This is a genomic window from Bacillus sp. N1(2025), assembly GCF_053470005.1.
Genome location: NZ_JBLTJB010000011.1, coordinates 1 through 54,814, shown reverse-complemented (window position 1 = coordinate 54,814; position 54,814 = coordinate 1). Strand labels below are relative to the sequence as shown.

General features: G+C 43.1%; 64 protein-coding genes, 7 tRNA genes and 6 pseudogenes (1 of these 77 cut by a window edge). 19 read left to right on the top strand and 58 right to left on the bottom strand.

The features are described 5' to 3' along the window. Positions 1-44, top strand: partial view of a diaminopropionate ammonia-lyase gene (locus ACNFN4_RS18995; RefSeq protein ID WP_014416991.1) — the 3' end only. The gene continues 1,153 nt to the left of window position 1, outside the view; only the last 44 of its 1,197 coding nucleotides appear in the window; the start codon falls outside the window, past its left edge; the stop codon is at positions 42-44. Between the two features lie 105 nt (positions 45-149). Here ACNFN4_RS18995 and ACNFN4_RS18990 read toward each other — a convergent pair whose 3' ends face one another. Next, positions 150-626 carry a DinB family protein gene (locus ACNFN4_RS18990; RefSeq protein ID WP_021495063.1) on the bottom strand — a complete coding sequence of 159 codons (477 nt, stop codon included), beginning with the start codon at positions 624-626 and terminating at the stop codon, positions 150-152. 200 nt (positions 627-826) lie between these two features. Between ACNFN4_RS18990 and cotR the strand changes: the two genes are divergently transcribed. The 3 genes from cotR to ACNFN4_RS18975 all read left to right on the top strand — a co-directional run bounded on the left by cotR (position 827) and on the right by ACNFN4_RS18975 (position 3,029). After that, on the top strand, positions 827-1,792 hold the full coding sequence (gene cotR, locus ACNFN4_RS18985) for a sporulation hydrolase CotR (RefSeq protein ID WP_022552644.1): 966 nt from the start codon (positions 827-829) through the stop codon (positions 1,790-1,792). A 363-nt stretch (positions 1,793-2,155) separates the two neighbouring features. Beyond that, complete coding sequence (locus ACNFN4_RS18980) at positions 2,156-2,473, top strand: PadR family transcriptional regulator (protein ID WP_014416988.1); 318 nt, start codon at positions 2,156-2,158, stop codon at positions 2,471-2,473. Then, positions 2,460-3,029: a DUF2812 domain-containing protein gene (locus ACNFN4_RS18975; protein ID WP_014416987.1), complete on the top strand. Its 570-nt coding sequence runs from the start codon at positions 2,460-2,462 to the stop codon at positions 3,027-3,029. The genes ACNFN4_RS18980 and ACNFN4_RS18975 overlap by 14 nt, the downstream gene beginning before the upstream one ends. A 105-nt stretch (positions 3,030-3,134) precedes the next feature. Here the strand turns inward: ACNFN4_RS18975 and ACNFN4_RS18970 are convergent, their stop codons facing one another. The 8 genes and pseudogenes from ACNFN4_RS18970 to ACNFN4_RS18935 form a co-directional block, all read right to left on the bottom strand. Next, complete coding sequence (locus ACNFN4_RS18970) at positions 3,135-3,815, bottom strand: aspartate/glutamate racemase family protein (protein WP_014416986.1); 681 nt, start codon at positions 3,813-3,815, stop codon at positions 3,135-3,137. Between the two features lie 442 nt (positions 3,816-4,257). Then, on the bottom strand, positions 4,258-5,034 hold the full coding sequence (locus tag ACNFN4_RS18965) for a sulfite exporter TauE/SafE family protein (protein ID WP_029974195.1): 777 nt from the start codon (positions 5,032-5,034) through the stop codon (positions 4,258-4,260). Between the two features lie 59 nt (positions 5,035-5,093). Next, a complete protein-coding gene (locus ACNFN4_RS18960) occupies positions 5,094-5,321 on the bottom strand; it encodes a sulfurtransferase TusA family protein (RefSeq protein WP_003156135.1) in 228 nt (75 codons plus the stop codon). Between the two features lie 33 nt (positions 5,322-5,354). Beyond that, positions 5,355-6,513 (bottom strand): annotated as a pseudogene (locus tag ACNFN4_RS18955) (MBL fold metallo-hydrolase). Further along, complete coding sequence (locus ACNFN4_RS18950) at positions 6,485-7,054, bottom strand: sulfurtransferase TusA family protein (RefSeq protein ID WP_029974198.1); 570 nt, start codon at positions 7,052-7,054, stop codon at positions 6,485-6,487. The pseudogene ACNFN4_RS18955 and the gene ACNFN4_RS18950 overlap by 29 nt, the downstream one beginning before the upstream one ends. Before the next feature lie 65 nt (positions 7,055-7,119). Next, positions 7,120-7,488, bottom strand: a complete 369-nt coding sequence (locus tag ACNFN4_RS18945) for a rhodanese-like domain-containing protein (protein ID WP_029974200.1) — start codon at positions 7,486-7,488, stop codon at positions 7,120-7,122. A gap of 44 nt (positions 7,489-7,532) precedes the next feature. Further along, positions 7,533-8,015: a DsrE/DsrF/DrsH-like family protein gene (locus tag ACNFN4_RS18940; RefSeq protein ID WP_029974203.1), complete on the bottom strand. Its 483-nt coding sequence runs from the start codon at positions 8,013-8,015 to the stop codon at positions 7,533-7,535. Positions 8,016-8,175: 160 nt separating this feature from the next. Beyond that, complete coding sequence (locus ACNFN4_RS18935; RefSeq protein WP_014416981.1) at positions 8,176-8,436, bottom strand: metal-sensitive transcriptional regulator; 261 nt, start codon at positions 8,434-8,436, stop codon at positions 8,176-8,178. Between the two features lie 593 nt (positions 8,437-9,029). Between ACNFN4_RS18935 and ACNFN4_RS18930 the strand changes: the two genes are divergently transcribed. Further along, the gene (locus tag ACNFN4_RS18930; protein WP_276351288.1) at positions 9,030-9,491 is read left to right on the top strand and encodes a CarD family transcriptional regulator; all 462 of its coding nucleotides are present in this window, start codon (positions 9,030-9,032) and stop codon (positions 9,489-9,491) included. Positions 9,492-10,135: 644 nt separating this feature from the next. Here ACNFN4_RS18930 and cspC read toward each other — a convergent pair. Continuing rightward, a complete protein-coding gene (gene cspC, locus ACNFN4_RS18925) occupies positions 10,136-10,339 on the bottom strand; it encodes a cold shock protein CspC (RefSeq protein WP_003156143.1) in 204 nt (67 codons plus the stop codon). A gap of 447 nt (positions 10,340-10,786) precedes the next feature. After that, positions 10,787-10,885, bottom strand: a complete 99-nt coding sequence (locus ACNFN4_RS18920; RefSeq protein WP_448200403.1) for a molecular chaperone TorD family protein — start codon at positions 10,883-10,885, stop codon at positions 10,787-10,789. Positions 10,886-11,069: 184 nt separating this feature from the next. On the opposite strand from ACNFN4_RS18920, the gene ACNFN4_RS18915 reads away from it, so the two are divergent. From ACNFN4_RS18915 to ACNFN4_RS18905, 3 genes are all read left to right on the top strand, one after another. Further along, positions 11,070-12,098 (top strand): fatty acid desaturase, encoded by a 1,029-nt coding sequence (locus tag ACNFN4_RS18915; protein ID WP_448200393.1) that lies wholly within the window; start codon positions 11,070-11,072, stop codon positions 12,096-12,098. Positions 12,099-12,610: 512 nt separating this feature from the next. Continuing rightward, on the top strand, positions 12,611-13,186 hold the full coding sequence (locus ACNFN4_RS18910; protein WP_095273163.1) for a TetR/AcrR family transcriptional regulator: 576 nt from the start codon (positions 12,611-12,613) through the stop codon (positions 13,184-13,186). 73 nt (positions 13,187-13,259) lie between these two features. After that, positions 13,260-14,429 carry an MFS transporter gene (locus tag ACNFN4_RS18905; protein WP_022552636.1) on the top strand — a complete coding sequence of 390 codons (1,170 nt, stop codon included), beginning with the start codon at positions 13,260-13,262 and terminating at the stop codon, positions 14,427-14,429. Positions 14,430-14,745: 316 nt separating this feature from the next. Here ACNFN4_RS18905 and ACNFN4_RS18900 read toward each other — a convergent pair whose 3' ends face one another. Then, positions 14,746-15,384: an NAD(P)-dependent oxidoreductase gene (locus tag ACNFN4_RS18900; protein WP_448200392.1), complete on the bottom strand. Its 639-nt coding sequence runs from the start codon at positions 15,382-15,384 to the stop codon at positions 14,746-14,748. A 197-nt stretch (positions 15,385-15,581) separates the two neighbouring features. On the opposite strand from ACNFN4_RS18900, the gene ACNFN4_RS18895 reads away from it, so the two are divergent. The 3 genes from ACNFN4_RS18895 to ACNFN4_RS18885 all read left to right on the top strand — a co-directional run bounded on the left by ACNFN4_RS18895 (position 15,582) and on the right by ACNFN4_RS18885 (position 16,709). After that, positions 15,582-16,025, top strand: a complete 444-nt coding sequence (locus tag ACNFN4_RS18895; RefSeq protein ID WP_021495071.1) for an Rrf2 family transcriptional regulator — start codon at positions 15,582-15,584, stop codon at positions 16,023-16,025. Positions 16,026-16,119: 94 nt separating this feature from the next. Continuing rightward, a complete protein-coding gene (locus tag ACNFN4_RS18890; protein WP_267543755.1) occupies positions 16,120-16,365 on the top strand; it encodes an AAA family ATPase in 246 nt (81 codons plus the stop codon). 2 nt (positions 16,366-16,367) lie between these two features. Beyond that, positions 16,368-16,709: an MmcQ/YjbR family DNA-binding protein gene (locus ACNFN4_RS18885; protein ID WP_015239219.1), complete on the top strand. Its 342-nt coding sequence runs from the start codon at positions 16,368-16,370 to the stop codon at positions 16,707-16,709. A 262-nt stretch (positions 16,710-16,971) separates the two neighbouring features. Here ACNFN4_RS18885 and ACNFN4_RS18880 read toward each other — a convergent pair whose 3' ends face one another. Continuing rightward, complete coding sequence (locus ACNFN4_RS18880) at positions 16,972-17,397, bottom strand: MaoC family dehydratase (RefSeq protein WP_017419214.1); 426 nt, start codon at positions 17,395-17,397, stop codon at positions 16,972-16,974. Positions 17,398-17,522: 125 nt separating this feature from the next. Continuing rightward, a pseudogene (locus tag ACNFN4_RS18875) lies at positions 17,523-17,897 on the bottom strand (cystatin-like fold lipoprotein); the annotation flags it as partial. Positions 17,898-18,124: 227 nt separating this feature from the next. Here ACNFN4_RS18875 and ACNFN4_RS18870 point away from each other — a divergent pair. Beyond that, positions 18,125-18,229: pseudogene (locus ACNFN4_RS18870) on the top strand (esterase); the annotation flags it as partial. A gap of 515 nt (positions 18,230-18,744) precedes the next feature. On the opposite strand, the gene ACNFN4_RS18865 reads toward ACNFN4_RS18870, so the two are convergent. The 13 genes and pseudogenes from ACNFN4_RS18865 to ACNFN4_RS18805 all read right to left on the bottom strand — a co-directional run bounded on the left by ACNFN4_RS18865 (position 18,745) and on the right by ACNFN4_RS18805 (position 23,114). Continuing rightward, the gene (locus tag ACNFN4_RS18865; protein ID WP_021495073.1) at positions 18,745-20,148 is read right to left on the bottom strand and encodes an MFS transporter; all 1,404 of its coding nucleotides are present in this window, start codon (positions 20,146-20,148) and stop codon (positions 18,745-18,747) included. Between the two features lie 38 nt (positions 20,149-20,186). Next, a pseudogene (locus tag ACNFN4_RS18860) lies at positions 20,187-20,553 on the bottom strand (BCCT family transporter); the annotation flags it as partial. 746 nt (positions 20,554-21,299) lie between these two features. Further along, positions 21,300-21,418, bottom strand: a pseudogene (locus ACNFN4_RS18855) (IS1595 family transposase); the annotation flags it as partial. Further along, positions 21,375-21,503 carry a hypothetical protein gene (locus ACNFN4_RS18850; protein WP_448200391.1) on the bottom strand — a complete coding sequence of 43 codons (129 nt, stop codon included), beginning with the start codon at positions 21,501-21,503 and terminating at the stop codon, positions 21,375-21,377. The pseudogene ACNFN4_RS18855 and the gene ACNFN4_RS18850, both read right to left, overlap by 44 nt. Then, positions 21,460-21,615, bottom strand: a pseudogene (locus tag ACNFN4_RS18845) (tetratricopeptide repeat protein); the annotation flags it as partial. The pseudogene ACNFN4_RS18845 and the gene ACNFN4_RS18850, both read right to left, overlap by 44 nt. Positions 21,616-21,828: 213 nt before the next feature. Further along, positions 21,829-21,912: transfer RNA gene (locus tag ACNFN4_RS18840), tRNA-Leu, on the bottom strand. Positions 21,913-21,980: 68 nt separating this feature from the next. Beyond that, positions 21,981-22,062: transfer RNA gene (locus ACNFN4_RS18835), tRNA-Leu, on the bottom strand. Positions 22,063-22,070: 8 nt separating this feature from the next. Continuing rightward, positions 22,071-22,146: transfer RNA gene (locus ACNFN4_RS18830), tRNA-Lys, on the bottom strand. Positions 22,147-22,179: 33 nt separating this feature from the next. After that, positions 22,180-22,254 (bottom strand) — tRNA-Gln (locus ACNFN4_RS18825). Between the two features lie 11 nt (positions 22,255-22,265). Further along, positions 22,266-22,340: transfer RNA gene (locus ACNFN4_RS18820), tRNA-Glu, on the bottom strand. Between the two features lie 19 nt (positions 22,341-22,359). Next, positions 22,360-22,450 (bottom strand) — tRNA-Ser (locus ACNFN4_RS18815). 4 nt (positions 22,451-22,454) lie between these two features. Next, positions 22,455-22,529, bottom strand: a tRNA-Asn gene (locus ACNFN4_RS18810). A 135-nt stretch (positions 22,530-22,664) separates the two neighbouring features. After that, a complete protein-coding gene (locus ACNFN4_RS18805) occupies positions 22,665-23,114 on the bottom strand; it encodes a SprT family protein (protein ID WP_448200390.1) in 450 nt (149 codons plus the stop codon). A 99-nt stretch (positions 23,115-23,213) separates the two neighbouring features. Here ACNFN4_RS18805 and cmpA point away from each other — a divergent pair, with 99 nt between their 5' ends. Continuing rightward, complete coding sequence (cmpA, locus tag ACNFN4_RS18800; protein WP_003156164.1) at positions 23,214-23,327, top strand: cortex morphogenetic protein CmpA; 114 nt, start codon at positions 23,214-23,216, stop codon at positions 23,325-23,327. Between the two features lie 9 nt (positions 23,328-23,336). On the opposite strand, the gene ACNFN4_RS18795 is transcribed toward cmpA, so the two are convergent. The 14 genes from ACNFN4_RS18795 to acpS form a co-directional block, all read right to left on the bottom strand. Beyond that, positions 23,337-25,496 carry a Tex family protein gene (locus ACNFN4_RS18795; protein WP_448200389.1) on the bottom strand — a complete coding sequence of 720 codons (2,160 nt, stop codon included), beginning with the start codon at positions 25,494-25,496 and terminating at the stop codon, positions 23,337-23,339. Between the two features lie 72 nt (positions 25,497-25,568). Further along, positions 25,569-26,171, bottom strand: a complete 603-nt coding sequence (locus ACNFN4_RS18790) for a PP2C family serine/threonine-protein phosphatase (protein WP_007410234.1) — start codon at positions 26,169-26,171, stop codon at positions 25,569-25,571. Then, positions 26,171-26,959: an RNA polymerase sigma factor SigB gene (gene sigB, locus ACNFN4_RS18785; protein ID WP_003156171.1), complete on the bottom strand. Its 789-nt coding sequence runs from the start codon at positions 26,957-26,959 to the stop codon at positions 26,171-26,173. Before sigB ends, ACNFN4_RS18790 begins: the two co-directional genes overlap by 1 nt. Next, a complete protein-coding gene (rsbW, locus tag ACNFN4_RS18780; RefSeq protein ID WP_007609591.1) occupies positions 26,925-27,407 on the bottom strand; it encodes an anti-sigma B factor RsbW in 483 nt (160 codons plus the stop codon). The genes sigB and rsbW overlap by 35 nt, the downstream gene beginning before the upstream one ends. Next, on the bottom strand, positions 27,404-27,733 hold the full coding sequence (rsbV, locus tag ACNFN4_RS18775; RefSeq protein ID WP_003156176.1) for an anti-sigma factor antagonist RsbV: 330 nt from the start codon (positions 27,731-27,733) through the stop codon (positions 27,404-27,406). The genes rsbW and rsbV overlap by 4 nt, the downstream gene beginning before the upstream one ends. Positions 27,734-27,796: 63 nt before the next feature. Further along, positions 27,797-28,804, bottom strand: coding sequence for a PP2C family protein-serine/threonine phosphatase (locus ACNFN4_RS18770; RefSeq protein ID WP_007609589.1), 1,008 nt, complete (start codon positions 28,802-28,804; stop codon positions 27,797-27,799). Between the two features lie 11 nt (positions 28,805-28,815). Then, on the bottom strand, positions 28,816-29,217 hold the full coding sequence (locus ACNFN4_RS18765; RefSeq protein ID WP_003156178.1) for an anti-sigma regulatory factor: 402 nt from the start codon (positions 29,215-29,217) through the stop codon (positions 28,816-28,818). A 2-nt stretch (positions 29,218-29,219) separates the two neighbouring features. Continuing rightward, a complete protein-coding gene (rsbS, locus tag ACNFN4_RS18760) occupies positions 29,220-29,585 on the bottom strand; it encodes an RsbT antagonist protein RsbS (protein ID WP_007609584.1) in 366 nt (121 codons plus the stop codon). A 4-nt stretch (positions 29,586-29,589) separates the two neighbouring features. Beyond that, positions 29,590-30,411 (bottom strand): STAS domain-containing protein, encoded by an 822-nt coding sequence (locus ACNFN4_RS18755; protein ID WP_003156182.1) that lies wholly within the window; start codon positions 30,409-30,411, stop codon positions 29,590-29,592. Between the two features lie 117 nt (positions 30,412-30,528). Then, entirely contained in the window at positions 30,529-30,879 is a 351-nt protein-coding gene (gene ndoA / locus ACNFN4_RS18750) for a type II toxin-antitoxin system endoribonuclease NdoA (protein WP_003156187.1), read from the bottom strand. Between the two features lie 5 nt (positions 30,880-30,884). Further along, entirely contained in the window at positions 30,885-31,166 is a 282-nt protein-coding gene (gene endB, locus ACNFN4_RS18745; protein WP_003156188.1) for a type II toxin-antitoxin system antitoxin EndoAI, read from the bottom strand. A 119-nt stretch (positions 31,167-31,285) separates the two neighbouring features. Then, positions 31,286-32,455, bottom strand: a complete 1,170-nt coding sequence (gene alr / locus ACNFN4_RS18740; RefSeq protein WP_448200388.1) for an alanine racemase — start codon at positions 32,453-32,455, stop codon at positions 31,286-31,288. 116 nt (positions 32,456-32,571) lie between these two features. Further along, entirely contained in the window at positions 32,572-33,579 is a 1,008-nt protein-coding gene (locus ACNFN4_RS18735; RefSeq protein ID WP_007410230.1) for a LolA family protein, read from the bottom strand. A gap of 164 nt (positions 33,580-33,743) precedes the next feature. Continuing rightward, positions 33,744-34,109: a holo-ACP synthase gene (acpS, locus tag ACNFN4_RS18730; RefSeq protein WP_014304402.1), complete on the bottom strand. Its 366-nt coding sequence runs from the start codon at positions 34,107-34,109 to the stop codon at positions 33,744-33,746. Between the two features lie 92 nt (positions 34,110-34,201). Between acpS and ACNFN4_RS18725 the strand changes: the two genes are divergently transcribed. Beyond that, positions 34,202-34,801 carry a rhomboid family intramembrane serine protease gene (locus tag ACNFN4_RS18725; protein ID WP_003156193.1) on the top strand — a complete coding sequence of 200 codons (600 nt, stop codon included), beginning with the start codon at positions 34,202-34,204 and terminating at the stop codon, positions 34,799-34,801. Here the strand turns inward: ACNFN4_RS18725 and ACNFN4_RS18720 are convergent. From ACNFN4_RS18720 to ACNFN4_RS18700, 5 genes are all read right to left on the bottom strand, one after another. Continuing rightward, a complete protein-coding gene (locus tag ACNFN4_RS18720) occupies positions 34,798-36,264 on the bottom strand; it encodes a PH domain-containing protein (RefSeq protein ID WP_021495081.1) in 1,467 nt (488 codons plus the stop codon). The two genes, ACNFN4_RS18725 and ACNFN4_RS18720, sit on opposite strands and share 4 nt — an antisense overlap. Then, positions 36,254-36,733 (bottom strand): PH domain-containing protein, encoded by a 480-nt coding sequence (locus tag ACNFN4_RS18715; RefSeq protein WP_025649968.1) that lies wholly within the window; start codon positions 36,731-36,733, stop codon positions 36,254-36,256. Before ACNFN4_RS18715 ends, ACNFN4_RS18720 begins: the two co-directional genes overlap by 11 nt. A 117-nt stretch (positions 36,734-36,850) precedes the next feature. Further along, positions 36,851-38,335, bottom strand: a complete 1,485-nt coding sequence (cshA, locus tag ACNFN4_RS18710; protein ID WP_014416963.1) for a degradosome RNA helicase CshA — start codon at positions 38,333-38,335, stop codon at positions 36,851-36,853. 330 nt (positions 38,336-38,665) lie between these two features. Continuing rightward, positions 38,666-40,036 carry a UDP-N-acetylmuramoyl-tripeptide--D-alanyl-D-alanine ligase gene (locus tag ACNFN4_RS18705; RefSeq protein WP_448200387.1) on the bottom strand — a complete coding sequence of 457 codons (1,371 nt, stop codon included), beginning with the start codon at positions 40,034-40,036 and terminating at the stop codon, positions 38,666-38,668. 76 nt (positions 40,037-40,112) lie between these two features. After that, entirely contained in the window at positions 40,113-41,198 is a 1,086-nt protein-coding gene (locus ACNFN4_RS18700) for a D-alanine--D-alanine ligase (RefSeq protein WP_003156199.1), read from the bottom strand. Between the two features lie 153 nt (positions 41,199-41,351). On the opposite strand from ACNFN4_RS18700, the gene ACNFN4_RS18695 reads away from it, so the two are divergent. Continuing rightward, entirely contained in the window at positions 41,352-41,669 is a 318-nt protein-coding gene (locus tag ACNFN4_RS18695) for a thioredoxin family protein (RefSeq protein ID WP_003156200.1), read from the top strand. On the opposite strand, the gene ACNFN4_RS18690 is transcribed toward ACNFN4_RS18695, so the two are convergent. Beyond that, complete coding sequence (locus ACNFN4_RS18690; RefSeq protein WP_022552630.1) at positions 41,666-42,559, bottom strand: cation diffusion facilitator family transporter; 894 nt, start codon at positions 42,557-42,559, stop codon at positions 41,666-41,668. The two genes, ACNFN4_RS18695 and ACNFN4_RS18690, sit on opposite strands and share 4 nt — an antisense overlap. Positions 42,560-42,772: 213 nt before the next feature. Between ACNFN4_RS18690 and ACNFN4_RS18685 the strand changes: the two genes are divergently transcribed. Continuing rightward, entirely contained in the window at positions 42,773-42,952 is a 180-nt protein-coding gene (locus ACNFN4_RS18685) for a Fur-regulated basic protein FbpA (RefSeq protein ID WP_003156203.1), read from the top strand. Continuing rightward, positions 42,939-43,085, top strand: a complete 147-nt coding sequence (fbpB, locus tag ACNFN4_RS18680) for a Fur-regulated basic protein FbpB (RefSeq protein WP_003156206.1) — start codon at positions 42,939-42,941, stop codon at positions 43,083-43,085. Before ACNFN4_RS18685 ends, fbpB begins: the two co-directional genes overlap by 14 nt. Before the next feature lie 25 nt (positions 43,086-43,110). On the opposite strand, the gene ACNFN4_RS18675 is transcribed toward fbpB, so the two are convergent. The 8 genes from ACNFN4_RS18675 to ACNFN4_RS18640 form a co-directional block, all read right to left on the bottom strand. Further along, entirely contained in the window at positions 43,111-44,256 is a 1,146-nt protein-coding gene (locus ACNFN4_RS18675; protein ID WP_448200386.1) for an acyl-CoA dehydrogenase family protein, read from the bottom strand. 114 nt (positions 44,257-44,370) lie between these two features. After that, positions 44,371-44,706 carry a hypothetical protein gene (locus ACNFN4_RS18670; RefSeq protein WP_007410218.1) on the bottom strand — a complete coding sequence of 112 codons (336 nt, stop codon included), beginning with the start codon at positions 44,704-44,706 and terminating at the stop codon, positions 44,371-44,373. A 94-nt stretch (positions 44,707-44,800) separates the two neighbouring features. Then, positions 44,801-45,568: an ABC transporter permease gene (locus ACNFN4_RS18665; protein WP_007410217.1), complete on the bottom strand. Its 768-nt coding sequence runs from the start codon at positions 45,566-45,568 to the stop codon at positions 44,801-44,803. Continuing rightward, the gene (locus ACNFN4_RS18660) at positions 45,561-46,487 is read right to left on the bottom strand and encodes an ABC transporter ATP-binding protein (RefSeq protein ID WP_448200385.1); all 927 of its coding nucleotides are present in this window, start codon (positions 46,485-46,487) and stop codon (positions 45,561-45,563) included. Before ACNFN4_RS18660 ends, ACNFN4_RS18665 begins: the two co-directional genes overlap by 8 nt. Positions 46,488-46,588: 101 nt before the next feature. Further along, complete coding sequence (locus ACNFN4_RS18655; RefSeq protein WP_007410215.1) at positions 46,589-47,638, bottom strand: AI-2E family transporter; 1,050 nt, start codon at positions 47,636-47,638, stop codon at positions 46,589-46,591. A 185-nt stretch (positions 47,639-47,823) separates the two neighbouring features. Next, positions 47,824-49,080 carry a C4-dicarboxylate transporter DctP gene (dctP, locus tag ACNFN4_RS18650; RefSeq protein WP_012116859.1) on the bottom strand — a complete coding sequence of 419 codons (1,257 nt, stop codon included), beginning with the start codon at positions 49,078-49,080 and terminating at the stop codon, positions 47,824-47,826. 108 nt (positions 49,081-49,188) lie between these two features. Then, positions 49,189-49,860, bottom strand: a complete 672-nt coding sequence (locus ACNFN4_RS18645) for a response regulator (RefSeq protein ID WP_003156219.1) — start codon at positions 49,858-49,860, stop codon at positions 49,189-49,191. Continuing rightward, a complete protein-coding gene (locus ACNFN4_RS18640) occupies positions 49,835-51,457 on the bottom strand; it encodes an ATP-binding protein (protein ID WP_448200384.1) in 1,623 nt (540 codons plus the stop codon). The genes ACNFN4_RS18645 and ACNFN4_RS18640 overlap by 26 nt, the downstream gene beginning before the upstream one ends. Before the next feature lie 80 nt (positions 51,458-51,537). Between ACNFN4_RS18640 and ACNFN4_RS18635 the strand changes: the two genes are divergently transcribed. Together ACNFN4_RS18635 and ACNFN4_RS18630 are read left to right on the top strand one after the other, a co-directional pair. After that, positions 51,538-52,590, top strand: a complete 1,053-nt coding sequence (locus ACNFN4_RS18635) for a TRAP transporter substrate-binding protein (protein ID WP_012116857.1) — start codon at positions 51,538-51,540, stop codon at positions 52,588-52,590. 83 nt (positions 52,591-52,673) lie between these two features. Then, the gene (locus tag ACNFN4_RS18630; protein WP_014416954.1) at positions 52,674-53,495 is read left to right on the top strand and encodes a manganese catalase family protein; all 822 of its coding nucleotides are present in this window, start codon (positions 52,674-52,676) and stop codon (positions 53,493-53,495) included. A gap of 36 nt (positions 53,496-53,531) precedes the next feature. Here ACNFN4_RS18630 and ACNFN4_RS18625 read toward each other — a convergent pair whose 3' ends face one another. The 3 genes from ACNFN4_RS18625 to gsiB all read right to left on the bottom strand — a co-directional run bounded on the left by ACNFN4_RS18625 (position 53,532) and on the right by gsiB (position 54,731). Beyond that, positions 53,532-53,891 carry a DUF4937 domain-containing protein gene (locus ACNFN4_RS18625; RefSeq protein WP_095284645.1) on the bottom strand — a complete coding sequence of 120 codons (360 nt, stop codon included), beginning with the start codon at positions 53,889-53,891 and terminating at the stop codon, positions 53,532-53,534. After that, the gene (locus tag ACNFN4_RS18620) at positions 53,885-54,226 is read right to left on the bottom strand and encodes a cupin domain-containing protein (RefSeq protein WP_017419234.1); all 342 of its coding nucleotides are present in this window, start codon (positions 54,224-54,226) and stop codon (positions 53,885-53,887) included. The genes ACNFN4_RS18625 and ACNFN4_RS18620 overlap by 7 nt, the downstream gene beginning before the upstream one ends. Before the next feature lie 133 nt (positions 54,227-54,359). Further along, entirely contained in the window at positions 54,360-54,731 is a 372-nt protein-coding gene (gsiB, locus tag ACNFN4_RS18615; protein WP_012116853.1) for a glucose starvation-inducible protein GsiB, read from the bottom strand. Positions 54,732-54,814: the final 83 nt, after the last annotated feature.

Below are 54,814 nucleotides of genomic sequence, written 5' to 3'. Positions count from 1 at the left end.
ATCCGGAAAATTATCGGAAAGCGGTTTGGGGAACAGATCATTAAAACAACGGCAACATGTTTGTTTTAATGATTTATAAAAAGCCTTAACTTTGGGTGAAGTTAAGGCTTCCGTTATTTCCCCTTCCCATGTAAAACTCAATCATTTAACTAGTCCCAAATTAAAGGCCTGTCAACCTCAGCAGTTCTGAGATAGTCTAAAAGCTGACCGGTATGTACGGACTCATGGTAAGCGATTCTTAATAACATGTCTCCTAGTTCGCGAATATATCCAACATCAGACCTGTCAATCTTTATATTTGTTAAATCTGTTTCGTTTAACGATTTGATGAATGTCAAAAACTCGGCCCGATACGGTTTTGCGAATTCTAATTCTTCGGTTACTGTGGTAAACGTTTTTGATTCATACGGGTTTTTAGATTCCTCTGAAGACTCATTCATTTGTTTTAGTAAAATGTGATGATAAAGAAATTCCGCTTCTAATACATGTCTTATCATTTCCTTACACGACATTGCTTCGGAATCGGGGCGCCAGTCCATTTTTTCCTCAGGTATAGCTGTCCATAACTTGATGCTTCGCCGTCTTACTTCTTCAAAATGTAAAACAATAAGGTCAATCGTATTCAAGTGTTTTCCCCCTTTTATTTTTAAATAATTCTCCTTTTTCCCGGAAAAAACCTCTTCAAATAAAAAACATATTCTTTCCCGACTCGCTGGATTGATAATCAAACCATTTTTAAGATAAGGAGATATTCATTCATCCATACAATAGACTCTGGCTGAACATATACTGAATGATAGTTTTCATCAGAAAGGAGAAATCAGCTTTGGCAAAATATCGGATCATGACCTTTGACGGGGGCGGTACCTTAGGTGCTTTAAGTTTACAACTATTGAACAGACTGGCTGAAGAAAATCCAGCATTAATAAGTCGAACCCATGTATTTGCGGGAAATTCAATCGGTTCATTTACTGCCCTTGCATTAGCAAGCGGAAGATCTCCGGAGGAAACACTTCAGTATTTTGAGGATGAGATCCTGCCCGCATTCAGCGTTTCCCGGCCGGGGGGACCTGTTTTCAATCAACAATTGCCCTATTCCGGTTTTATTAAAGCGGTGCGAAACTTTTTCCCGCCAGGCCTTCGTCTTAAAGATCTTAGAAAACGAATTGTTGTCCCTTCATTCAAATTATACTCCCCAGCACTGGATCGTTGGACGCCCGTATTATTTCACAACTTTCCCGGCTCTCCCTATTTAAATGAGAAAGTGAGCGATGTCATACTGCGGAGCAGCGGTGCTCCCGCGACGCAGCGAGCCTATCAAAACTACGTGGACGGATATGTAGTGGCAACGAACCCCAGTACGGCCAGTATCGCGTTTGCGGTTGGTAAAGCCAACGTGCCACTGGATCAAATTGCGGCGCTATCCATCGGTACAGGTGAAGCCCCGACTCGGTTAAGAAGAGATACGAGGGGATGGGGAATGGTGAGTGCGGATAACATACGTCCCGAAAATCTGAAGAACCTTCCTCCAAATTGGGGAGTCCTTTTGGACAGGTCGCCTAATGAACCTTTACTGCCATTTCTTCAGATGATCTCCGGCGGAAATGGCTACTATGAATCCATGGTCAGCGCGAATCTGCTGGGAGATCGCTTTTTCCGGTTAGATCCGCGGATTCCTAACTTCTCCAAAACAGACCCTTCCGTGGTTCCCGCTGTCATTGAAATTGCGAACAAAACCAACTTACAGCCTGCTAATACTTTTATAGAGAAAAACTGGAACGACAGCCACTAAGTAAGTCAGAAGTTTACGTCATCATACAATGAACAAAAAATACCAAGGGACTCAAAACCCTTGGTATTATTAATGCGGCCGAGAGGGTTTGGACCTTCCTGGGGTATTTATACGCTGGGCATTCGATAAAGTGAAATCTTATTACCGCCCGACATTTCAAACACTGAAGTTAAGCATTACATCCAACAATCGGGCCATTTAATTGAATAGGACTACTCAGAAGTCGCTTCCCATTACGTAAGAAAAGCGACTTTTTAGATTTGATTTTCAAGTTCCTTTGACAAATTTTGAAAAGACCATTGACTATTCAGTTGAACTGTATTAAGTTTAACTATATAGTCAGACTGAATAGAGGATGAGGATATGAAACATAAATTATTACCGCTGTCTGAAACCATGCATTATATTTTATTAGCTTTGCGGGAGCCGCTTCATGGCTATGCCGCCATGCAGAAGATCGAAAAGATGAGTAACGGAACTGTTATTTTAGCAGCCGGCACATTATACGGCGCGATTGAAAACTTGAATAAGCATGGCTGGATTGAACCTGTTGGAGAGTCGGGCCGGAGAAAAGTTTATATGATAACTGCGGAAGGAAGCGCCATTTTGAAAATGGAACAAAACAGGTTACTGCATATTTTATCCCTGCACGAAGGAAGTGAATCGAATGAAGAAATTTAAGATGTTTTTTGATATTGAAAAAGAGGAGCAATGGCTGAACGAGCAATTACAAAAAGGCTATCGCTGTACAAATATCAGCGGATTAGGAATATACACTTTCGAAAAAACCGACAAAAAATATGTGATGAGACTGGATTATCAAGATTATTTATCAAAGAAAAAATTCGAAGATTACAGAGAGATATATGAAGACTTCGGCTGGAGTTATATAAATGGCCCTTGGGGGCTTGGAACTCGATATTGGCAAAAAGAAGATGATGATCAAAATGAAATCTTCTCGGATCGCCAATCAAAGAGTAATTATTATAAAAGACTAATGAGTTTTTCATCTTGTTTTGGGTTACTGTGCTTGTTTTATTGTAATATGATTTACACGAATTCAGGTTTGTATTTAGCTGAAGGTCTGTGGAGTATGGAAGGCGCAATGTTTTGGAAAGCATTTTTATTTGAAACTCCATTTGCCCTTTTAAGGTCGCTTCCCGCTCTTATGGCCGTTCTCTTTGGCTGCAGTTTCTATAAAGCGTATCGAAAATATTCAATGTTAAAAGAACAATAACGCGGGGAAGTTACATTTAAAGAAGTAATCGAGGATCATGTATCTGCCGAAGCCGGGCGCTTTAACGGAAAAAAGCGCCCTGAATTTGCTGATTAATCAGACGGCTTATTTTGTTAATGATACATACTTATTTACAATGGCTTGAGCGAGACAAGCTGATGAATCAACAAAGGTAAGTTCGCTGCTTTTTTGATCCGTGACCATATTTAAATCCGTACATGCAATGATAACCGTATCAACCTTTTCTGCTAATTCACGGTGTAATTCATCATATAATGTACCAGCCTCATCGGTTTGACCTTGTTTAATCTTTTCTATTATGTGATCGACATAGATTTGCCAACTATCTTGATGTAAAAAATCATAACCTTCTCTGTTTAACGCTTCTTGAAATATTCCAGATTGAACCGTAGGAACGGTGGCTAAAAGAGCTGCTTTTTTTGAGCCTTTAGGTATTTTTTTTATGGTTTCATCAACCATGTTTAGTAAAGGGACTGAAAGCGATTTTTTTATTTGATTAAAATAAATATGTGCGGTATTACATGGGATTGCAATAAAATTAACACCCGTTTTTTCAAGCTTTACAGCCCCCTCAATAATTGCATTTTCCATGTCCGTATGATTGAGAGGTTTATTCATGTAGAAAGGAGTCGGACAAGAATAAATCATCATATGAGGAAAATCCATGTCGTGTATTGCTCCATATATTTTTTGGCACTCGTCTACTACTTTATCTACAAATGGCCCAGTAGATTTTGGCCCCATTCCTGCCAGTATTCCAATCATAATTGTCCTCCTCTGTAAAAATGTGTACGAATACGATCACGATGAGTTATTCTTGTGTTTCTCATCTGAATCTGCTCTCATTTCTTTTTGGCTGTCTTCTCCTATTTTATCATTTCATTAATCGAAAAAGGGACTTTAAAAAAGATAGCTGGCAAACCAGACGACTTGCTCTTGGGCGCCATGTTTGTTAAAATCACCATCTTCGTTTTAAAACGTACAGGTTTATAGTGTCCCATAACGCTGTCCTAAATAAAACACTGGTCGCAACTAAGTCAAATGTTTTTCACGGTACTATAGTCAAGACTTGCCCAAGTCACCATTATCAAAAAGAATTTCATCAAGCACTTGAAACATTTATTGAACGTGAGCAAGTGTTATAACATGAATAAGAAACCAAGGAGTGATGAATCTTTTAATCTTTCATTTTACCCGCTGACTCATATCAAAGGAGCTCTAACCAAATTTTAATAGCTGTCGCACTTATTAATAACGCTAAAATCCATTGCAGGAATTTTGTATTTACTTTTTGCCCAACAGATGCGCCAATAGGAGAAGCAATTAAACTGACAATCATAAGAACCAGAGCCGGTGCAAAAAGAACCTGGCCCGTGATTACTTTTCCAACTGTTGCGCCAATAGATGAAAGAAATGTAATCGCAAGAGATGAAGCGACTGTGATTCTAACAGGGATATTTAAAATCGATAACATAATGGGGACCAGGATAAAAGCGCCGCCAGCTCCTAAAATACCTGATACGCCGCCAATGATAAACGCTAGGGACGAAGCCAACCATTTATTAAATATCACTTCTTCGTCTTCGCTATGTTCTTGTCCTTTTTTAGGTATAAACATTAAAACAACTGCTAGTATAGCCAGAATTCCGTATATAAAGTTAATTCCTTTTTCAGATATATAATGAGAAAAGTAACTCCCCAATACACTCCCTAAAAGGATGCTGCTTCCCATGTACATAATTAATGCTTTATTTAAAAAACCACTTTTACGATAAGCCCAAACACCGCCAAGTGTCGCAAAGAAAACTTGAATAGCCCCTATCCCTGAAACTTCATGGGCAGTTAATGACATCACTCCCACTAAAGAAGGAATGTATAATAGCATTGGATAATTAATAACTGATCCGCCAATACCCATCATTCCGGAAATAAAGGCACCAATAAACCCTATAATGAAAAGAGTTGTGATAAAGGCAATATCCATTTTGGTTCCTCCTTTCAAAGAAAAAGGGCATCTTTGTATTCGATACCCTTTCACATTTATTAGCCTTTTTTAATCCAGAATTTCAATACATCGCCTTCATCAGTTTGCTCTAAAAGGTCATGCCCGCCTGATTTAGACCAAGCTGCAAGATCATTTTTAGCTCCCTTATCTGTTGCATGCACTTCTAATATTTGACCTGATTCCAGTTCATTCATCGCTTTCTTTGTTCTGACGATTGGCATTGGGCATGCCAGGCCTTTTGCGTCTAATACTTTATCTGATTTCATGTTCATCTCTCCTCTTTTTAATAGAAACTTGTGTTACCGTATTGCACAGCGGTTTGGACCAATCTCCATTTCACGCTGTTTTTCTTCATCTGGGCTGATTTTCCCCATGTTTGTTTCTCGAATCTCTTGGTATGCATTTGGCTGCGGAGGCAAATGATCTGTTACTAGGTGTCTAAATTCTGTTTCATCCGCAATGTTCAAACCATGGTTCTCGCTAAATAATGTACGTAGTTTTTTACCAACACTTCCATCCTCATTTAGCTCGTCAATGATCATAAAGTGTGCCGGTAATACAATTAAATCCTTTGATAACGCGTTGTAACGGCTATAAAGCGTTGTTCTTAAATCTCCCGCCCAATCTTCTGCCATACCGGCTAAGTCTGGTCTTCCGATTGAATCAATAAACAAGATATCACCTGAAAGAAGATACTGATCATCGACAATGAAAGAAGTGGAGCCAATCGTGTGCCCCGGTGAATAAATCGGTTGAATGCCAATCTTTGTGTTTCCAATGACAATATCGTTGCCTTCTTCCAGCGGCTGATAATCAAATACCGCTTCTTCTGCATCCTTCGGTGGTAACCAGTAGGTTGCTTTTGTTTTTTCAGCTATGACTCTGCCGCCTGAAATATGGTCTGCGTGAAGATGTGTATCAAATACGTGAGTAATCTCCGCGCCCTTCTCTTTCGCAAAGTCTATAAAAATATCCGCCATACGTGTCGCATCAATAATCGCTGCTTCACCATTGGAAATGACCATGTATGACAGGCAGCCTTTACCGATTCGAACAAACTGATACATCTCACCGCCACCTTTTAAATCCCCGACTTTTACCGGCTCTAAATGTTCGCTCCATGCTTTCATTCCGCCCTTAAGATAGGATACAGAATGACCTGCTTCAGAAAGCATTTCGGATACCATGACAGATGAACCTTCTTTTGCACAAACGACCAGCACTTCTTTATCAGAAGGAATTTTCTCCAAGATATCTTCTACGCCATCTAAAAGATCGAAATACGGTACATTTAAATGGTCAAAATAATGTCCTTCAATCTTCCAATCGCTAAAATCATTTTCATTACGTACATCCAGAATAAATAAAGATTCTTTGTGAAAGATTTTTTGTGTGACTTCTTTTGCGGTAAGTGCTTGAACGGTCATGTTTACATACCTCCTTTTTCTGTTTTACCAGTCCAATCCCGCATACCGGGGACAACATTAATAACCTTTTTAAAACCTTGTTTTTTCATGGTGTGGGCCGCCATTTCACTTCTTCTTCCCGAATGGCAGATAATATAAATTTCATCATTTTTGTTTAATTCGTTAGAGCGCTTTTCCACTTCGCCAAGAGGGATATGCACCACTCCGGGGATATGGGCTTCTTCATACTCCTCTATCTCTCGTACATCTAAAATGTGAAGAGACTCGTCACTATCCACTTTCTGTTTGAAAGCTTCTAATGAAATCTCAGGAATTGAAGCTGCATTTTCTGCTGAAAGCTCTCCTCCTTTTCGAAGAAAATGACGAAGTATTTCCCCCTCTGCTTCAGTACCTAGATATTCATGGCCTGTACTATTTGCCCATGCTTCCAGATCTGCTGTAGAACCTTTATCTGTCGCTTGAATTTCTAATATGTCACCAGCTTTTAAATCCTTCATACTCTTCTTCGTTTTTACGATAGGCATTGGACACGCCAAACCTTTAGCGTCTAGTACAATATTTGCTTTCATCATTTTTTCCTCCTTTTCTCATATAGGGGCGGGGGTATATAAATATGCAAAAAGTTACTCTCTGGATGTTAATACCATGTATTCATACCACCTTTTATATTTGTGATATTTTTAAATCCTTGTTTCTTCAATACTTTACTTGCCTTTATACTTCTCATTCCGCTTTGGCAGATCACAAAGACGTCTTTGTCTTTCGAAAGCTGATGAGTTTGACGAGGCAAGATAGACAAAGGAATATTTTCGAACCCTTTAATATGCCTTGTGCGGAACTCATAAGGTGTTCGTACATCTATAAACTGTTTGTCTTTATTTTTCAGCTCTGACTTTAAATCAGCAGTTGTTATTTGTTTAACACCATGCAATGGGAAAAAACGTCGAAATACGATCCAAAGTAAAAATAAAATGAGTAAAGTATTGAACATTACTCCGCTATTCATAGTGTTATAACCCCCTTCACTTATTCAATTTGCAATGGATAACATTAGATAAATAAGTTGACATTGCCTTCTTCAGCATCTGCCAAATAAGCAGCTACACCAGCATAGTCGATATCATCTAATAGTTCTTTTTCCTGTAAACCAAGAAGATCCATTGTCATCGTACAAGCTACGAGCTTTACACCTTGTTCTTGAGCCATCTCAATCAACTGAGGCAACGTAAGTGCATTATGCTTTTTCATCACATTTTTAATCATTTTAGGGCCCATACCTGCAAAGTTCATTTTAGATAAACCCATCTTATCAGCACCGCGAGGCATCATCTTTCCAAACATTGTTTCAAGAAATCCTTTTTTCACTGGAATCAGCTCTTCTTTACGTAAAGCGTTTAATCCCCAAAACGTATGGAAGATCGTCACTTCATGATCGTAGGCAGCTGCACCATTTGCAATAATATAGGCTGCCATTGCTTTGTCATATTCGCCGCTAAATAAAACAATTGTTGTGCGTTTTGTTTGTTTTGTCATGTTTATTCTCCTGACTAACCACCATTACCCCTAGGGGTATATTAGAATTAAAAATTTTTTCGGAAGATCTCCTATTATTCAACCCAAAATACCGGCAGGGGTATATTATAATAAATATAAAAATTCGTCAACCTTAAAGATGATAGGTTGATGAATTTTTTTATCGGCTCTTTACCAATAATTCGACCGCTTCTTTTACTAAGTGTTGTGTGTCTTCTCCCTTTTCTAAACTTTCACGAACACAATGTTCAAGGTTTGTGCTCACAATCAAACCCATTGCTCGATCGATCGCATTACGTGAAGCAGCTAATTGGGTCACAACCTCTCTGCAATCTTTTCCTTGTTCCATCATGGTCAATACACCTTTTATCTGTCCTTCTATCCGGCGTAAGCGATTTTTAATCTTTTGATCATATTCCATGCGTTGAACTCCTTCTTTGAAATTTATATATTTGCATGTTATCAACTATCACTTCATACTATGCTTTATCACACTACATTATTAACTAGATAATGTTTGTGAATCAATATTATACCCTTACAGGTATACTGTCAATTTTCAAGACGGCATGAGAATGATTATAAAGAGTTAATATTAGTACCCCCTGTTTTACGTTAAACCCAAAAGATTAATCACAAGAAGTCTCCATATTTACTTAACATGCTCTTAATTGCATAATTGGTATTCTTGAGGAGAAGAAGACATCGAAAAAGTAAACAAACCTAGGATTCAATTGCTGTCATTGATGTCAAGTCATGAACTCCTAAAGGAAATTTAATAACTCATTTTCAACGAAAAACTGATCTCTGTTAATTAGTCGAGATTCCAAGATATACACGGACCAATTGACCTTTTCTTTTTTAGGAATCCCACAGGTTCCCTCTTGTTTTGATGTTGTTTTTTTAAAAAAAGTTATTGACACCAATAAACGACCATGTTATCATTAAAAATTTGATATCACACTCCATATATGATAACCTTAAGTTAAGTTCCTATATATGGAGGTGGATGATATGTTTCAAATTGGCGATAACATTGTTTATCCAATGCATGGAGCAGGTACAATTGAAGCCATAGAAGAAAAACAATTCTTAGAGGAAAAACAACAGTATTATGTCATAAGAATGTCACTCAGTAATATGACAGTTATGATTCCAACGCGTAAAATATTGAGTTCAAATATACGGCCGGTTACTGATATACGTGCATTAAAACACATTATACACATTTTTCAGCATGGAGAATCAGATAGGCTACTGCCGTGGAAGCAAAGGTATATAGTAAATACGAACAAAATAAAAACGGGTGAAATACAAGAAGGCGCTGAAGTTGTACGTGATTTAAGGCGGATGAAGAAAGAAAAAGCACTTAATTCAAGCGAAAAAAAAATGTTGGATCATGCATATGAATTTTTGATTAGTGAACTGGAATTCATTAAAGGAATCACTGAAAAACAAATAAAAAGTTTTTGCTAAGGCTAATTTTAAATAATGTTTTGCATTCCAAAAAGCACCCGAAAGTTTTCGGAATATTACGATTAGATGTTTAACTTCTTCAACTTACTTTTAAAACATTAACCCCTTTTATTACCCCAACAATCTAATCTGTTTTATTTTTTTCTTCAACGAACATTTGAATTTTTATCAAAAAACTCGATGAAATAGTCACTTAATTTTTGTAATCCTGATTCACACTGGCACGGACAAGGAGCCGTAAGGATGGAAGAGAGGCAGGGCTTTCATTGTTTTAGGTCTAAGTGATTATTTCCAGAAGAAAAAACAACCACTCTCCTCTTTATCTTTAAGAATTTCTTACATCTGCTTCCACAGTGAATAGCAGTTGTTTATCTTCTTTTCATATTAGAGATATGCGAAATGTAACAAAGAATAACATACAGATATATTGAGAACATAAAAACAAATCATTTATATATATTCCACATATCGTCAATCCGGTATGTTATACTGTAAACAATCCTTTGAGGTTTTAAACCTTTTTCTTACCTTGTAGCAACTGTCCCTACTCGAACGTTGAGTAGGGTTTTTTTATTCAGTATGATACAGAGAACATAAAAAAACAGGCCCTGTATAAAGAGCCTGTTTGTATAAACGATTAAAGATTAAGCAGTTTTTTGAACGTTAGCAGCTTGAGCTCCACGAGCACCTTGCTCAACGTCAAACGTTACTTTTTGACCTTCGTCTAAAGATTTGAATCCGTCACTTTGGATTGCAGAAAAGTGTACGAATACATCGTCTCCATTTTCACGTTCGATAAATCCAAAACCTTTTTCTGCATTAAACCATTTAACTGTACCTTGTTCCATTTTTGTTGCCTCCTAGTGTGTTACACATTGTATTACTATCCTTGCCCAAAGTATCATCAAGACGAAAAGTCGATATTCATACTATCCTTTACACGAACAAAAATAATTCCCCTTTATCATAGCACGAAACGGAAATAACTGCAAATTAATAATGTGTTCATTCATGTTTTATTTGTTAAACCTGTCGATACGAGTGCAAAATAAGATGCCTATTAATAACTATGGTTTGAAAACACCGTGAAAATGGATCACGAGTGTCTTCAAACCCAGTACTTCATATTGATTGTTAAAGATTTCTTTAAAAAGCTCAGCTGTTTCTTGTTCAAGTACAAGATATTCTTGGCTGTTCACTGGTATAGCTTTGTTTCTGCAGATGTTTCCAAACGATCATTCAAGTATACCCCCTATTTTAACGGTATTAACTTGTCATGTTTGTTCCTCAAACAATCAATGTTTACGGTCTAAATAAACCGATTCACATAGGGGAGCATGGAGAGAGTTTGGCCCGATAAAGAGCCGGGTATAATCTTCATACGTTTTTTGTATCCCGGCTGGCCATTGCTAATAAAGATTTAATCGAGATGGAGAACAGTTTCTGACCTTCAATAGTTTTACATAAGATTAGGAAAGATACTTATCATACATGGAGTATGACAGCTGGGACTTCAAAGGCAATAAAACGTTTTCTATACGCAGATTAAGAACATCAGGGAAGGGGAAGCTTTTAAAAATGAATGAACAAAACCTAAGGACTTTGAGAAAACTGGTTACCCCTTATGAAAAGTCCGATTTACACAAAAGTATTTGTCAAATCATTAACACATTGGTGCCGTTTTTCCTGTTATGGTGTTTGGCCTATAAGAGCTTGTCGATTTCTTATATCCTTACATCAGCGATTTCTGTCGTTGCGGCAGGTTTTTTAGTGAGAACCTTCATCATCTTTCATGATTGCTGCCACTATTCCTTTTTTAAGAACCGAAAGGCGAATCGAATCCTTGGAACAATTACAGGAATTCTGACTCTGCATCCGTTTGATCATTGGGCACACGATCATTCTGTCCATCATGCGACAAGCAGCAACCTGGACAAACGCGGTACGGGCGATATTTGGGTACTGACTGTTGAGGAATATAAAGAAGCCTCAACTAAGACAAAAATAATGTACCGTTTGTACAGAAATCCGTTTGTTATGTTTATTATCGGACCGATTTACGTCTTCGGGATTACCAATCGTTTTAATCGTAAAGGGGCAAAACGCAAAGAACGAATGAATACATATGTAACGAACCTGGGGATCGTCGCTTTGGCAGCACTTTTATGTTGGGCTATCGGCTGGCAAAACTTTCTGCTGGTCCAGACGCCAATTTTTATGATATCGGGATCCCTCGGAATTTGGATGTTTTATATTCAGCATACGTTTGAGGATTCATATTTCGAAGAAGATGAGCATTGGGAATATGTAAAAGCAGCCGTTGAAGGAAGCTCTTTTTATAAGCTTCCAAAAGTCATGCAGTGGCTGACAGGCAATATCGGTTTCCATCATGTTCATCATTTAAGCCCAAGAGTCCCAAACTATAAGCTTGAAATCGTGCATAACAACACTGAACCATTGCAAAATGTTCCGACCATCACACTGGCAACAAGTATTAAGTCGTTAAAGTTCCGCCTATGGGATGAAGAAGGCAAAAAATTTGTTGGTTTTACCCACTTAAAAAAAACTTCTAAAAGCCAGGTATCAGCTCGGCTAAGAACGGATTAAATAAACGCCCGTAATCGATGATAATGGGCAGTGTATCTTGCAGAATAAAAGTGCAGACTCGCGCAAAGATTTTGTGCAGAGGTCAGCACTTTTTTAATGCCACATGCACTTAACATAAAAATACCAGAGGTGTCAAAACCCTTGGTATCATTGAGATGCGCCCGAGAGGACTTGAACCTTCACCGGGTTATTCATCCGTTGGGCCATCAATAAAGTGAAACTGTGTTTTCTGTTATAAAACCTTTGAATATTCATATGTGGAGTAAAAATGGAGTAGTTTTTTCATTTCCAAAAAGTTACATGTCATGTCATTGGTGCAATGTATCTTAAAATAGCCACCGTTTTAAAGAAAAAAAGAATCTTTTGAAACTGATCTTTCCCAATCTTAGATTGACCCCATTTATGACAAAATGACAGGATCGTTCTAAAGATAAGAAGAGGAATGGATCATAATTATTCTTTACCGATCGTTCTCAATATGTTATGATTGCCATCACAAGGAGGGGAATTTAGTGGCTAGAACCAAGGAATTTGATGAAGATGCAGTACTGCTTAAAGCCGTTCGTTTATTTTGGGAACAAGGGTATGAGAAAACTTCCATGACAGACTTAGTCAACCATATGGGAGTGCACAAGAGAAGTTTGTACGATACCTTCGGAGATAAGCATTCGTTATACATTAAGGCTTTAAACCGTTACACTCAACTGCAGTCGGAGAAAAAAATCAATAAAGAGAATCTTACTGCGGTTGAAGCAATCCGGCAGTTGTTCGATAGAGTCATTACTAGAGGAGAAGGCGAATACCCTAAAGGATGTTTGATCGTAAACACAGCAGTTGAACTGGCTCTGCATGATTCCGAATGTAAGGATTGGGTAGATCAACGATTAACCGATACAGAGCGACTAATCCGTGAACTCATTGAGGCAGGTCAGCAGTCCGGAGAACTCGATAAGATGCTAAACGCGGAATTACTATCCCAATATATAAATAATGCTTTAATCGGGCTTCGAGTGATGATCAAGACAACAGATAACAGAGATAAATTAGAGCAGATCGTGGATACGACATTATCCATTTTAAAGAAATAATTTTTTTACCCTATTGAGAACGATCATTCTCAAATAAAACGGATTTACTAATAAAATGCGAGGAGAACGAAAGATGAAGAGAATGTTTTGGATTATTCTGATGATGTCTTGCGGAGCCACTTATATTTCATCATTATTCCCTATATACGGGAGTCACTATCAAATGAGCAGCCTAGAGATTACAATGTTGTTTGCTGTTTATGCCGTTATCTTGGTTCCGACCTTGCTAATCGTAGGAGCCAAGGGGAGCACCTGGGGATTAAAGAAGGTCCTTCGCATAAGCATCTGGCTATCCATCGCGTCAACGTTGCTTTTCATAGGGAGCCAGAACGTCTGGATGCTATTTGCGGCAAGGATTTTGGAAGGCATTGCATATGGCGCTTTTACAGGAACGGCCACCACATTTTTATTATCACAAACCTCTCGCCAGCATCTAAGTACTGCTATTAAGTTATCGGGAGTATTCGTAAACGTTGGATTCGGCATGGGTCCGGCTATATCCGGTCTAGTGTTGCAATATGTGCAGGTTCAGCCGCTTCGAATGCCATTTTGGCTTTTGCTTGCCATGCTATTAAGTTCTTTGGTACTTCTGGAAATGTTACCGAGTCTTAAAGAAGAACCAAAACCGCTGAATACAAAAATTTCGCTCGGTATACCGGAAAATATACGAACCCATTTTATTTCATTTATTGGACTTCCGGCTTTTACATTCTTCATGTTAGGCGGAATCGTATTTTCCGTCATTCCTTCCTATGTCAAAAACGTCATTCACTCCTCTAATCTCTCATTAGCAGGTGTGTTGGTGTTCATACTCTTAGGCGTGGCTGCCTTGATACAATTCTTCCCGTGGGTACAGAATCCAGTTAAGCGAATGCGCATCGGAATTGTATTGCTGGCCATCGGTCCGTGGATCATTGTTTTCTCCGGACAGACAGGCGATTTATGGATGCTCTGGATTGGAATGCTTATCCAAGGGGTCGGCGCCGGTTGGTCGTTCCAAGCAGCATTAAGGTTTGCCGGACAGCTGCCTAAGCCGGAAGAACGACCGAGAGTAATATCAGCATTTTATTTGTGCGCTTATTCCGGATTCATTATCCCTCCAATTGGAGTCGGCATTTTGACCAGTTTCTTTAGCTTGAATCACTCATTAATTGTTCTAAACACATTTGCCGCACTAATCGTTATTTATGTCTTGATCTATTCAATCAAGTTTAATCGATATTATTCGAAAGTGACATTATGATTAAACTATCATGAAAATAAACTTCTGTAATTTAGGAGTTTTGACGGTCCCCTTAATCATGTTGATAGATGTATTTTAAAAAAGCCCACTCACGAAAACGAGTGGGTTTACAAAAGCTCTAACTAACCCACAAAGGTTTTAGTCAGAGCTATTTATACATATTTTTTTGGTCCAACTCACTAAGCACCTACTCTATCCTCAACTCGAATAAATCAGCTGCTCTGATTGCAAAGTTTTCAATGTCTCCGTACATTCTTAGAAGAAAGATACCATTAGCGATGACACTAATGGTACCCCTTTGTTTCTACTCAATCACTTATTCAGCTTCTCCAACAACTGTAAAGCGTTCATTTATATGTTTTGGATTTTCAATTTCATCCAATACTGCAATTGCATAGTCTGCATAGCTGATATAACTTTCGCCTTTCGAATTCACAAGAAGATGATCTTTTCCTGACTGATAAAATCCAGTTCTTTTCCCGTCTGGGTCAAATACCGCTGAAGGACTGATAAATGTCCAGTTAATATCAGAAGTTTCCTTTAGTTCTTGCAAGTTACGACCTTGGCCTTTAGCTGTTGGAATAAAAATCTCCGGGAAATCAGGTGTATCCATTACACTGACAGTTTTATTTTCGTCTACATAAAGACTCCCTGCTCCACCTACAATTACGGCTCTTGTACCCGTTCCTTTTAATGCCCTAATTAATGCCCGGCCAGCATCTACATGTGCCTGTTCTTCTCCTAATGGAGCACCGAAGGCATTAACTATTACATCTAACTTTTTTAGATCATCCGATGTAAGATCAATTATATTTTTTTCAATGATTGAAATCTTTTCCTCTTTAAGTTTTGCAGCATCTCTTACAATTGCAGTTACTTCATGTCCCCTGCTTACCGCTTCATTCAAGATAAGACTTCCAGCTTTTCCGGTTGCACCAATGATTCCAATTTTCAATTTAAAGTCCTCCTAATCATTCAAAATTTTAAATGTAACCATATTGATTACATGTAATAATTTTAGTTACACCTTATTTATTTGTCAATACTTTTATCATCTTGTTAATTGAGCATATTAGAGTAAAAGAACTTGTAATACATTCAGTTACAAGTGTACTATAAAGAGTGTAACGTAATTAGGATGGTGAAGAAATCATGTCTATTAGCAGCCGTTTTGCTGTAGGAATTCATATATTGGCTCTTATTGAAATAAATGAAGACGGAATTAGCACTTCTGAATTTTTAGCTGGAAGTGTAAATACAAATCCCGCCTTCATAAGAAAAATTATGGGGATGCTGAAAAAAGCAGGTTTAGTAAAAGTTCGGCCAGGTATTGCAGGAGCTGAATTAGCGAGGGATTTAACTGAAATCACCTTACTTGATGTTTATAGAGCAGTTCATGTTGTTCAAGATAAAGAATTGTTTAGTATACATGAAAATCCCAATCCTCAATGTCCTGTAGGCCGGAACATTCAAAGTACAATTGGTCCAATATTTGAAATCGCCCAATCTGCCTTGGAAAAAGCTCTTGGGCATATCACAATTGAGGATGTGGTAAAGGATATTATTGAAAAAGAAAAATTGACCAATAATTGTTAAATGATTTCACGGAAAATCTTTTATCAGACTGGGGATAAGAAAAATGGCTTTTTCATGAACAAAAAAAGAGCAGACATAAAGTCTGCTCCTTTTGATGAAAGATTTAGATTACGGTAAGGGATATAAATATGCTCATGATACAGAGGAAAAATTAACGACAATGCACACGATGCCAGATTCTTTAATAGGGCGTGAGTATTACTATCCAACAACTCAAGGTTCAGAAGCTAAGTTCAAACAAAGACTTGAGGAAATCTCGGATGGTATAAAAGAAACCGCAAATCTTAGTTTGAACGAATATGTTCTGTATATAAAAATAATGAGGTATGGAGTGAATTGATAATGAATTATGATGAAATAAAAGATTACTGTCTAACCTTTCCAAACTCTTATGAAGACCATCCTTTTGGAGATGGTTGGACTGCAATTCGGCACAAAGGGAATAAGAAAATATTTGCACTTATCTTCACTCGCGACGAACACTTATGTGTCAACCTTAAATGCGAACCTGAAAGGGCTGATTTTCTACGTGGTCTTTTTGAAGAGATCAAGCCCGGATACCATATGAACAAGGAGCATTGGAATACTCTTACCTTAGATGAGGGACTCCCAGAGCACCAAATCCATGACATGGTAAAGTACAGCTTTGAACTGACAAAACCAAAAAGTAAAAAGGAAACATAACATCGAGGGATAGAACGCTTATTATAGATATTCATCCGGTGCAATGATACAGAGGAATATGCAAAAAACCTCAAGGCAGCAATGTTTAAATTCGTATTTACGAGATGATTTTTTCGTTATTGTTAGTCCTTTGTTTCTTGACATAGGTTGAACAAATAAAAAAAGAGCAGAACAAAGTCCACTCAATTCATTAAGATGATTGCTTATTTCATCCAGACACCTATAAAAATGAAAGGTGACGATGATATGCCACAAAGGTCATTTAGCGTTTCATTAATACTGATAACTCACCTTCAAACACTTTTTCCTCTTTCTGATTATAGGTAGATAACAATACAGTAAGTATCCCCGTCTGGCTTTTATTTGGTTTTTTATCAATAACCTTAACAATAGTGTGCAGTTTATCATTAGGGTAAACGGGTGCTAGGAATTTTATATTATTCATTCCTGTCCCAGCAATAATATCGTCTTCATGACACCCTTCTTCAATCCAAAGCTTAAACGTAATAGATAACGTTTGTATTCCAGAAGCAATAATTCCATTAAATCTGCCCATTTTTGCTTTTTCTTCATTTAAATGCATGTATTGTGGGTCATACACTTCTGCAAAATTCATTATATTCTCTTTTGTTAATTCAAAAGATTTAGTTTGAAAAACTTGCCCGATGGTAAATTCATCCAACTTCATAAATAAATCTCCTTGAATCTAAACTTTATTATTAAATCTACGTAGCATTTTAACATACTGGCTCTCACACAACAACTTAACGGTGAAACAATCGTTCCCCTATCAGGAATGAACAAGCACATTGTTTTTGTTTCCTTGCTTTTAACCTCTTTATAATCAGGTGTTTTCTTATAAAGACCAAGGCGGTCGCCATCACCATCACCCGGCATATGTGTCATTTCCTCATAAGAATCTCCAAGCTTCTCATAATAAGAATAAGCAGTAAGCTTGCGAGAACTTTCTTCTGGCTGATAAAACGCAAGTTGAATAAACTTCCCGTCATCATATACACGAATTATGGCGTTATCTCTTTTGTACTCATCTGAATCTGCTCGCATTTCTTTTCTGACTTTCTTCTCCTGCTTAATCACTTCATTAATTGCATTATCATATTTACTACCGCCGCACGCAGTCAACAGAAGGATGAAGGTGACTGACAAATCATACGGCCTACTATACAGTAACAGATGAATTTTCCGCAAAAAAAAATACCAAGGGCGTCTACAACCCTTGGTATCATTGATGCGGCCGAGAGGACTTGAACCTCCAAGGGTTATTCACCCGCAGGGCCCTCCATCTATATTCATAAAACTATTGCTCAGTTGTCAGCATGTTAAGTAAATTACGAATTTCCTTGTTATAACTTTTAATTTCTTCTTCATTACAACCGGTTTTATCAAATACTTCATTAGGTATCATTCACGATTTCGTGATGCTCAACGCCTTAGCTAAAACTGAAGCTGCGCGCGGAGCAATTGATCTTGCCGCAACCTGGCTGCGTAAAGGGTTTTAATTCATCTATTGTTTCGTCACTTAGAGACTGCTGCAAATAAATAAAAAACAAACAGATCCACTCAAATAATTGAGTGGATCGTATTATTGATTCAATAACTTATCGCAAATATATTCACGTTGGAATAATGGAACTTTTGATGAGCTTTTAAATCGGGCTGTTGATAAAAACAATAGGATTATTAGTTAGCGTACAAGTTCTCGTTTTCTGCTTTGGGCCCCATATAGAAAATAAAAAGCCAGCTCTCCTTCGGGAGAAGAACTGGCATAACAAAGCTTCTTATTTCTTATTTTGCTGTATTGCTCGGACCTTTTAATTTCTCTTCGTTCTTGCGTCAATGTTTTATTATTAGGACACAACCAATAAAATAATGACGATCGAGAATAGCAACGCTGCTTTTGCAAAGCAGTAAGCCCTCCAGAATATAAAAGAGCTGCAGTCATTGCTGCTCGGATAATCCCAGCTTATTCTGAGTCTGTATTTCGAGTAGCCGGTCAATTAAATGGATGTTTTTTTCATTCCTTTTCTGTTTGTTCCATTTTCCACCATAGTGAATCTTTTGGATTTTCAACAGCCTCTTGAAACTCAGCTTTAGAAGCAACTGTTGGGTAAGAACCTTTTAAAGATTTACCTGAAGTATCTTTAAATAAGGTTAACACAACTATTAAGCCAATTAAACTAACTGCCAATAAATAGAAACCCGGCGCCAAATTGTTTCTTGTCACATGGGTTAACCAAGAAGCAACTAAAGGTGTTGTTCCACCAAAAATAGAAACTGATAAGTTGAATGTCCAGGATAATGTTCGATATCTAATGTCAGTATGGAACAACGTAGGTAAAGATCCTGGCATAGTACCTTCGTATACAGATAATACAATACCTAACATTAAAAGTCCTATAAATAAGAATATTAGACTCCCCATATTAAGAAATTGAAAAGAGATAATCGAAAATACAATTCCTAATACTAATCCAATTGTTATAACTTTTTTATTTCCTAATTTATCTCCCAATTTACCAAAAGTTAAAGCGAACGGTACCATAATAATCAATACAATTGCTGTAACCGGTGTACTTATATTATCACTTATACCAAGGTTCTCATCTAAATAAGAAGGCATATAACCTAACAATAGGTAATTGGTTATATTGAAAAATGCCACAAATACGATACATAAAAAGATATCTTTTTTATATGTTTTAATGACTTCTAATAAACCTGGTTGTTGTTCTTGGTTTTCAGAGATGTCATTTTCAAAGATTGGTGATTCATCTAAATGACTTCTCAAATATAAACCAAATAATCCTATTGGAATACTCAAGAAGAAAGGAATTCTCCATCCCCAACTATTCATTTGAACATCAGATAAAGTCCAGAAAAGTACTGTAACTAAAACAGACGCTACTATATAACCAGATAATGTGCCGATTTCTAAACCGCTGCCTAACCTTATACGTTTATTATCTGGAGAAGATTCTGCGATATATACCATTGCACCAGCGTACTCTCCACCCACAGAAAAACCTTGCAGAATACGAGCTAAGAGTAATAATATAGGGGCCCATACACCAATCTGGTCATAGGTAGGAAGCACACCAATTATTAAAGTAGATAAAGCCATCATTAAAATAGTAATTGTTAATACTATTTTCCGACCAAATTTATCACCCACTTTACCAAAAATAATTCCGCCTACCGGTCTAAGTAAGAAGGCAATTGCAAATGTAGCAAAAGTAAATATTAACTTTAATTCATCGTTTTGAACCGGACTGAAAAAGTTTTTACTAATAATAACTGCCAAATAAGAATATAAAGCAAAATCAAACCATTCCATCGCGTTTCCTATCCCTGTAGCAAACACGCTTTTCTTCGCTTTTTGAATGTCTACAACGTTAATTTTTTTCTTGTTAAACTTCATTTAATAATATCGACTCCTTAATTATCAAATCCACATTATACAAGCGTATAAACGGTCCAAGCATGCAGTCCCAGAATGTATAGCGTAATGCTTCTCTAAAAGTCTGGGGGTTTCTGTTTCACCTGATGGAGAGCTAACGGCATAGTGGATGATTGGTTCAACTGTACCTTAAAAGACTAGACGAATATCCATATCAGCGCCAAATAACATTGTAAACCAGGAAAGAAGGATGAAATTCAGTTTTTTCGCTGGTTTCCTTAACTTATTTTTGCCGATTGGACTAAAAATAATACAAAAAGCAACAAAAAGAGAAACATCCAACAGATAATACCAGCCAAAGCGGTTAGTGATATATCCGTGGGCTGTGGTTGGTATTTTCTGCAGACTATTTGGAGAAATGATTCCCCTTCATACAGCTCTATTGTGAATATTATCACAATCGAAAAAAAACTTTTATTTCTTCAAAGGATCCTAAACCTATATTTTAGTTCTTCCATTACGTCTTCCAATATGTTTATTATAAGATTGAGGTCGTTCCTAAGAATTATTTACTGATTCTATCTTTATTACCCCGCAATCAGGTGAAACAAAACACTATAAACGTAGCATACCTTTTTAAAATCTGACAAGCCCAACAGGGTGATAGAAACCCGGCTAAAGCCAAGCTAGTCAATGGATAGAAGAAATTTTTTTGTTTTTCCCAAGGAATAACCGTCTGCGTTTAACCTAGCCCAATTAGAAAGAAAAAGAGCAGGAGTAATCCTGCTCTTTCATTCAAAACTTTAATTTGTATGAAGAATTTCGTATACCTTTTCGACTTTCTTTACCTATTAATCAGTATACAGACTACAACAGAAATAAGTAGCACCGGGTATGAAATAATGGATGCATTTAAACAGGCCAATCACCGACAATTGAATTTATTGCATGACACCTAACAAAATTATTTTTTAAATCCAGCTGTAAATAAAGAAACATTTCTTAGGTAATGGTTTTATTTTTGGTAAATCGACATGTATTTGTTTCCCCTTCCCTGTAATCCAAATGTTTCGACATGAACATTTAATCCTTTCATACATTTATCACAATTTTAACAAACTTTTAACTGAACTGGGTAAGTTGAACAAGGATTAAACATTGAATTTTGACAATCACAAACTGTCATATGTGTCCGTCATATCAAAAGAATCTCTTTAATGTGTTGTTTAGTGCTTTCGCTACGGCGACTATCGACAAATAAGAACCAAGCAAAGTATTGTCCAGATACTTTGAGTATTTTGATCACTTTGCAAATAAGTTATTGAAAATACACTACCTAAAATCACTGCAGCCAATAGACACCGGCTGATTTTCATCAATAATCTCCCCTTTTTTAATTTTCGTAGAGAGCATTAAGCTTCCTCGTTCATGAAAATAATCAGCGACTTCAATCGAAAAATTTTCAACATCAGCAAACATTTTCCTCGAAGTCTTGGTATTCTTCCTTGCTTAGCAGCACTTTCTCTGCTTTTGCAAATTGGAGTTTGTGGCATTAATAACTACCTATAAATGATGAAAATATTTATGCGATGTCTACTGCAGATGACTTACTTTAGGTAAGTGGGCAGTTTGTGGGCAGTAGATCATTTAAAAATAAGCACAAAAAAATACCAAAGGTGGTTAAACCCTTGGTATCATTAATGCGGCCGAGAGGACTTGAACCTCCACGGGTTATTCACCCACTAGGCCCTCAACCTAGCGCGTCTGCCATTCCGCCACGACCGCGTGCTATGAAGCTGTCTTTCCACTAAGCATATAAGCTAGTGATGATGATCAGCACTTTGAAAAGAAAGTGCGGGTGAAGGGACTCGAACCCCCACGTCGTAAGACACTAGATCCTAAGTCTAGCGCGTCTGCCAATTCCGCCACACCCGCGTGACAAGTGGTGAGCCATGAAGGACTCGAACCTTCGACCCTCTGATTAAAAGTCAGATGCTCTACCAACTGAGCTAATGGCTCGCTCTAAAAGTGATTCAAAAATTTTAAATAAAATGGCTGGGCTAGCTGGATTCGAACCAACGCATGACGGAGTCAAAGTCCGTTGCCTTACCGCTTGGCTATAGCCCAACGAAGGTAAATGGTGACCCGTACGGGATTCGAACCCGTGTTACCGCCGTGAAAGGGCGGTGTCTTAACCGCTTGACCAACGGGCCGTCTGGTTGAGAACTTATCTGGCGGAGAAGGAGGGATTTGAACCCTCGCGCCGCTTACGCGACCTACACCCTTAGCAGGGGCGCCTCTTCAGCCACTTGAGTACTTCTCCATAATGGCTCCACAGGCAGGATTCGAACCTGCGACCGATCGGTTAACAGCCGATAGCTCTACCACTGAGCTACTGTGGAATAATCAGACTTTCTTTATTATAAATGATGCGACATATTGTGTCAAGAAGCAACATTTATTTTTTTAAGAAAGTGTCGTTGTCTCTCAACGACTTTTATAATTTAACATAGAACATTAAAATGAGTCAAGCCTTTTTAAAAAATTCTTTTGATTTTCCCTCTGCATTTTCCGCAGGCATATCTTTCCGGGTTCATTGCCCGCTTCTTTATATACTGTTGGCCGCAGGCCGCGCATCTATACATATATGTTTTCTTTTGTGTCTTTTTGGTTTGCAGCGGCGTGCAGAATCTCGGCGCTCCGACTTTCCGAAGCAGGTCTCTGAAGTCTTTGTCTCTGTGCTTGTACCCTTTTCCCTCAAGATGAAGATGATAATGGCACAGCTCGTGTTTGATGATTCCTATCAGCTCGCTCTGCCCGTGTTCGATCAGATATTTGCGGTTTAATTCGATGTTATGGGAAGACAGCATGTACCGGCCGCCTGTCGTTTTCAGCCGGTCATTGAAGAAGGCTCTGTGACGGAACGGCTTTCCGAAATCTTGTGCAGAGATGTCCTCCGTCAGCTTTTGAAGTTGTTCGTTATCCATAAGTGCACCCCGCTTTAAAAACATTGAACGGGACAATTCACCGTTCGCATACAATGAGTTAAAACCGACCTCTAACTAAAAGCTGAGGAGGAATGAGCCATGCCGAATTGGCTGATGAAACAAATGCAAAAAGCGTTTTTAGAAAAGGATAATTACCAAATCAAACTGCTGAATCAGTGCTGGTATTTCTACAGAAAAAAACACTGCTCGTAAGCAGTGCTTTTATTTTACCATAGACAGCGACACTCTGCCTTTTTGCACGTCCACTCCTTCGACCCATACGGTGACGATGTCTCCGACCGATACGACGTCGAGAGGATGTTTGACGTATTGATTGCTCAGTTTTGAAATGTGCACAAGCCCGTCCTGTTTGACGCCGATATCGACGAAAGCGCCGAAGTCTACAACGTTGCGGACGGTGCCCTGCAATTCCATTCCTTCCTTTAAATCCTCAAGCTGCAGAACGTCTTTTTTCAGTAAAGGCTTCGGCACTTCGTCACGAGGATCTCGCTCCGGCCTTGTCAGCTGCCCGCAAATATCCGCAAGCGTAATTTCCCCTATACCGAGCTCTTCAGCCGTTTCAGACAGCGGCATTGCGCTGATTTTCTCTTTTGCGTCCGCGCTTCCGATCTGATCCTCAGTGAGCTGCAGTTTTTTGAGCAGCGCCTTTGTCTCTTTATAGCTTTCCGGGTGTATCCCGGTGCGGTCGAGCGGCTCCGGTCCTCCGGGCACTCTCAAAAAGCCGATGCACTGTTCATATGTTTTTGCGCCGAGACGCGGGATTTCTTTCAGCTCTTTGCGATTTGTAAATTTTCCGAGCTCTTCCCTTTTTTTAACGATATTGCCGGCAACGGTTTTGGATAACCCGGCTACATATTGAAGCAGCGCGGCTGATGCTGTATTGACATTCACCCCGACTTGGTTGACGACGGTCTCTACGACAAAACGGAGTGATTCATTTAAATGCTTTTGGCTGACATCATGCTGGTATTGCCCGACGCCGACGGATTTAGGATCGATTTTCACAAGCTCGGCCAGCGGGTCCTGCAATCTCCGCGCGATGGAGACGGCGCTGCGCTCTTCGACCTGAAAATCCGGAAATTCTTCACGGGCGATTTCTGACGCCGAATACACGCTTGCTCCGGCCTCATTGACGATGACATAATAAATGTCCCGCTCTGTTTCTTTCAGCACATCAACGACGCATTGCTCTGTCTCCCGTGATGCCGTGCCGTTTCCGATCGCCACAACCTCGACTTCGTACCGGTCCAGCAATTCTTTGATTTTTTTCCGGGCTTCCGCTGTCTTTTTTACGGGAGCGTGCGGGTAAATGACGTCGATTTTCAACACTTTTCCCGTCTCATCAACAACTGCCAGTTTGCACCCCGTACGGAAGGCCGGATCGACGCCGAGCACAACTTTCCCCTTCATCGGCGGCTGCAGCAGGAGCTTACGCAGGTTTTCAGCGAAAATATGAATCGCCTGCGCGTCTGCTTTTTCTGACAGCTCTTTGCGGATATCGCGCTCAATAGCCGGCTGGATCAGACGTTTGTAACTGTCCTCAATGGCTTCTTTCAGCGTTTCTTTCACAGGCGTTTCACGGTGTTTGATGATTTGCTTTTCTAAATAAGTTTTTATCTGATCGGCGGGCGGTTCGATCGCAATCTTTAAAATGCCTTCTTTTTCACCGCGGTTCATCGCAAGCACTCTGTGAGGAACGACCTTTTGGATCGGCTCTTCGTACTCGTAGTACATTTCATAGACGTTTTTCTCGTCATCTGCGGCTGACTTGCCTGCCGCGGAAGTGAGAATTCCTTTTTTATACGTTTCCTGGCGGATCCACTTTCTGAAATGAGGATCATCCGAGATTTGTTCGGCTATGATGTGCTTCGCGCCTTCAATGGCTTCCTCTCTTGAAGCGACTTCTTTTTCTGTACTGATATATTGATCAGCGATGTCGTGAAGACGGTTTTCTTTCGGGAGAGAAAGAATATAGTCCGCAAGCGGTTCAAGGCCTTTGCTTTTGGCGACGGTGGCTTTTGTTTTCCGTTTTTGTTTGAAGGGACGGTATAAATCCTCGACTTCCTGAAGCTTGACCGCTTGTTCGATTTTTTGCTTCAGCCCTTCCGTCAGCTTGTCCTGCTCTGAGATCAATCTGATGACTTCTTCTTTCCGCTGCGTCAGGTTTTGTATGTATTGCCACCGCTCGGAGATTGCCTGAATCTGCACCTCGTCCATTGAGCCGGTCTGCTCTTTTCGGTACCGCGCAATAAACGGGACGGTATTGCCGTCTTCCAGCAGGCGGATGACACTTTCGACATGTTTTTGGGATAACGCTGTTTCTTCAGCAATTTGTTTTTTCAAAAGGGCTAACGTTTCCATATCACAAAAGCCTCCATCTCTTCATTCTTTCTCTAGTGTATCAAAAAACGGCGGAACATAAAAAAAGCAGCCTTACGATAAAAGCTGCCCTAGAATATAGGTCAAATCATCACGTCTGGATGTTGTGTACGGATGAAGTGATTTTGATATATCTTCTATTGAGTGTCCCTGCTTTAAGCAGGTGCGGATATGCGGAACCTCAAGCCCATCCGTGTAGATGATGAACCTCGCCCCTTTTTCGTATGATGACGTATACGTTTTGTATCTTTGCGGTTTGCCTGAGAGGTAACCCGAAATCGGCAGCGGATGAAAGACTTCGCCTGATGGGGAGTGCAGGAAGAAACGGACGTTGCCGATCGAGCAGTATGTCAATTCCCTTTTGATGAAATTGATTTTTAAGATGGAGGCAGTCGCCCCTCTTTTGTTTTTCATCGCTTGATTGCAGCGCTCAATGATGCTTTCCACATCCTCATCCGCATACGTTTCCACGATGTCTTTAATGGCTGACGAGGATTCATTGGCAAGAGATCCGCTGCCGAGACCGTCCGCTACCGCGCAAACTAATTCTTCTTCATTCGCCTTCATAAAAAAGCTGTCGCCGCATATGGACTTGCCTTCTTTATTTAATTGGTATACAAGAGTTTGAACATGTTCATTTTCTTCAACCTGAATCATTACATTAGCTCCATGGAGGGATCTCCAATCAAGGCCTCTCTCAGTTTTTTCACCGCTTTCCGCTGCAGGCGCGAGACGTGCATTTGAGATATTCCGAGAATGTCCCCTGTTTCTTTTTGGCTTTTATTTTGCACAAATGTTAGATCGATAATCTGTTTTTCGCGGTCGGACAGCACATGAAGCACGCTTTTGATCATCATCTGCTGGTTGACGCGTTCGTATCCTTCCTCCTGCGAACCGACGATATCTAAAATCGTGACGGTGCTTCCGTCCGCATCCGCTTCGATGCTGTGATCGACAGAAAGCGCCTGATAGCTTTTTCCCATCTCCATCGTTTCAAGCACTTCCTCTTCTGACACATCGAGAAAGGCTGCGATTTCTTCGACTTTCGGCGACCGCTGCGTCTCTGTCGTCAGCTGATCCACCGCCATTTTAATGCGCGGCCCGAGTTCTTTAATCCGTCTCGGAACGTGTACGCTCCATGTTTTATCTCTGAGGAAGCGTTTGATCTCGCCGATGATGGTCGGAATCGCAAATGCTTCAAAGGATTTGCCGACCTCGGGATCATACCGTTTGATGGCTCCGAGAAGTCCGATCATTCCGACCTGGCGGAGGTCTTCGTGAAAGCTTTTTCCTTTTGAATATTTCTTTGCCAGCATTTCGACGAGATTGGTATACACCTCGACGAGTGTTTCCTGGGCTTCTTTATTATCATGTGTTTGAAAGTCGCGTATGAGCCGATCAACTTCATCTTTAGTTAGTTTCGTAGTTTTTGATGGTTGTGCCATGATCAACTCGCTCCCCATTTAAATACTTTGTCATCGCCACGGTTACGCCAGAGTTGCTTTGAACTTTGACTTCATCCATGAGCGTTTCCATTAAATACAGACCGAGCCCTCCTTCTGACAATTGATCGACTGTGTGCGAAGGTGTGTACGGCCCGAGATCCTGCTGCTTCTGATCAAAATCAAAGCTGTCTCCCTGATCGGCGACAATGACCTCCAGCCGATCCTCAAACACACCGAACCGCACGGATACTTCTCCCTTATTTTCATCGTTGTATGCATGCTGGACAGCGTTTGTACAAGCTTCGCTGACAGCGATTTTTAAATCTTCAATGTCATCATAGGTATAGCCCATTCTGCTTGCGACCCCTGATAACGTAAGCCTGACGATTCCTACATATTCCGGTTCGGCCGGAATTTTCATCTCTATATAATCAACTGATGTACTCATTGCACGCCACCTTCTGACTTTGCCGAAATGTCGATGATGTCCTTAAGCCCCGTAATTTCAAACAGACGGACGAGCCGGTCGGAAAGATTCTCAAGCTTCAGAGAGCCGCCTTCCTTGCTCACCGTTTTAAACACGCCTACAAAAACGCCTAAACCCGTACTGTCCATATAGTTTACATCTTTTAAGCAGATTCTCATGTCCTTCCCCTCGTTTGCCAGGGGCATCAGCTTTTCACGAACCACCGGAGCTGAGTATACATCGATTTCTCCAGCGATATTGATTTGTATATCTGAAAGATTCTCCTTCATATCTACCGTTAAATTCATCGTATCACCTCTGAAAGTTATCCTTACTCGTGCTAATGGCTTTTTACCCGTGCTGCTGTTTTTTTAAACCTTTCTTTTCAAAACAATTAACGTAAAATCGTCATGAAGCTGAAAGTCCTGGAGTCTCAGCAGGCTGTCGTAAATATTTTTGACCATATCCTGCGCGGAGCAGTCCATATGTTCTTCCAGCATGCGCTGAATGTCGCTGCGCTCTAAGAAACCGTTTTCGGTACGGCATTCGGTGACGCCGTCAGAAAAAAGAACGATCATGTCTCCTTCGTCCATGTGCTGTTCATATTGGCTGTAATCAAAATCCTGAGAAATTCCCAGCACCAATCCTTTTGCCTCCAGATCATAAAACTTTTTTTCTTTTTCAGAGTAGTAGAAGCCCGGTTCATGCCCCGCAGAAGCATATGTAAATTGGTGATTTTTCGTATTGTAGTTTGCGTAAAACATGGTGATAAACATGCTTGAGTCCACGTTCTGTTCTACAACGCGGTTAAGATTTTTCAGCACTTGGGAGGGGTGAATGCCGGTCTCCGGAAGAGAGTCCATGGCATACTTGATCATCGACATGCACAATGCGGCGGGTATTCCTTTTCCGATGACATCGGCTATCGCGATGTTAATCGATTCCTTGTCTTTGACAAAGTGATAATAATCCCCGCTCATCTGTTTGGCGGGGACGCTGATTGCCCCGATATCCAGATCTTCTTCTTCAGGAATTTTTGTGCCAAGCAGCGTCTGCTGAACATTTGCGGCAATTTCAATTTCTGAACGAAGCTCCTGCTGGATATCTCTCAGACTTTGATGTTCCTGATAAGCCATCCCGTAGCCAATCATGACTTCTATTAAAAAATCCAGCGAATGAAAAACATCTTCCGGCAGATCCGGATACAGTTCCTTTACTACTTTTCGGTGGATGCTGATGATCTCCTCCGGAGGAACCTGATGTTCAATCGTTTTTCGGCTGAATTTTTGGGCTTGATATAAAGATGTTTCTGTTAATTCGGCTATATATCGGCTAAGCAGCTGATGATACCGCTGCTCTATAACCTCCCTGAAATCCACGTTCTAACCTCCTACCGAAGCCATTTCACGGCTTGAATCTCTGTTCCTTCCTCTGCAACAGATTGCAGGCTGAATTCGTCCATCAGCCTTTTGACGCCCGGAAGTCCCGCTCCCAGTCCGCCTGACGTTGAAAAGCCGTCTTCCATCACTTTACGGATGTCGGGGATTCCGGGTCCTTTGTCTTCTGCTATAATTTTAAGGCCTTTTTTCCCTCTGTCGTTTACTTGTTCTATGCTGACCTGGCCCTTGCCTGCATATAAGTAAATGTTTCTGGCCAATTCTGAGATAGCCGTCGTGATTCTGGCCTGGTCCACCGTGCCGAAGCCTAATTCCTTCGCAACGTTGCGGCCAAGCTGTCTAGCGGCTACGATATCCCATTCTGTCATGATTTTCACACAGGATTGGTCGTTCATCGCTATTCCCCCAATTCCCGCTTCAATGTCTCAAGCCCTTGCTCTAAATCGAGCGCCGTTTCAATTTCCTCAAGTGAGATTCCGAGTTCAATCAATGTGACCGCCACAGCCGGCTGAATTCCCGTCAATACGACATTTGCGCCCATCAATTTAGACATGGTGATGACATCGCCGAGCACTTTCGCGATAAATGAATCGATCATGTCAACGGATGTCAGGTCAATGACGACCCCGTTTGCGCCGGTTTCATAGATTTTGTTCAGCAGATCTTCTTGAAAATGCAAAGCTGTCTGGTCGTCAAGTTCCCATTGGATGGATACCAATAAGCAGTTATACAGTTTCAGGATCGGGATTTTTGGATGTCTCACAATGTTATTCCCCCAATGAAACGATTTTTCGATTTGTCATTTCAAGCGCTGTTTGAATTCCTTTTTGAAGGGTATTCTTCGTAATAACCTGCGACAAATCAATTCCCAGATTAACGATCGTCTGCGCAATCTCCGGACGGATTCCGACGAGCAGGCATTTCGCGCCGACAAGCCGCACCGCTTCTGACGCCTGGATAATATGGTGCGCCACCATCGTATCAACGACCGGCACGCCCGTGATATCAATTAATACAACCTGTGAACGGTGCTTCACGACGCCGTTTAACAGATTTTCCATAATGTGCTTTGCACGCTCCGTATCAATCGTCCCGACAAGCGGCATGACCGTTACATGCTCAAATACCGGGATCAGCGGAGCCGACAATTCCTGAAGCGCGATTTTTTGCAAAGTAACCGTTTTTTCCCAGGAGATAGAATACTGATTTAAAATTTCCGTGTTGATCGGATTGAAAAAGCTGTCTATTTCCAAAATCAAATCTGCTCTGTCCTGATCGGCCATATTAAGGTCGACCATCGTTTCGTAAAGCAGTTTCCAAAACTCTGACAGGGTGGCTGAAAGAAGTTTCAGTGACAGACCGAGCTGAACGGCGCGCAGTGCGAGCTCACTGATCTGCTCTTCCGTAGCCTCGTCATTTTTAGTCGATAATAAAAGAATGTCTATATAGTCTTTACAAATATTTTCACATATGTGATTCGTAAGCTGATAGTCTTCCTGATTGCCTACTTCTTTTAGTTTGGCTGTCCAAGTATCAAGCAGTTCATCATGCTGATCAATGATGAACTGATACACTTTCTGATTCGACATGGGTTTCACTGACCTCCCGACACAAAACAACAAATTTTGTTTGATTATCTCTTTATTATAGCGCTTATGTTTTTCGAAAACAAAAAAAGTTGCTCTATATGAGCAACCAAAATATGACTAAAAATCAATGAGTGCCAAACTGATTTGCAGGGCTTCATCAACCTTATCCATCATTTCATCATCCAGATGAGTTATTTTATCCGTTAATCTTTGCTTGTCAATCGTCCGAATTTGCTCCAGCAAAATAACGGAATCTCTTTCAAAACCGTAGCGTTTTGCATCAATTTCGACGTGGGTTGGTAATTTCGCTTTCTGTATTTGGGCTGTTATGGCTGCAACAATAGCAGTCGGGCTAAAGCGATTTCCGATATCATTTTGGATCACTAAAACCGGGCGTACGCCGCCTTGCTCTGAGCCAACAACAGGAGATAAATCAGCAAAATAAACATCGCCGCGCTTTACAATCAAAATGATTATCCTCCGCTGACTAAGCGCTCAACGGTCGTTTCTGCTTCGCACTCAGCATAGTGAGCCTCAGAAGAGATATTCAAGTTGATTTTCGCCATTTCCATATACCCGCGTCTCATCAAATCACGGTTATGGCGAGTTGTCCGTTCGCTGACATACGCTCTCACTGCTTGTGATATCAGTTCGTTTCTGCTTCGTTTCTCCCGCATCGCTACACCATCCAATTCAGCTACTAAGTTTTCGGGCAAGCTGATTTTCATTTCGGTTCTTGCGCTGGATTCAGACAAAAAACATACACCTCCACCAAACTTACGGATACGACCAATTCATCCATCCAGACATAATGATACCATTATTCAAACGTCAAGCAAAGCTGTTTTATAAATTCTCTTTTTCCGGATGACGGCTACTTGCTTGTATTATCTTGCAGTAAAGGATTTCTTACTTCCATTATACTCTCATTTTCCAAAAACATACGGGGAACGCGGGAACTAATGGTACAAGGGACCTCGTAATTAATCGTCCCAAGCCGCCCTGCGATTTCATCCATCGTGATCGTTTCTCCCTTCTGGCTGCCGATCAGGGTGACTTTGGTGCCCGGCGGATAAGATTGATCTAATTCGACCATCAATTGATCCATGCAGATTCTTCCCGCGATGTTCATCCGTTTGCCGCCGATCAGCACAGACGTGCCGCTCAGCTTGCGGAGCCACCCGTCTGCATAGCCGATGGGAACCGTTCCGATCCATTGATCCTTCTCTGCCGTATATGTTGCGCCGTAGCCGACGCTTTCCCCTTTGCGGATCTTTTTCACATGGGATAAAACAGAGTGCAGCGCAAAAGCCGGTTTTAATTGAAACGGAATTTCGCTTTGGATGTCAGCAGAAGGACGAAGCCCGTACATACTGATGCCGAAACGAACCGCGTTAAAAAAGCCTTTTTTAAGACGAAGTCCGGCAGCGCTGTTCGCGCAGTGCACCATCAATTCTTTTAAAGGAAGCGGAGCGATCAATTTTTTAAAGCGGTCAAACTGAAAGAGGAAATAATCTCTGTTTTTCTCATCCGCGGTAGCAAAATGGGTGAATACGCCTTTACAGACTAAACCGGGATTTTGATCGAGGATTTTTAACACGCTTTGGATTTCTTCCTCCGTTTTGACTCCGAGTCTGTTCATGCCGGTGTCGACTTTCAGATGAAACGGCACTGTTGCACTTCCGAGGTGGCGCGCAGCTTCCTGAAGCCATTCAACAGAATATCCCGTGAGTGTTACGTCATACTCGGCAGCTGCTTGTACATATTCGGGCGGCACGGCGCCAAGCACGAGAATCGGCGCTGTAATGCCCCGTTTTCTCAATGAAATCGCTTCATCCAGTATGGCTACGGCAAGACAAGAGGCACCCGCTTCAAGCGCGGCTTTCCCAACTTCCAAATCTCCGTGACCGTAAGCGTTCGCCTTTACAACCGCCATGAGATGGACGTTTTGCCCGATGTGTTTTTTCATATGCGTGACATTTTCTTTAATCGCGGACAGGTTGATTTCCGCCCACGTTTCTCTGTAAAAGGATGCTGTGTTCATTCGATACACTTCCTAGCATTATTTTCAATTCATATTTTTATTATCATACTAAAATTATTCTGTAAAGTGAAATGGAATCAAAAAAGAGACCGACAGCGGCGGCCTCTTTTTTGACGTTATTTTGACGACTGTCCCTGCATGCTTTTGGCGGCGGCCACCATTTCATCTTTTGTCAGATCCTGTGATGACAGAAGATAATCCACTCCGTCATATGTCCACGTTAAAGACGTATCAGATAATGCGGCCACCGTGAAGCCGAGATTAACCGGTTCGCCTTTCAGCGTGACGGCAGAGGCGGCTTTTGCGATATGGGCTTTTTCTTGAATAAGGGTGAATGATTTTTCTCCGCCGTAAGTCATGACGATCCGTTTGCCGTCCGCCGTTGAAATATCTTTCTCTTCAAGCTTTTTGACGCCGGCCGGCACTTGAAGCGGTGTTTTGACCGCAAATGAATCAGACGGCTTGGCGCTTGTGGCGACGTCCATCTGGGAAAGCGTCATATTTTTCTTCTCGTCAAAAGAGTCTTTATCAAACGGTTTGTTGAATTCAAAGCTTTTGAATTCGACTTTTACCATCACTTTCCGGTCTGTATCCATAACTTTAACGAGCGACGGGCTCATGTCCTTTTTGTTGAAAGTGATTTCCTGAGTCGGCAGCATTTTGTTGTGCTGATAGTTTGTTTTTGTTTCAAACGTGTACTTTTTATCTTTGGCGGAATAGACGGCGTCTTTGTCATGCTGCACGTCCTTTACAAGTGACTCAAACAAATATACTTGGCTGCTGTTATTCGGCCAGTCGCTTTGGAATCTGAAGCTCTTATTTAAAGACGGCGTGAGGACAAAGACTCCGTTGGCGTTCCGTAAAATGACTTGGTTTTGGTCTTTTTTCGGATTTTCCAAATAGACCCGGTACAGGGAAGGTTTTTTATGCCAGATTTCCACATTGTATACTTGCGGATCACTCCCCGTTTCGATGGTCATTTTGGCTTTCGCTTTGTACGAGGTGTATTCTTTCGCCTTCTTATCTAAACCGTTCACGATATCTTCCTGTGATTTTTGGCCGCAGGCCGAAAGAATAAGGACGGCAAGCAGTCCCGTTAAAAGCAAAACAAAGCTTTTTCTCACCTTTTTTCAACCCCTTCTTCTCAATTGATGTAAAGGGAAGAAATCGCTTGTTTGACTTTAACGGTACGCCCTGAACGGACGGACGCGTACCATAAAAGCCTCAAACAACTTGTCTCCCTTAATGCACTATCAAATATATGAAGGGGTTTCGGCTAATATGCAGACTAGCGTGACAACCTTTCAATCACGACCTGTGCCGCGGCGTATTCTTTTGTATGGGTAATGGAGACGTGAACCGCCGCGCCGTCCAGCTTGGCGCAGGTCAGCACTGGTTTTCCCGCCGTGTCGTTTCCGGTTTCAATATCCTGAAAGCTGAGCTCTTTGCCGATACCTGTGCCGTATGCTTTCGAAAAGGCTTCTTTTGCCGCAAATCTTCCCGCGAGAAATTCAATTTTCCTTTTGTCCGACAGCAATGTAAAACGGGCGTATTCAGCCTCCGTCAATATTCTTTGCGGAAACCTCGCCTGCCGGCTGAGCATGTTTTCAATTCTGTGCAGTTCAACGATGTCGATTCCGATTCCGAAAATCATGTGAATTCCTCCTAAAAGTCCGTACTAAAAAACGGTTAATGTCATAAACGTGTTACTATATATGTAACAAATCAGATGCAAAGGGGCTTGCGATGTTTATACGAACGGAAAATTTCCAGACTTTTATCAGACGTTATCCGGCCGTCAGCTGTATCTTGGCGCTGCAGGCGTTCTTATGGCTGTTTTTCAGTATGCCGCTTCATTCCGTCATGATGTGGTCAGATGCTGTGACCGGCTATAATTACGGCGTTTCCTCGGGAGAATGGTGGCGGCTGGTGACACCGATGTTTTTACACGCGAATTTCACTCACCTTTTGTTTAACTCCATGTCTCTCTTTTTATTCGCGCCCCCGCTTGAGCAGATGCTCGGAAAAGTCCGTTTTCTGATTGTGTACATCGCATCGGGCATTATCGGCAATATCGGCACGTATCTTGCCGAACCGCTTGATTATGTGCATGTCGGCGCATCCGGCGCGATCTTCGGACTTTTCGGCGTGTATGTGTTTCTGACTGTTTTCCGCAAGGAGCTGATCGGCCGGGATCAGTCGAAAATGATTATGACCCTGCTTATCATCGCGGTGCTGTCGACGTTTATCAACTCTAATATTAACATTATGGCGCATTTGTTCGGACTAGCAGGCGGATTTTTGCTTTCCTTTTTATGCGTGCAGCAAAAAAAGCGGCGGTATTAACCGTCCGCTTTTTCATATGAATACCAGCGTCCGATGCGTTCGGCATCTTCCTCGCTGACATCCTTCAGCATGACATGCTCCATGTGGTGAGCTGATTTCACTGCGGTAGCCACAGATGCGAGCCGCCTTCTTTTTTGCAGAAAGGAGCGGCTGACTTCAAACATCTGCATTCTTCTTCTCAGCATAATCGTGGTCGTCTTCCCGATCAGCCTCGTGGTGATCTGAAGCCTGCCGCCGTTTATGCACCATGACGCTGTCCTAAACGAGGCATATCCTAGCACCAGTTCGACAGGAAGCACGAGGAGCGATGCATATCCCCACGGCTTAAACAGAATACAAAGCGGGATGATCACGAAAACCGAGAAGATTATGGATCGGAATAAATACCGGCGCAGCGCCCTTTTCGGCAAATGATTCCGGTTTTCTTCCAGCACGTAATCCGGTGTGAAACCGTTCAGCATCACTCCGAGCTTTGATTTGCGGATGATCGGAAACAGAATCGTCTGTGCTCCTTCTTTCTCATTCCCCGCACTGCCGGCGCTGACAATCGCAACCGTCGCGTATCCGAATAATTGCCTGATCACATTTTCTTTCATTTTAATGGCTTGGATTTTACGGAGCGGGATTGTCACTTGATGCTTTTCAATAATTCCTCTGGTAATGACCAATTCGTGTTCCTTTTTTTCTATTTTAAAGTTGGCATGCTTGATCATCATACCGGCGATGCTTAACAGCCAGGCGATGAACAATCCTATGAAAATGATCACGGCGTATATGCCGATGCTCGCATGCTTGAGAAAGGAAAACCTGTCATAGAGCCAGTCCATCGGAAGTACTTCATCAATCTGAGAAAAGAGGGCGAATACCGCTGAGATGATGACACCGATTCCCCCGGATGTTGAGGCGGCCATAAGCAGCTCACCTACAGACAGGCGGTAAACGGATTGCACATCTTCCCCGCGCATCGGTTCCTGCTCCGCTGCGGTCTCCCCTCGTTCTTCTTGCTCCGCTTTTTGCTGAAAAACAGCCGCTCTGATCCGTTCCGCCTCTTCCACAGTAATGGCGGATAAGACGGCTTCAGCGTTTTTCCCGTCGCCGGCCGTTTCGATTTGAAGCTTAACAAGCTTAAAAAGCTGCTGAATGATGCCGGCACTCGTATTCATTGATTGAATCCGGTCAATGGAGATGTATCTCTTTTTCGTAAAAAACAAGCCTTCTTCAATTCTGAATTCTCCGTCCTCAATCCGGTATGTAAATTTTCTCCACTCAATCACACTAGCCGTAATCAGCCAGATAAGCAGGACGGCGAGCGCAATGCCTCCGTAAAAGCGGATGAAGTGGTTGGAGTTTACAATATAGACGAGAAAAAATGGCAGAATAATGTTTTTAATGGTTTCGATAATAATATGGAATAAGTTCAAAATCACGGCCGCCGGATGCAGACGTTTCGGCTCAGACATCATCTTCCGTCACCCTTGCCAGACGGGAAATGGAATCCCTCAGCCGGTCAGCTTCCTCCATATCAAGCGCCGGAATGGAATGAACGGTTGCCGCCGTGGAGATTTTGACTGAGGCCAGACGGTACTTTCTGAGGAGCGGGCCTTGTGAAGTATCTACGTGCTGCACCCTCACCATCGGCACAATGACCCGTTTGACAATAAAAATGCCGGATTGAATATCAATTTCATTTTCATGGACTTCATAGCGCCAGATCCTGTGCCTGATTTTCGGTATGGCATAGACGGATATTACTGAACCGATAACCCAAATGATGCCGAGGACTCCGGTGATCCAATACGGCCAATGGAAGAAATGGCTTAAAACAGCTGCTGCTATAACGGCCAGAAGACAGAAGGCGGACAGGATGATTTCCTGAAGACGCCAGACTTTTAAGCCGCTTGGACTGATTCGATTTTTTGGCTGTGCTCTCAACATACCTACCTCCCATTTTTTATCATACATACAAATACGGCTGATTTGCAAAAAAGATTCACTTTCCGGCATATCAAAAAAAAAGCGGACCCCGTAAAAGGGTCCGCTTCCTGTGTTTTAGTATGATTTTTTCTGGCGTCTGTCACCTGAAGAACGGCGGTCGCTTGAGCGTTTTTTATCGTAGGAAGAACGGTTGTTGTTTTTCCCTTTGCCGCCGCGGTAGCCGCCGCCTTGGCCGTCTCTGCGCTTAGAAGTACGCTGGTTTTTATAGCGTTTGCTGACCATAGGCGCTTCATCAGTGAGGCGTACAGGCGTGCTGTCCGGCTCTTTTGTCGCCATTTTAATGGCTGCAGCCACAACTGTCACTGCATCATGATCTTCTAACAATTCCGCAGCTGCCGTCATGTAGAAGTTCAGGTTGTTTTCGCTGATCGCCGTGCGCAGACGGTCAACCGTCACCTGCTGCTGTCCTTCTAATGCTTCGTCAAGCGTCGGCTCTTTCATGCGGTCCATTTTGCGTTTTGTCGTTTGTTCAATCGCGCGAAGCATGCTTTTCTCACGCGGTGTGATAAACGTCATCGCCATACCCGTTTTTCCTGCACGGCCCGTTCTTCCGATACGGTGAACGTAGCTTTCAGGATCTTGAGGCACGTCAAAGTTGTAAACGTGGGTAACGCCTGAGATATCAAGTCCGCGGGCGGCAACGTCAGTCGCTACAAGCACTTCGATCGCACCTTCTTTAAATTTACGAAGCGCAACCATACGTTTCGCCTGCGTTAAGTCGCCGTGAATTCCTTCAGCCGCATATCCGCGAAGGTTCAGGGCTTCAGCAAGCTCATCGACACGGCGTTTCGTACGTCCGAATACGATCGCAAGTTCCGGAGACTGAATGTCAAGAAGACGAGTCAGCGTATCGAATTTTTTGCGCTCCTGCACTTCCAAGTAGAACTGCTGAATGTTGGACACAGTCATTTCTTTCGCTTTTACTTTTACGTGTTCCGGCTCAGTCATGAAACGCTCTGCGATCCGTTTGATCGGCGCAGGCATTGTTGCTGAGAATAAGAGCGTTTGGTGGTCGCTCGGCACGTTTGAGAGAATGGATTCAATGTCATCAATGAATCCCATGTTCAGCATTTCATCAGCCTCATCCATGACAACCGTGTTCACGTTGTTTAAACGGATCGTGCGGCGGTTGATATGGTCAAGAAGACGCCCCGGCGTACCTACGATGATATGCGGGTTTTTCTTCAATGCGCGGATCTGACGTCCGATATCCTGGCCGCCGTAAATAGGCAGTACTTTCGCACGCTTATCTTGTCCGATTTTATATAACTCTTCAGATACTTGAATGGCTAATTCACGGGTTGGCGCGATTACGATTGCTTGAATATTAGGAGACTCGGGGTTCATTTTTTCAACAAGGGGTATACCGAACGCAGCTGTTTTACCTGTACCTGTTTGCGCTTGTCCGATGACATCTTTATTTAAAAGTCCGAGCGGAATCGTTTGTGCCTGGATCGGTGTTGCTTCTTCAAATCCCATACGATTGATTGATTTCATGAGATCAGAACTTAATTGGAAATCTTGAAACGTTATAGTCAAATTATTCAAACTCCTTCTGATTGCTGTTTCAGTAATGTCGTGATTTACCACTAAAAACCGCCCTTTCATCCAAAGGACAGGATCATACGTATACAAAGCCCGAATTACTTTACGTTTAATCTTACCATTACACTATGTGTTTTTCAATAAGGCGAGATGGTCAGGCGGCCGGAAGCGGCCTGACCGGATTCTTCCCGCGAACGGGGCCGGACCCCGCGCCGGACGGGATTTCCCAGCCGGCGGTCTTTCTTTTTCATACGGACAGAATTATTTCACCCTGAATTAGTTTCTTCATTTTTGTATATTTTTATGATGCTGATCATTATTTTTTCAGTGCTTCTCTAATAAATCTTTAACGATTTCTTCGAGCTTCATACCTCTCGATGCTTTAAATAGAAGGAGATCGCCGGAAGCGGCCATATCCTGTATGGCGTGAAGCAGTTCTTTTTTGTCAAGATAATGGCTGACGCGCCCTTCTTCAAAATGCCGGCGCGCTCCGTCAGCGATAAATGCGCCGAGTGTGCCGTAAGTAAATACATGGTCGATTTCCGCCGGATTGACCGCGGCTCCGCATTCTTCGTGGAATGCTTTTTCTTCATCACCAAGTTCAAGCATATCACCGAGCACGAGCATTTTCTTCCGATAGCCTTTCATCGTTTCGATTAATTCGACCGCCGCTTTCATTGACGTCGGGCTCGCATTATACGCGTCGTTTACGATCGAGATGCCGTTGTCCGTTTTGACCAGTTCCAATCTCATCCCCGTCACCTTCAGGCGGCTCAGTCCCAGAGCGGCATTTTCCGGCGTAATGCCGAAATAGATGCCGGCGGCGTATGCGGCCATGGCATTCATCACATTATGTCTGCCGAGAACGGGAATAAAGAATGAACGGCCGATTCCGTCGATATTAAAGTACGTGCCTTCTTCCGCCTGTTTTATTTCTTTCAGGCGGAGATCATTGTCCGCGCCTGCGCCGTATGTCGTTGTCCGGCAAGTGTACGTCTTTTCGCGAAGCAGCGGCTCATCCCCGAAATAAAACAGAACGCCGTCTTCCCGAAGTCCGTTTATAATTTCAAGTTTCGCCTCCGCAATTCCTTCTCTTGAGCCTAAATCCTGCATGTGGGATTCGCCGATATTGGTAATGACGGCAGCTTCCGGTTCAGCAAGACGGCTCAGAAAATCAATTTCGCCTCTCGCGCTCATTCCCATTTCTAAAACGGCGATTTCTGTATCTTCAGGCATGGCAAGCACAGTCAGCGGCAGGCCGATATGGTTGTTGAAATTGCCGGCGGTTTTGTGAACGCGGTACTGCGTGCCGAGAACGGCGTGAAGCATGTCTTTCGTTGTCGTTTTTCCGTTGCTCCCGGTCACCCCGATAACCCGTGTGCCGAGCTCTTTCAAATAAGCTTTTGCCAATGTTTGCAGCGCCTCCAGCGTGTCATCGACAAGGATGACAGCACGCTCTTCCGGCGGATTCGGTTCAGAGCGGTCCCACAATACCGCGGAAACGCCTTTTTCGAATGCTTGCGGCACAAAGGTGTGACCGTTAAAATGCTCGCCTTTTAAAGGAATGAACAGCTGATTTTTTTCCAAATTCCGCGTATCGGTTGCGGCGCCCTCAATCATTGTTTGTTCAAATACGGGATTTGTCAGTGTGCCTTTGACCATGTCTGCGATTCGCTTTACAGTTCGCTTTATCAAAGGTGGCACCTCGCTTTCTGAAAATGTTGTCTGTTACGGGAAAAGACACTGCCCCTTCAGGCAGTGTCCGTCTTCATTAAAATGTATGTTTAATCAGCTGTTTTTCGGCATGGCGTTCTTTTGCCAGCTCAACCAGCTGTTCGATCAGATCACTGTAATCTACGCCTGCTTCTTTCCAAAGCAGCGGGAACATGCTGAATGGCGTAAAGCCCGGCATTGTGTTCACTTCGTTAATGAGCACTTGACCGTCATTGGTCAGGAAGAAATCGGCGCGGACAAGGCCTGATCCATCAATCGCTTTGAAGGCTTTAATCGCCATCTCGCTGATTTCCGCATATTGTTCATCCGTCACTTGCGCGGGAATCATTAAATCCGTGTCGCCGTCTTCATATTTCGCCTTGTAATCGTAAAAGTCGGTTTTCGGCGCGATTTCACCGACGGCGGAGCATTTCGGTTCGTCATTTCCGAGTACGCCGATTTCGATTTCCCTGCCGGCGATTCCTTCTTCCACCACAATTTTCCGGTCATACTCAAAAGCCAGTTCGAAGGCTTTTTCAAGCTCTTCGCGATTTCGGCATTTGCTGATTCCGACGCTTGACCCGAGGTTCGCCGGTTTGACGAAGCACGGATATCCCAGCTCCTCTTCAACCTGCTGTAAGCAGCTGTCCGGCGTCTGTTTCCAGTCCTTTTTTAAGAAAGCGGCGTACTTCGCCTGCGGAAGCCCCGCTTGAGCGAACAAATGCTTCATGATGACTTTATCCATGCCGGCTGATGATGCAAGCACCCCGTTGCCGACATAAGGAACGTTCAGCAATTCCAGCAGACCCTGAATGGTGCCGTCTTCACCGTTCGGTCCATGCAGAAGCGGAAATACGACATCGATCGGCGCCTTTTCGTCAGGCGACGCTTCAGGAAACATTTCCCGGTTCAATGCTGATAGAGCGAAACTTTCACCGTTTTGTTCCAGCTGAAGCATTTTCACGTTGGAAACCGGCTCAGTCAGCAGCGGGCCTCTTTGCCATTCTCCTTTTTCAGTGATGTAAATCGGATGTATATCAAACTTCTCAGTATTAAGCGCTTTTGTTACAGCTAATGCTGTCTGCAGCGATACATTGTGTTCGGCTGACTTTCCGCCGTACACCAATCCTAGACTTGTTTTCAATGGATATTCCCCCCACAACAATTCATCTTTACTATCTTATCACTTTCCTCAGAAAATGATCTAATTATTTTTGGGCATTCTGAATATGAAAGCATTTGTATGTAATTCCTTTTTATTTTATATTAAAATGGCATGGAAAAGGAGATGTGTCATATGAAAAAAATCAGTACAACAGAACAATTTAATGAACTTATTCAATCCGACAAGGAAATCATCGTGAAATTTTTCGCTGACTGGTGCCCTGACTGCACGCGCATGAATATGTTCATCGGCGATATTTTGGAAGAATATAATCAAAATGATTGGTATGAGCTGAACAGAGACGAGCTCCCTGAGCTTGCCGACAAATATCAGGTAATGGGCATACCGAGCCTTCTGATCTTTAAAAACGGCGAAAAGAAAGCGCATCTTCACAGCGCAAACGCGAAAACGCCCGAAGAAGTCACAGAGTTTTTATCACAGCATATTTAATTCGTTTCACGATCTTTGTTTATGACTTCAGGCTCTACATGAACATGGACATGAGTCACATCATGTTCATGTTTTATTGCATATTCGACCTCATCGGCTACTTCGTGGCCTTCTTTCACAGACAGTCCCGGATCTACCGTAATGACCATTTCCACATGAACCGTGCTCCCCAAATACCTTGCTTTCACATCCTTCAGCCTGCTGACCTCTTTTATTTCTTTCACCGTGTGTTTATACGGCTCCAAATCTTTCAGATCAAATCCGTCCGTCAATGAGTGGGAAGCATCTTTGAAGATGTCCCATGCCGTCTTACAGATGATGATTCCGATCAGAAAAGCAATAACCGGATCAATCCACGGCAGATGAAGCCGGGCCGTTAAGACGCCTATAAACGCCCCAATACTGACATAGGCGTCAGAACGGCTGTCTTTCGCCGCCGCATGAAGGGCAGAACTTTTAACCCGATCCGCAAGTCGGCTGTTATATACATACATGCCGTACATTACAATCGCGCTTCCGAGCGCCGTCCATGCCGCAATGAAGCTCGGCTCGGCCTTCGTTCCGCTGACAATCGCCTTTGCTCCTCCGATCAGCACTTCAATACCGACCGCCATCATAATAAAAGACGCAATTAATGAAGAAATTGTTTCAGCCCGATAATGTCCGTAGGCATGATCACTGTCCGCGGGGCGCTGGGAAATCCGGAGCCCGATCAGCACAGCCAGTGATGCGACAATATCCGTGGCATTATTTAACCCGTCCGCTCTGAGCGCTTCGGAATGATAAATAAGACCGATCACCAGTTTGACGGCGGCAAGGATGAGGTACGCGGCGATATTAAGAATCGCGCCTTTTTCGCCCCGTTTTAAGTTTGCCGTTTGATCATTCATGTAAGGACTCCTCCATTCTCATTCATAGTATGGATGGAAAAGCGGAAAAATAGCAGCTTTGATCTGATCAAATGCAATATTCGACAGCATTATTCCCCGGGAAACTTTTTGTCGAAAAATTGGCGGTATTTTTCCTTTACATATGAATATGACCATTGTATACTTTCATTAACTGATAATGATTCTCAATATCATTTGATTAGGAGGGTAATCATGAGGTCTTCTCCTCAGCTCAGATCATCAGTTGAAGGACGAAAAAAACATCTGATCCATTTGCTGATCAATAACGGAATATACAAAAAGTCGGAACGGCATTTATATGAATTATCGCTCGGAGAATTAGAAAGCGAATACAAATATGTTAGGAAGGTGCGGGCTCATGGCGAAACGTAAAATAAAAACATACGAACAGCTGATAAAAGAAAACAAGGCGGCCATTATGAATAATCAAAAGCTGATGAATGTGATCTATGACAGAATTGACCGCAAGCATCAAAAACTGCTCCGGCACAACAGCCATACATAAAAAGAGCCTTATTCAGGCTCTTTTTTTATTGCTCAAAGGCTTCCGCCGCTAATTTGCCGATGACCGCATCGTCCATCGGCGGATTGTGAAGGCCGGCCCGGGCATCCCGGTAATACCGCTGAAGCGGATTATTTCGCTCCAGGCTTTTTGCGCCGGTGATTCTCATTGCTTTATCCACAACAGAAAGGACGGCATTTGTCACAATATGTTTTGCGGCGCCGAGCTCGCTTTTGATGAAAGGGCGGCGTTTCGGGTCATCATACATTTGCGCCGCCGTGAAGAGAAACTGTCTCGCTTTTAACAATTCGAGCTCCATTTCCCCGACACGCTGCTGAACGGCCGGCACGTCTTTAATCGGTCCGTTCAGGCTGTTCGGCGAATATTCGGATGCAAACCGGACGGCATAGTCCCTTGCCGCTTGAGCGATACCCAGATAAGCAGCGGGAATGTGAAGCAGCCAGCCATTCACTTTCGCCGCTCTCGGCCCGCTGATAAGCTCCACAAGCCGCTCATCACTGACCGTGACATGATCTAAAAGGAGATCATGGCTTCCGGTCGCCTTCATGGCAATCATATCCCATGTTTCTTCGACTGAAACGCCTGCCTGATCTTTATGAATGAGAAAAACACCGGTCGTTTGTTTTTCTTCAATCCATGCCGTCACAAGCATATAATCCAAAGTCAGTGAAAGGGTTGTAAAGGTTTTTCGGCCGTTCAGCACCCATTTTCCGTCTTTTTTGACAGCGGAGGTGCCGGGTCTTCCTCCCCTCGTCGGACTGCCGGTCTGCCGTTCCGTCGCTGCCCTGTTCAGGACAGCTCCCTTTTTCACCTCTTCTGTGATAAATGAAAAGACATCTTCATCCCAGCTGTTTCCTTCTCCGAGCTCACCCATGACGGATAAATGCCAGCCGATTCCGAGAGCAACGGCCGCGTCTCCCCGCGCCAGCCGTTCCTGAAACAGCACCATATCATAAACGGAAATGCCTGCACCGCCGAATGCCTCAGGTACCGTTAACGCCGTATATCCCGCGTCGCGCAGTCTTTGAATTTTCTCCGCGGGAAAACGGCCCGCCTCATCATCAAGCGCGGCTGTTTTTTGAAATTCGTCTGCAAGCAGGTCGATTTTTTCCATCCATTCCCTCTGCCGTTCATTCTGTATCCATAAAGACACTGGAATCCCCCCATTATAATTCCGATAAAGTTAATAAGTATTATAGAGATTCAAGTCTCGTTTCGCAACTGTGAGGCTGTACAAAAAAACACGCTATTCCATGGAATAGCGCGTTCAGACTGCTTCCGGGCCGCGGTCCTGCTTGAGCCCGAGATAAATCAGCATATATGTGAGATAACCCATCGTCATCACAAGCCCGCCAAAGAAAAAGCTTGAAAAAATCGGCTCTTCAAACGCGGTAACCGCCGCAAGCACGATCCAGCTTGCATACAGGTAGATGATGAAATAACGGAATCCCGACTTCATTTTATATAAGAGAAACAGCCCCACTGTAGAAAACAAACCCAGCGCAAGCCTGAAATAAACAAGATGTTCGAATTGGAACATGAATGACACAAAGGAAAAACCAAGCAATAACACAATCGGTAATGCGGTAATAAAATTTCTCAAGTGAGCACCTCCGTCATTACCTTTATTATAAATCAAAATAGCATAAATTATTGATTTATCGTGATCTTTTTCACAAAAATGTCATTCCTTTACTTTATACCCGAACATCGCGTTTGCAAAAGCTCCACCAAGCGACGGCTAAGAAGAATACGATATGGATAATGATAATGCCTGCGGAAAATAACGGCGTCATTCCCGCAAACAGCGGTTTCGCCCCGCTCATATATTGCGTCAGGTCAGTATTTGCGAACAGCAGAAAACTTCCCCATTTGTTTTGGAAGAGCGACATAATCGTCACGAGTGATTTTGCGCCGTACAGCACGATAAATGACAAAATGACGGCCGTTGCGCTGTTTCGGAATACAGAAGAACACAGCAAGCCAAAGCATGCCATCGCAAACGCCTCGACCCAGTTCGTGCCGATTACTTTCAGGGTGTTCATAAGAAGCGTCCCTGATTCAGATGTCACCGACACGCCGAAGAAAGCCATGCCGAACAGCAGAGACAGAATATAGTACGCCGCATACAGGTACAAGCTGACCAAAAATACGGTAATGAGTTTAGATACAAAAATCCGCTCCCGCTTTACCGGGCGGATTAACAAAAATTTGATCGTTTTCTTATCAAATTCAGCGGAAATGATCGTTGCCGCGATCACGATCGTTAATGCCTCAAGCAGAATATTCAGCCCGGGCGCGTACGCCATATAGCCGATGAAATTCTCATCCGTTCCGGAACTGATGACAAGCCGTTTAATGACAAGCGCCATAATAAATTGGAGAACGGCCATCAGAATCAGCGCCACTAATGAGACTTTTCGGTTAAAGAGTTTCATATGCTCATTCGCTGTCAATTTAAACATTCGTCTCCTCCTCCTCTTGAAGCGCCGTCGTCACTTTCATGAATTCATCCTCCAGCGATTCCGCATACGGCATGATGGAATACACGAGAAAGTCTTGTCCGACGAGCGCACGGTTTAATGCCGGGATGTCCTTCTTCGCTACGGTGACGGTAATGCCCCCGCCGTTTTTCTCCGGAGCAAATTGCTGTTGGGACAGCCATTCGAATGCTTCGTCAGCCGGCTGAATATCGAGGACGGCTTTTTCTTCTTTTTCCACAGCGCCGCGCAGAACAACCTCTGTTTTGATCTCACCTTTTTGAATGATGATGACACGGTCGCAAAGGTCCTCCACTTCACGCAATAAATGCGTCGCAAAAAGGATGCTCGTCCCTTCAAGCTCCGCGAGTTCCTTTAAGTGATCGCGGAAATCCTTCATTCCGCCGGGATCAAGCCCGTTTGTCGGTTCATCTAAAATGAGCAGATTCGGACGGTGAAGAATGGCCTGCGCAATCCCGAGACGCTGACGCATGCCAAGGGAATACGTTTTAACTTTGTCATGAACGGCATTGGTGAGCCCGACCCGCTCGATGACTTCCTGAAGCCTGTCCTCTTTGATGTTTTTGTGCATGTTGGCAAAGTGCTTCAGATTTTCCCACCCCGTCAGGTACGGGTAGAATTCAGGATTTTCCACGATCGCTCCGACGGATTCAAGCGCTTTTTCGAAATCAGCATCGTGCTGAAAGCCGTTAATTGTAATCGTGCCGCTGTTTTTCTTTAAAAGACCGACGATGATTCGGATAAGTGTGGTTTTTCCCGACCCGTTCGGACCGAGCAAACCGATGATCTCGCCCTGCCTGACATCCATGCTGATGTTTTTTAAAATGTGCTTTTTGCCTATTGTTTTGTCAAGGCCTTCAATATGTAAAATCGGCTCAGTCATACAGCCTTCCTCCTTTTTCACAAAAAATAAACAGTGCCCGTACATAGGCACTGTCTGCATTATAACATTAGTCATATATTCGTGAAGAGCCGGAGCCGACGTTATGTCTTATCCGGGACCGGTCCGTTTTTTTCCTTCTCTTCATTATTGACGACATCCAGAATATCGAGCAGGAACACAAAAATCGGAATTCCGATAATCAAGCCCCAAATGCCGAAGAAATGTTCCGAGAAAATCAGAACTGTAAAGGTAAAAAAGATCGGCAGTTCCGTTTTCGCTGACATCAGTTTCGGATTAAGGAAGTACGTCTCAATCGCATGGATGACGAAAATGACCAGCACGATGTAGATGACATACGCTGCGCCGCCCGTCGTATACGCGATGATGCTGAGCGGAATGAGCGAAATCACCACACCCGCAACGGGAATGAGCCCGAGGAAAAAGACCATGATGGACAGGCCGAACAGCTGCGGAAAATGCAGAATCGCCAATGCGATCAAGGTGAGGATACAGTTCACCAGCGCGATAATAAATTGGGCTTCAAGCACTTTGCCGAATGTTCTCGCAAACTTGCTGCCGAAATAAGCAAGTTCGTAGTAAAAAACAGACAGCTTGCTGTGCTGAAATTTTTTCATAAACTCCGTGAGCCGCTTTTTCTCGAACAGGAAAAACATGCTGAGAATCAGTGACATCACGACCTGCAAACCGAAAGTGCTGATATCGGCCAAGTATGTATACAGTACATTAAAACCTTCTTTTACATAGGAACCGATATTGATATCGCCGAACACGCTCGATATCTCATCATAAAACGGAATGACATCGGGATGATACGCGATGTGCTTGATCTGCTTAATCAGCTGTTCAATCTGCTTGGCAACAATCGGGTAAAAGACAAAGCCTCCGACAGTCGCCCCGACAGCCAGCGCAATATATAAAACGGTGATGACCACCCTCTGGCTGATCCGGAAAAAATGGTTCAACACGTGCCGGATGACAGTCTCCAGCCGATCCATCAGAAAAGTAAAAATAAACGTAAGCAAAATCAAATTAATCATACTTCGGAATACAACTAACACCCCAGTCAAAACAAGAAAAACGGAAAAACGTCTGACACCCGGATGCTGAAAAAATTTAAAAATAGCCGCCATTTATACACTCCTGCTAGGACAAAAAGCCCTTAGATTTCATCTTTCACTCTCTAATTGTAAATTATATAACAAAATGACGCTAAGGTCTTTGTCCACCTCCTAATAAATTTAAACAAATTTATCTTTTTTACTCATGGCGGCCGAAAAAAAGAACGGCATGCCCGATGCATACCGTTCCTTTCCTTTTATACCGCCGTTTTCATTTCTTTTACGGCCTGTGTGCTTTTCGCTTCGTCAAACTCATTTTCGCTCTTGGCTACGATGATGGTGGCGATTCCGTTTCCGATCAGGTTGACGATCGCCCTTCCTTCACTCATAAAGCGGTCGACGCCGAGGAGCAGCGCCAGCCCCTCCAGCGGAATAACCTGAAGCGCCGATAAAGTGGAGGCGAGCACGATAAATCCGCTTCCGGTTACGCCCGCCGCGCCTTTTGATGTCAGCATCAGCACGAGAATGATCGTAACCTGCTGGCCGATGGTAAGGTCAACGCCGAACACCTGCGCCAGAAAAACCGTCGCCATGGACAGATAAATCGAGGTGCCGTCCAGGTTAAAAGAATATCCCGTCGGAATGACAAGGCCGACAACCGATTTGGAACAGCCGTAGCGCTCCATTTTATCCATCATCCGCGGAAGGACGGACTCAGAAGAGCTTGTGCCGAGAACGATGAGCAGTTCATCTTTAATAAAACGGAGATAGTTCCACAAGCTGAAACCGAATAGTTTGCAAATGATATTCAAAGCGACAAATACAAACAGGAACATCGTAACGTATACAGACAGCATCAGACTCGCCAGCGGCTTGATGGAATCAAGGCCGAAGTGCCCGATCGTATAGGCCATGGCCCCGAATGCGCCGATCGGCGCCGCGCGCATGATGTAGCCGATGATTTTGAAAAAAACGTGCGACAGTTTATCGAAGAAATCAATAATGCTTTTGCCTCTTTCACCGAGCGCCGCCAGGCCGACACCGAATAAAACAGAAAAGAATAAGACCTGAAGAATGTCGCCTTTTGCGAAAGCGTCAACCATATTTGACGGAACGATGTGAGTGATAAATTCAATCCAGTCAATCCCCTGTCCCCCGTTTTGCGTGTACTGAGAGACATCCCCTTTTTCAAGCTTGCTGTAATCAAGCCCCTCACCGGGTTTCATGATATTGACGACCAGAAGTCCGATAATAAGGGCGATGGTGGTCACGACTTCAAAATAAATAAATGCTTTTCCCCCGACTTTGCCGACTTTTTTCATGTCTCCCATCTTGGCGATGCCAAGCACGATCGTCAGGAATATGATCGGTGCGATAATCATTTTTACCGCATTGATAAATGTATCGCCGAGCGGCTTCATCTGCTTCCCGGCCTCAGGCCATACGAGTCCGACAATGACGCCGATGATAACCGCCGTGATGACCTGCACCGTAAGATTTTTGAAAATTTTCATCCCTACTCCCCCTTGCCTCTCGCTGCGTCTATACAAAAATGATAGCGTTTTCAAACGAAGAGGGGAAGCTTATGATCATAACGGACATTTTGGTCTTTTTGGTCTCGGCTAGCGGACGAATTTGTAGCGGTTAACCGGCCGGCCCACTCCCCCGTATTGAATGTCGAGCTTAATCTGGCCGTCTTTTTCAAGAAAATCAAGATAACGCCGCGCTGTCACCCTGGCGATTCCGAGCGCTTTGGCGGCTTCTTCAGCTGAAAGCGGCTCCGTCTGCTGTTTCATATAGGTCAAAATTTCATTCATCGTAAAATGATTTAACCCCTTCGGCAGATCGCGGGACGGATTTTGCGGAATTTTAAGCAGCATGTCAAGCTGCTCTTGCGACATGGTGTCATGCTCTTCAATTTTCCGTTTATATTGTTTATAGTTTTCGAGCGCCTGTCTCATCCGCTCCAGCTTAAACGGCTTCAAAATATAGTCGGCCGCACCGTTTTGCAGCATAAGCTGGATTGTTTCTTTGTCTTTTGCAGCCGAGACGATGATGACGTCTACTTCGAGCTTTTGTTTTCTGATTTCCTGGAGCGTTTTAATTCCGTCTTTTTTCGGCATGTATACGTCTAATACCACGAGCCCGGGCCGCAGATCTTTTATAAGCCTGATTCCCTCGTCTCCGTCAGCGGCTGTGGCGATGACGCTGAACCCTGAAACACCGGTGATAAATTCTTTATTCACCTCCTGCACCATCGGATCATCTTCAATAAGCAGCACCTTGATGTCCATCGAATGATTCCTCCCCCTTCATCGGAAATAAAATAGAAAATGCCGTTCCCTGTCCCTGCCGTGTGTCGACTTCAATAACGCCCATCCCTTTGTCGACGATTTGTTTGACGAGGTACAAGCCGTATCCCGTTCCTCCCGTTTTATTGACGGTAAACCCTTTGTCATAAAGGTGCGGGATGTGCTGATCGGAAATCCCGCTTCCGTTGTCTTCTATTAATATAGCAAGCACTTCATCATTTTGCTCGATACTGATGTCAATATGTTTGTCCTCCGTGTCCGCTGTTTCGAATGCGCCGAACGCATTTTCAATTAAATTGCCGAGCAGGACGACGATGTCATGCTGGTCGACATGCTCCGGAAATGCCGAGAAACTGCTGTTTTCATCAATTTTCACAGAAATGCCAAGCTCTTTTCCTCTTTTGATTTTGCTTAACAGCAGCCCCGCCGCGGCGTCATTCTGAATGGCCTGATGAAGAAAATCGGTGACGCTTTCTTGTTCTGATGATTCCTTAAAAGCAAGCTGGAGCGCTTTTTCTGATCTTCCGAGCTGAATCAGTCCCGCGATGGTGTGAAGCTTGTTCATATGTTCATGATTTTGGACTCTGAGCGCATCGACAAAATTTTTCACGCCGGTCAGTTCTTCCGCCATTTTCGCCGCTTCCGTCCTGTCCTGAAAAATAGCGACGGCTCCGATGACCTTCTTTTTCATAACGATCGGAATTCTGCTGCTCATGATCACCTTTCCGCTGACTTGGATTTCTTCATTATATACGGCTCGGTTCCGCTCGACGATCTCAGGGAGCCGCGAATCTTTTAACACGTCCCAGATCAGCCTGCCATCGGTCTCTTGTCTGACATTGAATATCTGCTTCGCTTTTTCATTAAAAATGGTGATGTGATGCTGATTATCGATCGCGATGACGCCCTCATTCATCGAATGAAACGTAGCGGTCCGTTCCTCATACATTCTCACGATCTCATGGGGCTCCAGCCAAAACATTTGTTTTTTGATGTGGCGGGCCAGCAAAAAGGAGCCGGCCAGTCCGAACCCGAGCGCCAGCAGAACGATAAACAGTATTTCATGTTTCAGCTGAAGAAGAATTTCACCGAATCCGGGCAGCGTTTTACCGGCCAGAACGACGCCGATCTGATTCAAATCCCGGTCTTTGATGGGATAAAAAGCGCGGACGGCGGTGCCGATCTCTCCCTTTGCTTCGGAAAAATAAATGTGCTCGGCGAACGCCGCGGCTTCGTCCTCACCCCTTGAACGCTTTCCGATCATTGTGCTGACGGGATGTGAATAGCGGATATGATCCATATCCATGACGACGATGTAGTCCGCTTCATTGATGATCCTTATTTCTTCGACCGCATGGCGCACGTCTTCCCTTTGTTTTTTCTGCTCGAGGGCACGTTTGACATCGGTCATCTCAGATACCGTCCGCGCGGTATTCATCAGCCGTTTTTTCAGCTCGCGCTCCTCTGTATGCTGAATATTGCCGATCAGCACGATGCCGACGATCAAAAAGGTAAAAAGCACGACGATATACGAAAGTATGGTGATTTTCCAGCGGATGGTGAGCTTTTTTTTCGTCATTGGCCTCTTCCTTTCCGTCTCTTTACGAAAACGGCCCGCCCGATTATGCTTGTTATAGAAAATGGCGGAGGGGGTTTTCGATGAAAAGCTTGCTGACTTGTCTCAGCCTGATGGTACTCGGTATCGGAACCGCTTTATTCATCGGCTTTCATGATCGTTTCTCAACGGAAGAACCGTATTATGATGACGAACAGGAAGGCCTGAAAGATCAAATCGTTTTCAAATTCAGCCATGTCGTTGCTGAAAACACGCCAAAAGGGCGGGCGGCGAATAAGTTTGCCGACCTTGTCTATCAAAAGTCCGGCGGCACCATTAAAGTAGAGGTGTTTCCAAACGGGAGCCTCTATTCAGATAATGAAGAAATAAACGCCCTCCAAAACGGGGACGTGCAATTCATCGCTCCCTCCACCTCAAAGCTCGGATCACTGTCTCCCGAATGGGGTGTTTTGGATCTGCCGTACGCGTTTACAAACTATAAAGCCGTGCAAGAAGGCCTCAACGGCAAAATCGGCACACGCCTGTTCGCTTCATTAGAAAAGCATCATTTGAAAGGACTGGCGTACTGGACGAACGGGTTTAAGCAGCTCACGTCAAATAAAGGGCCGATCTTCACTCCGGACGATTTGAAAGGACAGGCGCTCAGGATCATGCCGAGCAGCGTGATCGAAGACCAGTACCGTCTGCTCGGCGCGCACCCGCGGCAGGATTCCTTTAATTCCACGTTTCAGCTCTTGGAAAGCAATCTCGTAGACGGAGAAGAAAATACGATTTCAAATATCTATTCTAAAAAATTTTATAATGTTCAAGATTATTTGACAATCAGCAATCACGGGTACCTCGGTTATGCCGTGATGACCGACGAGCATTTCTGGAATTCGCAGACAGAAAAAACGAGAACCATCTTAACGGAGGCGATGCGAGAAACGACGGAGTGGAACGAAGCCTCCGCTGAGAAAATGAATAAAGACCAGCTTGAAGAGATAAAGAAGAATTCATCCATTCATATTCATGTGCTGAGCAAAGCGGAAAAGAACACATGGATGAAACGCCTCGACCCGATTTACGGACAATATGAACAGGTGATCGGCCGCGGGCTTGTGCAGGATTTGTTATCCTTGCGCCGCGAGCCTTAGCAGGACCAATACGCCCATCTCCGTTTCATCCCTTTTCCCGCCGGGGAAGTAAATAGGGACAGATCAAAAAAGGAGATGGAGACATGTTTACACATACGAAAAAACTGCAGCATCCGGCTAAACCGGATCGTCCTGACCCGCTGTTCGCAAAAAAGATGCAGGAAATTTTAGGGGGACAATACGGGGAAATATCCGTCGCCATGCAATATTTGTTCCAAGGATGGAATACACGGGGCAATGAAAAATATAAGGATCTTCTGATGGATACCGCGACGGAAGAAATCGGCCATGTCGAAATGATCGCGACGATGATTGCGAGACTGTTAGAAGACGCCCCGCTGGCAGAGCAGGAAAAAGCGGCTGATGATCCGGTCATCGGGTCCATTTTAGGCGGCATGAATCCGCATCATGCGATCGTGTCAGGACTCGGCGCAATGCCGGAGAGCAGCACGGGCGTTCCGTGGAGCGCAGGCTATATCGTCGCAAGCGGAAACCTTCTGGCAGACTTCCGCGCCAATCTGAACGCCGAATCACAAGGAAGGCTTCAAGTCGCACGCCTGTATGAAATGACCGATGATAAAGGCGTGAAAGATATGCTCAGCTTTTTATTGGCCCGCGATACCATGCATCAAAACCAATGGCTTGCGGCCATTAAAGAATTAGAAGAACAGGAAGGTCCGATCGTTCCTTCCACATTCCCGAAGGCGCTGGAAAAACAGTCATTCTCCCATAAGCTTATTCATTTCTCAGATGGAGCAGAAAGCGCTGAACAAAATTGGCTGAAGGAAACAGCGCCGGACGGAGAACCATTCGAATACGAAAAGGAACCGAAAGCGCACGGCGAAATAGCTAAGCTGGATCCCGTCCCGCCGTATGTCCATAACACGCTTCCCGGACGCGAGTAAAGACACAAGCCCAAAACAAACTGTTTTGGGCTTTCATTATGCCTTCAGAACCGTCCAGTCCGGTTCGTATCGGATGTCCGGATGATGTAACAGCTTATAAATGACAGGTTCATCCTCTTCGTACAGCATCACTTCTATTGAAAGAATCGCAGCCTTCTGCTCGTTTTCTTCGTATATGCGGTCATGTTCGTTCTCCATAAAATCATCATAGGCCTGTCTGTTCTCCCAAACGCTGATGATCTCTGCAATGAACAGGCCGTCTGCGTTTTTCCGCCAGCCGCCGGCCTGTTTGACGAAGCCATTTACACATGATAATGCTCCCCACTGTGACTGTGCTTGCGCAAATGCTTCAGCGTTTGCAGCGTCTGTTTCACATACAATCTTTTTGATCAGCATGACCGTTCCTCTGTGATGACTGTTTTCGCATGCGCATGCTCGACACAGAGATTGACGGTTCTGACGTAAGAGCGGGTGCGGTGAATCGTGCCTTTCGGGATGAGCAGGCTGTCATTTGCTTTGAGCACTGCGGTTTCTTTGTCCTTAAAATCAATCAGCAGCTCCCCTTCCAGAACGATGAACCATTCATCTGAGTCAGGGTGATGGTGCCAGTCATATTCTCCCGTAAACACTGCGAGGCGCACACAGTGGTCATTGATCTCCGCGATTGAAAAATTGTCGTGTTTTTCTTTGACTTTATTGGCGATAGCGAGCAAATTCAGCATGTCAGACACGAGTGAAAAACCCCTTTTTCATTTAATTGTATCGCAACGGCGGCTCAGATCAAGATTTTCCCAAAATAAAAAGCGATCCAGCTGATGCGCCGGATCGCTTTTGATCTGCAGGTTCTCTGCCTTTATGCTTTTATTAGCTGCTTCGTCTGTTTCCGCCTTTTTGGCCGATTTCTTTATAAAAATCTTTGTCATGATTTTTGCTTGTGGCTTCTCCGCCTTTTTGGCCGATTTCTTGATAGAATTCCTTGTCATGGTTATTGCTAGTGGCTTCTCCGCCTTTTTCACCGATTTCCTGATAGAATTCTTTGTCGTGATTTTTGCTTGTGGCTTCTCCGCCTTTTTCACCGATTTCCTGATAGAATTCTTTGTCGTGATTTTTGCTAGTGGCTTCTCCGCCTTTTTGACCAATTTCCTGATAGAATTCTTTGTCATGGTTATTGCTTGTCGCTTCTCCGCCTTTTTTACCTGCTTCTTCTCTGCTCATTTTGTTATTATCTTGTGCCATTTTTGAATTCCTCCTTTAATTGGTGTTGGTTGTTGGTTTCCCGATTTCAGAACTGCTAAACAAAGAAAACACATTGAATGTGT

What these genes read in the sequence shown, in the direction of transcription:
- fbpB (WP_003156206.1), top strand. Translation starts at nt 42,939, where the DNA reads ATGGCGAAACGTAAAATAAAAACATACGAACAGCTGATAAAAGAAAAC.
- ACNFN4_RS18805 (WP_448200390.1), bottom strand. Translation starts at nt 23,114, where the DNA reads ATGGATAACGAACAACTTCAAAAGCTGACGGAGGACATCTCTGCACAA.
- ACNFN4_RS18945 (WP_029974200.1), bottom strand. Translation starts at nt 7,488, where the DNA reads ATGAATAGCGGAGTAATGTTCAATACTTTACTCATTTTATTTTTACTT.
- ACNFN4_RS18940 (WP_029974203.1), bottom strand. Translation starts at nt 8,015, where the DNA reads ATGACAAAACAAACAAAACGCACAACAATTGTTTTATTTAGCGGCGAA.
- dctP (WP_012116859.1), bottom strand. Translation starts at nt 49,080, where the DNA reads ATGAAAATTTTCAAAAATCTTACGGTGCAGGTCATCACGGCGGTTATC.
- ACNFN4_RS18645 (WP_003156219.1), bottom strand. Translation starts at nt 49,860, where the DNA reads ATGGACATCAAGGTGCTGCTTATTGAAGATGATCCGATGGTGCAGGAG.
- ACNFN4_RS18970 (WP_014416986.1), bottom strand. Translation starts at nt 3,815, where the DNA reads ATGATTGGAATACTGGCAGGAATGGGGCCAAAATCTACTGGGCCATTT.
- ACNFN4_RS18640 (WP_448200384.1), bottom strand. Translation starts at nt 51,457, where the DNA reads ATGACGAAAAAAAAGCTCACCATCCGCTGGAAAATCACCATACTTTCG.
- ACNFN4_RS18635 (WP_012116857.1), top strand. Translation starts at nt 51,538, where the DNA reads ATGAAAAGCTTGCTGACTTGTCTCAGCCTGATGGTACTCGGTATCGGA.
- rsbW (WP_007609591.1), bottom strand. Translation starts at nt 27,407, where the DNA reads ATGAGTACATCAGTTGATTATATAGAGATGAAAATTCCGGCCGAACCG.
- ACNFN4_RS18790 (WP_007410234.1), bottom strand. Translation starts at nt 26,171, where the DNA reads ATGATTCAGGTTGAAGAAAATGAACATGTTCAAACTCTTGTATACCAA.
- ACNFN4_RS18695 (WP_003156200.1), top strand. Translation starts at nt 41,352, where the DNA reads ATGAAAAAAATCAGTACAACAGAACAATTTAATGAACTTATTCAATCC.
- sigB (WP_003156171.1), bottom strand. Translation starts at nt 26,959, where the DNA reads ATGGCACAACCATCAAAAACTACGAAACTAACTAAAGATGAAGTTGAT.
- gsiB (WP_012116853.1), bottom strand. Translation starts at nt 54,731, where the DNA reads ATGGCACAAGATAATAACAAAATGAGCAGAGAAGAAGCAGGTAAAAAA.
- ACNFN4_RS18720 (WP_021495081.1), bottom strand. Translation starts at nt 36,264, where the DNA reads ATGATGTCTGAGCCGAAACGTCTGCATCCGGCGGCCGTGATTTTGAAC.
- cmpA (WP_003156164.1), top strand. Translation starts at nt 23,214, where the DNA reads ATGCCGAATTGGCTGATGAAACAAATGCAAAAAGCGTTTTTAGAAAAG.
- ACNFN4_RS18795 (WP_448200389.1), bottom strand. Translation starts at nt 25,496, where the DNA reads ATGGAAACGTTAGCCCTTTTGAAAAAACAAATTGCTGAAGAAACAGCG.
- ACNFN4_RS18850 (WP_448200391.1), bottom strand. Translation starts at nt 21,503, where the DNA reads ATGAAAATCAGCCGGTGTCTATTGGCTGCAGTGATTTTAGGTAGTGTA.
- ACNFN4_RS18965 (WP_029974195.1), bottom strand. Translation starts at nt 5,034, where the DNA reads ATGGATATTGCCTTTATCACAACTCTTTTCATTATAGGGTTTATTGGT.
- rsbV (WP_003156176.1), bottom strand. Translation starts at nt 27,733, where the DNA reads ATGAATTTAACGGTAGATATGAAGGAGAATCTTTCAGATATACAAATC.
- ACNFN4_RS18980 (WP_014416988.1), top strand. Translation starts at nt 2,156, where the DNA reads ATGAAACATAAATTATTACCGCTGTCTGAAACCATGCATTATATTTTA.
- alr (WP_448200388.1), bottom strand. Translation starts at nt 32,455, where the DNA reads ATGAACACAGCATCCTTTTACAGAGAAACGTGGGCGGAAATCAACCTG.
- ACNFN4_RS18960 (WP_003156135.1), bottom strand. Translation starts at nt 5,321, where the DNA reads ATGAAATCAGATAAAGTATTAGACGCAAAAGGCCTGGCATGCCCAATG.
- ACNFN4_RS18885 (WP_015239219.1), top strand. Translation starts at nt 16,368, where the DNA reads ATGAATTATGATGAAATAAAAGATTACTGTCTAACCTTTCCAAACTCT.
- ACNFN4_RS18950 (WP_029974198.1), bottom strand. Translation starts at nt 7,054, where the DNA reads ATGATGAAAGCAAATATTGTACTAGACGCTAAAGGTTTGGCGTGTCCA.
- ACNFN4_RS18975 (WP_014416987.1), top strand. Translation starts at nt 2,460, where the DNA reads ATGAAGAAATTTAAGATGTTTTTTGATATTGAAAAAGAGGAGCAATGG.
- ACNFN4_RS18895 (WP_021495071.1), top strand. Translation starts at nt 15,582, where the DNA reads ATGTCTATTAGCAGCCGTTTTGCTGTAGGAATTCATATATTGGCTCTT.
- ACNFN4_RS18655 (WP_007410215.1), bottom strand. Translation starts at nt 47,638, where the DNA reads ATGGCGGCTATTTTTAAATTTTTTCAGCATCCGGGTGTCAGACGTTTT.
- ACNFN4_RS18930 (WP_276351288.1), top strand. Translation starts at nt 9,030, where the DNA reads ATGTTTCAAATTGGCGATAACATTGTTTATCCAATGCATGGAGCAGGT.
- ACNFN4_RS18625 (WP_095284645.1), bottom strand. Translation starts at nt 53,891, where the DNA reads ATGCTGATCAAAAAGATTGTATGTGAAACAGACGCTGCAAACGCTGAA.
- ACNFN4_RS18690 (WP_022552630.1), bottom strand. Translation starts at nt 42,559, where the DNA reads ATGAATGATCAAACGGCAAACTTAAAACGGGGCGAAAAAGGCGCGATT.
- acpS (WP_014304402.1), bottom strand. Translation starts at nt 34,109, where the DNA reads ATGATTTTCGGAATCGGAATCGACATCGTTGAACTGCACAGAATTGAA.
- ACNFN4_RS18765 (WP_003156178.1), bottom strand. Translation starts at nt 29,217, where the DNA reads ATGAACGACCAATCCTGTGTGAAAATCATGACAGAATGGGATATCGTA.
- ACNFN4_RS18725 (WP_003156193.1), top strand. Translation starts at nt 34,202, where the DNA reads ATGTTTATACGAACGGAAAATTTCCAGACTTTTATCAGACGTTATCCG.
- ACNFN4_RS18905 (WP_022552636.1), top strand. Translation starts at nt 13,260, where the DNA reads ATGAAGAGAATGTTTTGGATTATTCTGATGATGTCTTGCGGAGCCACT.
- ACNFN4_RS18915 (WP_448200393.1), top strand. Translation starts at nt 11,070, where the DNA reads ATGAATGAACAAAACCTAAGGACTTTGAGAAAACTGGTTACCCCTTAT.
- ACNFN4_RS18685 (WP_003156203.1), top strand. Translation starts at nt 42,773, where the DNA reads ATGAGGTCTTCTCCTCAGCTCAGATCATCAGTTGAAGGACGAAAAAAA.
- ACNFN4_RS18880 (WP_017419214.1), bottom strand. Translation starts at nt 17,397, where the DNA reads ATGAAGTTGGATGAATTTACCATCGGGCAAGTTTTTCAAACTAAATCT.
- ACNFN4_RS18865 (WP_021495073.1), bottom strand. Translation starts at nt 20,148, where the DNA reads ATGAAGTTTAACAAGAAAAAAATTAACGTTGTAGACATTCAAAAAGCG.
- ACNFN4_RS18660 (WP_448200385.1), bottom strand. Translation starts at nt 46,487, where the DNA reads ATGACTGAGCCGATTTTACATATTGAAGGCCTTGACAAAACAATAGGC.
- ACNFN4_RS18630 (WP_014416954.1), top strand. Translation starts at nt 52,674, where the DNA reads ATGTTTACACATACGAAAAAACTGCAGCATCCGGCTAAACCGGATCGT.
- ACNFN4_RS18890 (WP_267543755.1), top strand. Translation starts at nt 16,120, where the DNA reads ATGAAAGATTTAGATTACGGTAAGGGATATAAATATGCTCATGATACA.
- cspC (WP_003156143.1), bottom strand. Translation starts at nt 10,339, where the DNA reads ATGGAACAAGGTACAGTTAAATGGTTTAATGCAGAAAAAGGTTTTGGA.
- ACNFN4_RS18935 (WP_014416981.1), bottom strand. Translation starts at nt 8,436, where the DNA reads ATGGAATATGATCAAAAGATTAAAAATCGCTTACGCCGGATAGAAGGA.
- ACNFN4_RS18665 (WP_007410217.1), bottom strand. Translation starts at nt 45,568, where the DNA reads ATGTTTAAATTGACAGCGAATGAGCATATGAAACTCTTTAACCGAAAA.
- ACNFN4_RS18755 (WP_003156182.1), bottom strand. Translation starts at nt 30,411, where the DNA reads ATGTCGAATCAGAAAGTGTATCAGTTCATCATTGATCAGCATGATGAA.